This is a genomic window from Rhizobium sp. No.120 (genome assembly GCF_054558365.1).
In genome coordinates this window covers 228883-273826 of record NZ_BAAJNQ010000008.1, presented here as the reverse complement: position 1 = coordinate 273826, position 44944 = coordinate 228883, and the positions used below count along the sequence as shown (strand labels likewise).

Annotated in this window: 48 protein-coding genes and 2 pseudogenes (1 of these 50 cut by a window edge); 27 read left to right on the top strand and 23 right to left on the bottom strand. The window is 60.2% G+C overall.

From position 1 onward, the window contains the following. Window positions 1-27: 27 nt before the first annotated feature. The 5 genes from ACYJRZ_RS22245 to ACYJRZ_RS22225 form a co-directional block, all read right to left on the bottom strand. Complete coding sequence (locus tag ACYJRZ_RS22245; RefSeq protein WP_113330378.1) at window positions 28-1059, bottom strand: peptidoglycan -binding protein; 1032 nt, start codon at window positions 1057-1059, stop codon at window positions 28-30. A gap of 3 nt (window positions 1060-1062) precedes the next feature. After that, window positions 1063-2106, bottom strand: a complete 1044-nt coding sequence (locus ACYJRZ_RS22240) for a flagellar motor protein MotA (RefSeq protein WP_459462600.1) — start codon at window positions 2104-2106, stop codon at window positions 1063-1065. A 132-nt stretch (window positions 2107-2238) separates the two neighbouring features. Beyond that, a complete protein-coding gene (locus ACYJRZ_RS22235) occupies window positions 2239-3039 on the bottom strand; it encodes an inositol monophosphatase family protein (protein WP_459462598.1) in 801 nt (266 codons plus the stop codon). Window positions 3040-3230: 191 nt separating this feature from the next. Further along, window positions 3231-4451, bottom strand: coding sequence for a tetratricopeptide repeat protein (locus tag ACYJRZ_RS22230; protein ID WP_459462596.1), 1221 nt, complete (start codon window positions 4449-4451; stop codon window positions 3231-3233). A gap of 9 nt (window positions 4452-4460) precedes the next feature. Next, window positions 4461-5114: a thiamine phosphate synthase gene (locus ACYJRZ_RS22225; RefSeq protein WP_459462594.1), complete on the bottom strand. Its 654-nt coding sequence runs from the start codon at window positions 5112-5114 to the stop codon at window positions 4461-4463. 223 nt (window positions 5115-5337) lie between these two features. Between ACYJRZ_RS22225 and ACYJRZ_RS22220 the strand changes: the two genes are divergently transcribed. Then, the gene (locus ACYJRZ_RS22220; RefSeq protein WP_015341040.1) at window positions 5338-5598 is read left to right on the top strand and encodes an ArsR/SmtB family transcription factor; all 261 of its coding nucleotides are present in this window, start codon (window positions 5338-5340) and stop codon (window positions 5596-5598) included. Window positions 5599-5771: 173 nt separating this feature from the next. On the opposite strand, the gene ACYJRZ_RS22215 is transcribed toward ACYJRZ_RS22220, so the two are convergent. After that, window positions 5772-5945: a YdcH family protein gene (locus ACYJRZ_RS22215; RefSeq protein ID WP_459462592.1), complete on the bottom strand. Its 174-nt coding sequence runs from the start codon at window positions 5943-5945 to the stop codon at window positions 5772-5774. Window positions 5946-6175: 230 nt separating this feature from the next. On the opposite strand from ACYJRZ_RS22215, the gene ACYJRZ_RS22210 reads away from it, so the two are divergent. The 6 genes from ACYJRZ_RS22210 to ACYJRZ_RS22185 all read left to right on the top strand — a co-directional run bounded on the left by ACYJRZ_RS22210 (window position 6176) and on the right by ACYJRZ_RS22185 (window position 10104). Continuing rightward, window positions 6176-6379, top strand: coding sequence for a YdcH family protein (locus tag ACYJRZ_RS22210; protein ID WP_015341042.1), 204 nt, complete (start codon window positions 6176-6178; stop codon window positions 6377-6379). A 16-nt stretch (window positions 6380-6395) separates the two neighbouring features. Then, window positions 6396-6893 (top strand): 5-(carboxyamino)imidazole ribonucleotide mutase, encoded by a 498-nt coding sequence (purE, locus tag ACYJRZ_RS22205; protein WP_015341043.1) that lies wholly within the window; start codon window positions 6396-6398, stop codon window positions 6891-6893. After that, window positions 6890-7948: a 5-(carboxyamino)imidazole ribonucleotide synthase gene (locus tag ACYJRZ_RS22200; RefSeq protein ID WP_459462589.1), complete on the top strand. Its 1059-nt coding sequence runs from the start codon at window positions 6890-6892 to the stop codon at window positions 7946-7948. Before purE ends, ACYJRZ_RS22200 begins: the two co-directional genes overlap by 4 nt. A 153-nt stretch (window positions 7949-8101) precedes the next feature. Beyond that, entirely contained in the window at window positions 8102-8227 is a 126-nt protein-coding gene (gene ykgO / locus ACYJRZ_RS22195) for a type B 50S ribosomal protein L36 (RefSeq protein WP_003582204.1), read from the top strand. Window positions 8228-8318: 91 nt separating this feature from the next. Then, window positions 8319-8948 carry a hypothetical protein gene (locus ACYJRZ_RS22190; protein WP_459462587.1) on the top strand — a complete coding sequence of 210 codons (630 nt, stop codon included), beginning with the start codon at window positions 8319-8321 and terminating at the stop codon, window positions 8946-8948. Window positions 8949-9054: 106 nt separating this feature from the next. After that, a complete protein-coding gene (locus tag ACYJRZ_RS22185) occupies window positions 9055-10104 on the top strand; it encodes an alpha/beta fold hydrolase (RefSeq protein WP_459462586.1) in 1050 nt (349 codons plus the stop codon). Here the strand turns inward: ACYJRZ_RS22185 and ACYJRZ_RS22180 are convergent. Continuing rightward, the gene (locus tag ACYJRZ_RS22180; protein ID WP_459462584.1) at window positions 10083-11024 is read right to left on the bottom strand and encodes a LysR substrate-binding domain-containing protein; all 942 of its coding nucleotides are present in this window, start codon (window positions 11022-11024) and stop codon (window positions 10083-10085) included. The two genes, ACYJRZ_RS22185 and ACYJRZ_RS22180, sit on opposite strands and share 22 nt — an antisense overlap. Window positions 11025-11135: 111 nt before the next feature. Here ACYJRZ_RS22180 and ACYJRZ_RS22175 point away from each other — a divergent pair, with 111 nt between their 5' ends. The 4 genes from ACYJRZ_RS22175 (at window position 11136) to ACYJRZ_RS22160 (ending at window position 13566) form a co-directional block, all read left to right on the top strand. Continuing rightward, entirely contained in the window at window positions 11136-11528 is a 393-nt protein-coding gene (locus ACYJRZ_RS22175; RefSeq protein ID WP_459462582.1) for a tautomerase family protein, read from the top strand. A gap of 5 nt (window positions 11529-11533) precedes the next feature. Next, complete coding sequence (locus ACYJRZ_RS22170) at window positions 11534-11929, top strand: cupin domain-containing protein (protein ID WP_459462580.1); 396 nt, start codon at window positions 11534-11536, stop codon at window positions 11927-11929. A gap of 3 nt (window positions 11930-11932) precedes the next feature. Beyond that, the gene (locus ACYJRZ_RS22165; protein ID WP_459462578.1) at window positions 11933-12505 is read left to right on the top strand and encodes a DUF4865 family protein; all 573 of its coding nucleotides are present in this window, start codon (window positions 11933-11935) and stop codon (window positions 12503-12505) included. Window positions 12506-12594: 89 nt separating this feature from the next. Beyond that, the gene (locus ACYJRZ_RS22160; RefSeq protein WP_459462610.1) at window positions 12595-13566 is read left to right on the top strand and encodes a threonine ammonia-lyase; all 972 of its coding nucleotides are present in this window, start codon (window positions 12595-12597) and stop codon (window positions 13564-13566) included. Between the two features lie 2 nt (window positions 13567-13568). Here the strand turns inward: ACYJRZ_RS22160 and ACYJRZ_RS22155 are convergent, their stop codons facing one another. The 4 genes from ACYJRZ_RS22155 to ACYJRZ_RS22140 form a co-directional block, all read right to left on the bottom strand. After that, on the bottom strand, window positions 13569-14204 hold the full coding sequence (locus tag ACYJRZ_RS22155; RefSeq protein ID WP_459462576.1) for a LysE family translocator: 636 nt from the start codon (window positions 14202-14204) through the stop codon (window positions 13569-13571). A gap of 133 nt (window positions 14205-14337) precedes the next feature. Beyond that, complete coding sequence (locus tag ACYJRZ_RS22150) at window positions 14338-15219, bottom strand: NAD(P)-dependent oxidoreductase (RefSeq protein ID WP_459462574.1); 882 nt, start codon at window positions 15217-15219, stop codon at window positions 14338-14340. Between the two features lie 126 nt (window positions 15220-15345). After that, window positions 15346-16785 carry a pyruvate kinase gene (gene pyk, locus ACYJRZ_RS22145; RefSeq protein WP_069613235.1) on the bottom strand — a complete coding sequence of 480 codons (1440 nt, stop codon included), beginning with the start codon at window positions 16783-16785 and terminating at the stop codon, window positions 15346-15348. Further along, on the bottom strand, window positions 16785-17273 hold the full coding sequence (locus tag ACYJRZ_RS22140) for a DUF1036 domain-containing protein (RefSeq protein WP_069613236.1): 489 nt from the start codon (window positions 17271-17273) through the stop codon (window positions 16785-16787). The genes pyk and ACYJRZ_RS22140 overlap by 1 nt, the downstream gene beginning before the upstream one ends. Window positions 17274-17477: 204 nt before the next feature. Here ACYJRZ_RS22140 and ACYJRZ_RS22135 point away from each other — a divergent pair, with 204 nt between their 5' ends. From ACYJRZ_RS22135 to ACYJRZ_RS22125, 3 genes are all read left to right on the top strand, one after another. After that, the gene (locus ACYJRZ_RS22135; protein WP_459462571.1) at window positions 17478-18272 is read left to right on the top strand and encodes an N-formylglutamate amidohydrolase; all 795 of its coding nucleotides are present in this window, start codon (window positions 17478-17480) and stop codon (window positions 18270-18272) included. A 27-nt stretch (window positions 18273-18299) separates the two neighbouring features. Continuing rightward, on the top strand, window positions 18300-18605 hold the full coding sequence (locus tag ACYJRZ_RS22130) for a DUF1244 domain-containing protein (protein ID WP_069613238.1): 306 nt from the start codon (window positions 18300-18302) through the stop codon (window positions 18603-18605). A 172-nt stretch (window positions 18606-18777) separates the two neighbouring features. Beyond that, window positions 18778-19029: a DUF2312 domain-containing protein gene (locus ACYJRZ_RS22125; protein ID WP_069613239.1), complete on the top strand. Its 252-nt coding sequence runs from the start codon at window positions 18778-18780 to the stop codon at window positions 19027-19029. Between the two features lie 65 nt (window positions 19030-19094). Here ACYJRZ_RS22125 and ACYJRZ_RS22120 read toward each other — a convergent pair whose 3' ends face one another. From ACYJRZ_RS22120 to ACYJRZ_RS22105, 4 genes are all read right to left on the bottom strand, one after another. After that, window positions 19095-20135 carry an NAD(P)H-dependent flavin oxidoreductase gene (locus tag ACYJRZ_RS22120; protein ID WP_459462569.1) on the bottom strand — a complete coding sequence of 347 codons (1041 nt, stop codon included), beginning with the start codon at window positions 20133-20135 and terminating at the stop codon, window positions 19095-19097. 65 nt (window positions 20136-20200) lie between these two features. Next, window positions 20201-21124 (bottom strand): NAD(P)-dependent oxidoreductase, encoded by a 924-nt coding sequence (locus tag ACYJRZ_RS22115; protein ID WP_459462567.1) that lies wholly within the window; start codon window positions 21122-21124, stop codon window positions 20201-20203. A gap of 100 nt (window positions 21125-21224) precedes the next feature. After that, window positions 21225-22322 carry a branched-chain amino acid aminotransferase gene (locus tag ACYJRZ_RS22110; RefSeq protein ID WP_459462565.1) on the bottom strand — a complete coding sequence of 366 codons (1098 nt, stop codon included), beginning with the start codon at window positions 22320-22322 and terminating at the stop codon, window positions 21225-21227. Between the two features lie 179 nt (window positions 22323-22501). Then, window positions 22502-23770, bottom strand: a complete 1269-nt coding sequence (locus ACYJRZ_RS22105; protein WP_459462563.1) for a flavin monoamine oxidase family protein — start codon at window positions 23768-23770, stop codon at window positions 22502-22504. 347 nt (window positions 23771-24117) lie between these two features. Between ACYJRZ_RS22105 and ACYJRZ_RS22100 the strand changes: the two genes are divergently transcribed. Next, a complete protein-coding gene (locus ACYJRZ_RS22100) occupies window positions 24118-24312 on the top strand; it encodes a hypothetical protein (RefSeq protein WP_459462560.1) in 195 nt (64 codons plus the stop codon). Window positions 24313-24477: 165 nt separating this feature from the next. Here ACYJRZ_RS22100 and ACYJRZ_RS22095 read toward each other — a convergent pair whose 3' ends face one another. The 6 genes and pseudogenes from ACYJRZ_RS22095 to ACYJRZ_RS22070 all read right to left on the bottom strand — a co-directional run. Continuing rightward, entirely contained in the window at window positions 24478-25179 is a 702-nt protein-coding gene (locus ACYJRZ_RS22095; RefSeq protein ID WP_459462558.1) for a polysaccharide deacetylase family protein, read from the bottom strand. 11 nt (window positions 25180-25190) lie between these two features. Beyond that, the gene (locus ACYJRZ_RS22090; protein WP_459462556.1) at window positions 25191-26033 is read right to left on the bottom strand and encodes a glycosyltransferase family 25 protein; all 843 of its coding nucleotides are present in this window, start codon (window positions 26031-26033) and stop codon (window positions 25191-25193) included. A 124-nt stretch (window positions 26034-26157) separates the two neighbouring features. Beyond that, complete coding sequence (locus ACYJRZ_RS22085; protein ID WP_459462554.1) at window positions 26158-26775, bottom strand: hypothetical protein; 618 nt, start codon at window positions 26773-26775, stop codon at window positions 26158-26160. A 279-nt stretch (window positions 26776-27054) separates the two neighbouring features. Continuing rightward, complete coding sequence (locus ACYJRZ_RS22080) at window positions 27055-29007, bottom strand: DUF882 domain-containing protein (RefSeq protein ID WP_459462552.1); 1953 nt, start codon at window positions 29005-29007, stop codon at window positions 27055-27057. A gap of 175 nt (window positions 29008-29182) precedes the next feature. Beyond that, window positions 29183-29395: pseudogene (locus tag ACYJRZ_RS22075) on the bottom strand (helix-turn-helix domain-containing protein); the annotation flags it as partial. Window positions 29396-29511: 116 nt separating this feature from the next. Beyond that, window positions 29512-30763 (bottom strand): annotated as a pseudogene (locus ACYJRZ_RS22070) (sigma-54-dependent transcriptional regulator); the annotation flags it as partial. 219 nt (window positions 30764-30982) lie between these two features. Here ACYJRZ_RS22070 and ACYJRZ_RS22065 point away from each other — a divergent pair. From ACYJRZ_RS22065 to hemH, 9 genes are all read left to right on the top strand, one after another. Continuing rightward, window positions 30983-32827 (top strand): M3 family oligoendopeptidase, encoded by a 1845-nt coding sequence (locus ACYJRZ_RS22065; protein WP_459462550.1) that lies wholly within the window; start codon window positions 30983-30985, stop codon window positions 32825-32827. Between the two features lie 89 nt (window positions 32828-32916). After that, complete coding sequence (locus tag ACYJRZ_RS22060) at window positions 32917-34077, top strand: aminodeoxychorismate synthase component I (RefSeq protein WP_459462548.1); 1161 nt, start codon at window positions 32917-32919, stop codon at window positions 34075-34077. Beyond that, window positions 34062-34703 carry an aminotransferase class IV family protein gene (locus ACYJRZ_RS22055; protein WP_459462546.1) on the top strand — a complete coding sequence of 214 codons (642 nt, stop codon included), beginning with the start codon at window positions 34062-34064 and terminating at the stop codon, window positions 34701-34703. The genes ACYJRZ_RS22060 and ACYJRZ_RS22055 overlap by 16 nt, the downstream gene beginning before the upstream one ends. A gap of 4 nt (window positions 34704-34707) precedes the next feature. Beyond that, the gene (locus tag ACYJRZ_RS22050) at window positions 34708-34992 is read left to right on the top strand and encodes a YciI family protein (protein ID WP_459462544.1); all 285 of its coding nucleotides are present in this window, start codon (window positions 34708-34710) and stop codon (window positions 34990-34992) included. A gap of 242 nt (window positions 34993-35234) precedes the next feature. After that, a complete protein-coding gene (locus tag ACYJRZ_RS22045) occupies window positions 35235-36686 on the top strand; it encodes a homospermidine synthase (protein ID WP_459462542.1) in 1452 nt (483 codons plus the stop codon). A gap of 178 nt (window positions 36687-36864) precedes the next feature. Beyond that, window positions 36865-37254, top strand: a complete 390-nt coding sequence (locus ACYJRZ_RS22040; RefSeq protein WP_459462540.1) for a hypothetical protein — start codon at window positions 36865-36867, stop codon at window positions 37252-37254. A 28-nt stretch (window positions 37255-37282) separates the two neighbouring features. Further along, complete coding sequence (locus ACYJRZ_RS22035) at window positions 37283-37606, top strand: hypothetical protein (RefSeq protein ID WP_459462538.1); 324 nt, start codon at window positions 37283-37285, stop codon at window positions 37604-37606. Window positions 37607-37752: 146 nt separating this feature from the next. Continuing rightward, a complete protein-coding gene (locus ACYJRZ_RS22030; protein ID WP_459462536.1) occupies window positions 37753-39852 on the top strand; it encodes a 5'-nucleotidase C-terminal domain-containing protein in 2100 nt (699 codons plus the stop codon). A gap of 96 nt (window positions 39853-39948) precedes the next feature. Further along, on the top strand, window positions 39949-40983 hold the full coding sequence (gene hemH / locus ACYJRZ_RS22025; protein WP_459462534.1) for a ferrochelatase: 1035 nt from the start codon (window positions 39949-39951) through the stop codon (window positions 40981-40983). 33 nt (window positions 40984-41016) lie between these two features. On the opposite strand, the gene ACYJRZ_RS22020 is transcribed toward hemH, so the two are convergent. After that, window positions 41017-41925, bottom strand: a complete 909-nt coding sequence (locus ACYJRZ_RS22020; RefSeq protein WP_459462532.1) for a S1C family serine protease — start codon at window positions 41923-41925, stop codon at window positions 41017-41019. A 298-nt stretch (window positions 41926-42223) separates the two neighbouring features. Between ACYJRZ_RS22020 and ACYJRZ_RS22015 the strand changes: the two genes are divergently transcribed. Then, entirely contained in the window at window positions 42224-43237 is a 1014-nt protein-coding gene (locus ACYJRZ_RS22015) for an SPFH domain-containing protein (RefSeq protein WP_459462530.1), read from the top strand. A 2-nt stretch (window positions 43238-43239) separates the two neighbouring features. Then, window positions 43240-43698: an NfeD family protein gene (locus tag ACYJRZ_RS22010; RefSeq protein ID WP_459462528.1), complete on the top strand. Its 459-nt coding sequence runs from the start codon at window positions 43240-43242 to the stop codon at window positions 43696-43698. Here ACYJRZ_RS22010 and ACYJRZ_RS22005 read toward each other — a convergent pair whose 3' ends face one another. Further along, a complete protein-coding gene (locus ACYJRZ_RS22005) occupies window positions 43699-44694 on the bottom strand; it encodes a KpsF/GutQ family sugar-phosphate isomerase (RefSeq protein WP_459462526.1) in 996 nt (331 codons plus the stop codon). It abuts the gene before it with no gap. Window positions 44695-44891: 197 nt separating this feature from the next. Here ACYJRZ_RS22005 and ACYJRZ_RS22000 point away from each other — a divergent pair, with 197 nt between their 5' ends. Next, window positions 44892-44944, top strand: partial view of an outer membrane beta-barrel protein gene (locus ACYJRZ_RS22000; RefSeq protein ID WP_459462524.1) — the start only. The gene runs 1465 nt beyond the window's last position; only the first 53 of its 1518 coding nucleotides appear in the window; the start codon lies at window positions 44892-44894; its stop codon lies off the right edge, out of view.

Here is a 44944-nt window from a genome sequence, read left to right as displayed (position 1 = left end):
GTATTGCATCGCCGGAGCGATGACCGATTATTTCTCGGTCAATTTCAGCTCGATGCGTCGATTGGTGGCGCGAGCATCCGGGGTATCGCCCGGTGCGATCGGCTGGAATTCTCCAAACCCGGCGGCGACGAGCCTATCGGCAGGGACGCCCTGCGAGATCAGGAACTTGACGACTGCGATGGCGCGCGCGGATGACAGAGCCCAGTTGTCCGGGTAACGCCCATTGCCTGAAAGCGGCACATTGTCGGTGTGGCCATCGACGCGCAGCACCCAATTGATTTCAGGTGGGATTTCCTTGGAAAGATCGATGAGAGCGGCTGCAAGCTTCGTCATCTCCGCCTGCCCCGCCGGATTGAGATCGGCAGCGCCGGACGGAAACAATACTTCGGATTGGAACACGAAGCGGTCGCCGACGATGCGGATATTATCCCGGTCGGAAAGGATTTCGCGCAAGCGGCCGAAGAAGTCGGACCGATAGCGGTTCAGCTCCTGCACACGCTGCGCCAGCGCCACATTCAACCGCCGTCCGAGATCGGCAATCTTCACCTGCGATGATTGATCCTTGGCTTCCGATGCCTGAAGGGCAGCTTCGATAGCGGCGATCTGGCTGCGCAGGGCGGCAATCTGTTGGTTGAGCAGATCGACCTGGCTCATTGCCCGCGCGCTCACCTGCTTCTGCTCGTCAAGCTCCTGCGAAAGCGATCCGGCCCGCTTTTCCGCGGCCTGGCTGCTGCCGGAGCCTGCTGCAAGCAGGGCCTGCAGCCGCGAGCGCTCTGTCTCCGCCGAGGAAAGCGACGCCTGTAGATTGGCGACGGCATCCTCGAGATCCTGTTTGCCGCTTTTTTCGAGCGCCAGCTGCTGCACCAGATCGTTGATGCGGCTGTTGAGGCGATTGAGCACCTCATCGCGCCCCGAAATTTCGCGGCTGAGGATGAATTGGCCGACGACGAATACCGTCAGCAGAAACATGATCGCCATCAGCAGCGTGGAGAGCGCGTCGACGAAGCCGGGCCAATAGTCGACGCTCCTCTGGTGGCGTCGGTTGCGGGCGAGCGCCATGGCTTACTTGCTCCCGGTCTTCTCTGTATGGCTGATCCGGTCGGCAAGGCGGTCGAGCGTGCGGCGCATCGATTTGGCCTCTTCCTGCTGGGCCTCGATCCAGTCGCGCAGCATCTGCTGCTCGTTGCGCATGTTCTTGACCAGGCCCTGAATGCCTTCGGCGAGGTTCGCCATCGCGGTCACCGAACGTTGGCCACCACCCTCCTCGGCGATCTTGCGCAGATAATCTGACAGCGCCCGTACATCCTCCGAAGAAGCGCCCGGCGTACCTTCAATGACTGGGGCGATATCGGATCCGACATCCGTGACCGAGGACAGCCAGTTTTCGAGCTCCGTATAGAAACGGTTCTGCGCACGGCCGGCCTGCAGATCGAGGAAGCCGAGGATCAGCGAACCGGAAAGGCCGAGCAGCGAGGAGGAGAAGGCCGTGCCCATACCCACAAGCGGGCCGGAAAGACCTGATTTCAGGGCGCTCAGAATATCGCCGGTGTCGCCGGTGCCGGCATCGAGGCCCTGAATGACGTCGTTGATCGAGCCGATCGTCCCGATCAGGCCCCAAAAGGTGCCGAGCAGACCGAGAAAGACGAGGAGGCCGATCAGATAGCGCGAGGTATCACGCGATTCGTCGAGGCGCGTGGCGATCGAATCGAGGATCGAGCGCAGGGTCGCGGTGGAAAGCTGCATCGCCCGGCGGTTGCCGAGCAGCGCCCGCATCGGCGCCAGCAGCCGCGGGTTGCGGCCGACTTTGTCGGCATTGCCGACGGCGCGGAAGTGATTGAACCAACGAACCTCGGGCCTCAGCATCAGCACGTGATTGAAGACTAGAAGGATGCCGACGACCAGAACACCGACGATCAGGCCGTTGAGGCCCGGATTATGCAGAAACGCGACCTGGGCCTGACGGAAAAGAATAGCCACAATAAAGCCGACGATGACGAGGAAAAGCACCATCGTCCAGAAGAAGGCCATCGGGCTCGAGAGCTTATAGGCGTAGCTGCCCGACACATTGTCGGTCGATCCCAGATCCGCCAATTTCACATTTTCCATCGCACGCTCCGCCACCGCATTTTCCGCAGGCGGAGACTAGAGCAACATTGTGCCGAATTGAAGAGACGGAAAGCACAAAACGGTCCGTTGGCAACAGACCGTTTATCTCCGAATAGCAGCCCTAAGCTGAACTTATTTCGTCGGCACCGGCCGCTTGACCACTTCGGCAAGCGCCTTCTGGATATGCTCGTTACCGCAAATGATCGATTTCGTGGCGAACATGTCGGTGCCGCCATGGAAATCCGATACGAAGCCGCCAGCTTCACGGATCAGCAGAATGCCGGCTGCGATGTCCCAGGCAGACAGGCCGGTTTCCCAGAAGCCATCGAAACGGCCGGCAGCAACATAGGCAAGATCGAGCGATGCGGAGCCGAGGCGGCGTACGCCGGCGACTTCGCCCATCACATGGCGCAGCTCGACGAGGAACTTGCCGTGATTGCCGCGGCCGAGATGCGGAACGCCGCAGCCGATGACGCTGTCCGACAGCACGCGGCGCGAGGCGACGCGCAGGCGACGATCGTTGAGGAAAGCGCCGCCGCCGCGTTCGGTCGTATAGAGCTCGTCGGTTGCCGGATTGAAGATGACGCCGGCAACGATCTCATCGTTGCGCTCGAGCGCGATCGAGACGGAAAACAGCGGAATGCCATGCAGGAAGTTGGTGGTGCCGTCGAGCGGATCGACGATCCAGCGATGGGCGCCATCCGTGCCCTTCACCTCTTCGCCTTCCTCGCCGAGGAAACCGTAGGTGGGGCGTGCCTTCATCAGCTCATCGCGGATGATCTTCTGCGCCTTCAGATCCGCCTGGCTGACGAAATCGCCCGGTCCCTTCACCGACACCTGCAGGTTCTGCACTTCGCCGAAATCGCGGCTGAGCGACTTGCCTGCCTTGAGGGCAGCCTGAACCATGACATTGAGAAGAGCAGAACGGGCCATCGGGGTTCCTTGGATAATGCAGAAAGCGCTGACCGGGCCCGAAAGCAGGCACCGACGGAGCAGGAGCGTCAGCGGAAATAAAGATTGGCGGCCTCAAGACCATAAAATTGCGGGAATTTCAAGTGGTGAGGCTGCGACAGACGCAAACTGACTTCAGATCAGCTCCGCCAAGGTTCAATCCGACACCTTTATTATCGCGCGCGCCGATATTTGTTGGCTGCGTCGATAGCAGCCTTCTGCTGGTAGTCCTCGATCCCTTGATAGAAATCCTCAAGCTCAGGGTCTTTCAGGCCGGCACGACGGGAAATGACATACCAGGTGGCGGCAGCCACCGGGTCCTGCTTCGTGCCGATGGCATTGATATAAAGATGCGCTAGCTTGTTTTGCGCAACGACGTTGCCGCGATAGGCTGCAACCCGCATCCAGTTGAAGCCGTTTTCGAGATCCTGGGTACCGCCGGTGCCATTGATCAGCCAGATGCCCATGTCGAGCTGCGCTGTATCGAAGCCGGCATTGGCGGCACGCGACAGCCACTCCCGCGCGCGCGCCTTCTTCTCCGGCGGCAGATCGGGAAGGTTCAGATAGAGCTGCGAAACAGCATACTGCGCGTCGGCAATGCCCTGCTGCGCAGACTTCTCATAATAAGGAAGCGCCATCTGCAGACCCTTCAGGCCGGGATTTTCGGCCGTCAGCATCTGGGCGACATTGAATTGCGCTGAAGGCTGACCGGCATCGGCAGCCTTCCTCATCCATTCGTCGGCCTTCTTCTGATCTCGGGGCACGTCGCGGCCCTCCATCAGGATCAGCGCGTATTTGAACATCGCCGTAGGATCACCGCCCTCGGCCGCCTTGCTGTACCAGAAGGCGGCGTCCTTCGTATCGCGTTTGACGCCCAGACCCTGTGCCATCAGCTCCGCGATTAAGGTCTGCGCGGCCGGGTCGCCAAGCTGCGCCCGTGGCAATGCTTTCTGAAAGGCGGTCAGGTAATAGCCGCGTTGGAAGGCACCATAGGCATCATCCACCTTGCCGGTGAAAGGCTTTTCCGGCGGCAGGTCGGGCAAGTTTGCTCCCATGCGCTCGAAAACGCCAACGCCTTGCGATGGCTTGATGTCGCTATCGGCTTTCGGCTCTGCGCCCGGCTGGATCTTTTCGGTCTTGAAGGTGCCGGCATCGGCGCCCAAAGGCCGGGTCATGACATTGTCGTTGTGCTGCGGTGCATCCGGCACCGCGGTATCGTCATCGGATTGCGCGTTGTCTTCTGGCCGCGCACCCTTCTCCGCCGGCTGCGAAACGCCCGGCAGGGACGTATTGTCATTGCCGGATTGCGCCTGAGCCAACAACGGAAATGCCGCGAGCCCGGCTGCAAGCACGGCAAGGAAGGATCGATGGCGGAATCGAGGCGAAGACGACATGGATCGCTATCAATCCTCAAACCGTGGCGCTTTTTCGTCCAGAAGCGCATTCACTTCCGCAACGATCGAAGGGGCAGCGGCAGGATCGGCAAAGACCGCCTTATGCAGCGCCACAAACTCGGCGCCGGTGAGCGCTACTTCCAGCGCCGACTTCGGATCGGTGCCACCCATGACGATGCAGGGAATCTCGATCATAGAGGCCCACCATTCGCCGAGTGCCAGGTTCTTCGGATGCGCCTCGGGCTTGATGTCGCCATCGAGCTTGCCGAAGAAGATATAGTCCGGTCGGAGTTCGCCGATCTCCAGCGCGCTATGCCTGTCGGCCGCGCTGCCACCGCCGACGATCAGCTTCGGCACGAACTTTTCGACGGCTTCCGCAAGCTCGGCAATGTTGCCAGCGATGTGTAGCCCGTCGGCCTTCGCACGGCCTGCCACGCGGCTGTCACCGGCAATGAGTGCCGCCGCTCCTGCAGCCTGGATGACCGGCACTAGCTTTTCCGCATGTTTCTGGAAAGCGCCGTCATCGAGACCGTATTGCGGAATGATCACCGAAGCGACGTCCCCGCCCCTCAAGGCATCGGCCACCGCCTTCGCCCGCTGCTCGATATCGGCAATATCGGGAACGATAAGAACGAGGCGGCAACGATCTTCGGGCACGGTCATGCGAGCTTCCATGGTTTCGGCTTCCATCGTCAGTGATGGCGCACCGGTTCGATAATCGTGAGTAAATCCGTTAGCTCTCTCTGACAAGGGGCAGCGACCGAAACCAACGATTCGCAGCCGAGGACACTCACGGCGCGAACCTTCGCAGGTGACCATCCTCACAATATATCATGCAGCGCACAATTAACTTGCCGCTCTTGGGTGTTTGACGTAGCTTTCCGCCATGTCGACCATGGATCCTTTTGCAGCCATCGCGGACCCGAACCGGCGTCATTTGCTGGAGGAATTGCGCCGCGCACCCAAGACGGTCAACGAATTGGCGCAGGGCCTGCCGATCAGCCGACCGGCCGTTTCACAGCACCTCAAGGCCTTGCTCGACAGCAATCTCGTTTCCGTCACCAATGAAGGCACGAAACGTATCTATGCGGTTAACAGCCGCGGCTTCGACAAGCTGAATCTATGGCTGGATCAGTTCTGGTCCTGAAGACATCGTTTCAGGAAAATTGCGCCAACCCCTACCTCCGACGCTATGAAGCTGGCGCATCCGTTTATGACGGAAATGCGCATCGATCCTGATTGGGAATTTGTCCTAAGACCTTTCAATCCGCCTCTCTTGCCCCTCAAGATCGATGGCTTTTTGAACTTTGGAACGTTGCCTCAGTGAACTGAGGAACGCAGACGTTGGATTTCGTCCTTGACGCGCAGTTTCCTGCGTTTGATATCGGCTATTTCCGTATCATCACTAGAGGGAGATGACATTGCCGCATGCAGCGCCTCCTCGAGCGCGACATGTTTCTTTTCGAGCGATTCAAGATGAGCTTGAACAGTCATATGACCCTTCCTTCCTCTGAAGAGCCCTGACCATCCATTCGCCAAGGCTCTAGGTGTCAACCTTCTCACTCTGCCATAAGATCGGGCCTTTGTCGAAGGCGAAAACGTGGCCTATAGGCGGCAAATTCGTGATGAAGGATAACTTCCCGTTATCGCCATTTGGTGATAGGAGCTTGCGGAATTCAGGAGGCGGAACGAATGCGATTCCGCGATATGCTGGGGAAATGAACATGGCCGATCAGGAACAGGCGGAAATCAGGCTGATCGTGGCGCGGCTGCGCCAGGAACACGAGGATTATGATGCCGCAATCAATGCCATGATCGAGACGGGCTGCGATGCCCTTCGTATCCAGCGCATGAAAAAGAAGAAGCTCGTCATCAAGGACAAGCTGACCAAGCTGGAAGACCAGATCATTCCCGATATCATCGCCTGAGGAGCACAACGCAACGATGCTGACCGAAAGACCGCCTGTCGCCATCATCATGGGAAGCCAGTCCGACTGGGAGACCATGAAGAATGCCGCGGACACCCTGGAAGCGCTTGAGATCACTTATGATGCGCGCATCATTTCCGCGCACCGTACGCCGGACAGGCTGGTGAGCTTCGCCAAGGGCGCAAGGGACGAAGGCTTCAAGGTCATCATCGCCGGCGCCGGCGGCGCAGCGCATCTGCCGGGCATGGCGGCTTCCATGACGCCTCTTCCGGTCTTCGGCGTGCCGGTTCAGTCACGTGCCCTCTCCGGTCAGGACAGTCTTCTCTCGATCGTGCAGATGCCGGCCGGCATTCCCGTCGGCACGCTCGCGATCGGCAAGGCCGGCGCGGTCAACGCCGCCCTCCTTGCTGCCGCCGTCCTGGCGCTCGGCGACGAAGAGATTGCCGACCGGCTCGACGAATGGCGCGCGCGCCAGAGCGCCGCCGTTGCCGAATACCCGATGGACGACCTATGAACGCGAAGACGATCGGTATCATCGGCGGCGGCCAGCTCGGCCGCATGCTGGCCATGGCGGCCGCCCGCCTCAATTTTCGCACCGTCATCCTCGAGCCCCAGGCCGACTGTCCGGCAGCCCATGTTGCCAACGAACAGATTACAGCCGCCTATGACGATGCGGCCGCCCTTGCCGAGCTGGCGAAGCGCTGCGATGTCGTGACCTATGAGTTCGAGAACGTGCCCGTGACCGCCGCCGAGGATCTTGCCTTGCAGGTAACGGTCTATCCGCCGCCCAAGGCGCTTGAAATGGCGCAGGACCGGCTGACCGAAAAGAGCTTCATCAATGGCTGCGGCATTCCGACGGCCCGCTTCCATGCCGTCGATAGCCAAGACGATCTCGAAAAGGCGCTAGCCGATTTCGGCGGCCAAGGCGTGCTGAAGACGCGACGCCTCGGCTATGACGGCAAGGGACAGCGCGTCTATCGCTCCGCCGCCGATAGCCCCGAAGGCGGCTATGCGGCCCTGGGCAGCGTGCCACTGATTCTGGAAAGCTTCGTATCCTTCGAGCGCGAGGTCTCCATCATCGCCGCCCGCGGCAGCGACGGAAAGATCGCCTGCTACGATCCGGCGGAGAACGTCCATCGCAACGGCATTCTCCACACCTCCACGCTGCCGGCCAATATTTCCACGCAGACGGCGAACGCCGCTCGCGACGCCGCGGAAAAGATATTGACGGCGCTCGGCTATGTCGGCGTGATCGGCATCGAATTCTTTGTGCTGGCCGATGGCAGCCTGATCGCCAACGAAATGGCGCCGCGCGTCCACAATTCCGGCCACTGGACGGAAGCCGCCTGCGTCATCTCGCAATTCGAGCAGCATATTCGCGCCGTTGGCGGCCTGCCCCTCGGAAATCCTCGGCGCCACTCGGATTGCGTCATGACGAATCTGATCGGTGACGACATCCTGGCGCTGCCGGAATGGCTGCGCCTTGACGACACGCTTGTGCATCTTTACGGCAAGACCGAAGCCCGGCCGGGCCGCAAGATGGGGCATATTACACAGCTTCTGCGCTGAGATCAGCGGGAAAAAGCCCCTGACATGGTTGACAGGCCCGGGATGACAAGGTATTTGCTCCCCACCCTAAAGAGCGCGCCCTGAGCGCGCTTTTGATTGTTAAAAGACCCGGGCGAATGTGACATTCCCCCTCAGAGATCGCGGATCAGAAAAATGAAGATCAAGAATTCGCTCAAGTCGCTCAAGGCGCGCCATCGTGACAACCGTCTCGTCCGCCGCAAGGGCCGTATCTACATCATCAACAAGCTGAACCCGCGCTACAAGGCTCGTCAGGGCTGATATGACGCGCGGCTTCGGTCCCATGGATCGGGCCTCAGTTTTAGTTGATCGCATCAAATTTGGTTTTGATCTTCGACATTGGCGGGCTACTATGCCCGCCATGCGCGTTTTTGCTTTGTCACATCTAGCCCTGCCGATTCTCCTCGCCCTGGTTGTCTCTGCGCCCCATGCGGCGCCGGCTGATGAGCCGAAGCCTGTGGAAAAGCAGAATCCCGGCAATTCCTCCGGCACCCTGTCGCCGAAGCAGCAACTCGACAATCTGTTCACGGCGCTGAAGCGGCAGCGCGATCCCGACCAGGCAAGCCTGATTGCGGATCAGATCAATGCCCAGTTTGCCGATTCCGGCAGCGCCACCATCAACCTCCTGATGCAATGGGCCGACAAGGCCATTCAGGACAAGCGTAATGCCGCCGCGATGGATTATCTCGATCAGGTGATCTCGCTGAAGCCTGACTATGTCGAAGGCTGGAACCGCCGCGCCACCCTTAATTTCGCGATCGGTGACTATCGCAAGTCGATGGAAGACATCAACCAGGTGCTGCGCATCGAGCCGCGCCATTTCGGAGCGCTGGCCGGCATAGCGGCGATGCTGACCGAACGCGGCAACGATGCCCTCGCACTTAAGGCCTGGGAGCGTTTCCTCGAAATCTATCCTGCAAATCGATCTGCCCAGGAAGAAGCGGATAAGCTCTCGGAAAAGATTGCTGGCAGCCGGACCTGATATGTCTGAAACACCCTCTTTTCCTGCCATTGAAATGCCCCGTTGGGGATGAAAAGGCGAAACAACGCACTAGATTAGTTGCCCAGGATAGCTGATCCGTGCCGAAATGATCGATTTTCTGCTCGTCGCCATTGTTTTGCTAATCGTCGTCGCTGCGGGCTTTTCCGCCTACAAGACCCGTGCCATCGAGCAGGCCTATCCCAATATCGGCGAATTGACCGATATCGGCGGTTACCGCCTCAATGCTGTACATCTGGCACGCCCGAAAACAGCGGATTTGCCGGCGCTCGTCTTTATCCATGGCGCAAGCGGCAATCTGCGCGATCAGTTCGAAGCCTTTGCAGCACCTTTGAGTGGCCGTGCCGAAATGCTGTTCGTCGACCGTCCCGGCCACGGTTACTCCGAACGCGGAAACGCCGAAAACGCCCTGCCCTCAGGCCAGGCCGATGCCATCGCCAAGCTGATGGAGAAACGCGGCATCAAGAGCGCCATCATCATAGGGCATTCCTTTGGCGGCGCGATCGCCGCCGCCTTCGGCATGCGCCATCCTGAAAGGACCAAGGGCCTGCTTTTCCTTGCTCCGGCGACTCACCCCTGGCCCGGCGGCGTCGATTGGTACTACACGCTTGCCGCCACGCCAGTCTTCGGCTGGCTCTTCACCCAGCTCTTTGTAATCCCGATTGGCCTCCGTCGAGTCGAGACCGGCACGCTCAGCATCTTCCGTCCGAATGCAAGACCGGCGGATTATATAACGAAGACGGCGCCGGAACTGGTGCTGCGGCCGCAGACCTTCCGCAACAATGCGATCGACGTGGTCAATCTCTTTGCGTACGTCTCCGCCCATGCGCCGCGCTACAGCGAGATCAAGGCGCCAACCGTGATCATCACCGGCGACAGCGACGAGGTGGTGCTGGAGGAATTGCATTCGCGCGGGCTTGCTCGGGACATCGCAAACGCGGAGCTCGTCACGATCCGCAATCTCGGCCACAAGCCGGATTATGTGACGACGGATGTTGCGATCGCCGCCATCGAACGGCTAGCAGGCCAGCCGCGTGATTTGCGTGAGCTGGCCACGCAGGCGGAAATCCGCATCAGCAATCTCGGCAGCGAAGTTTCCGAGCAGCAACCTTCCTCTCAGGCCATGACGACATCATGACCAGGCGCATGCTCGAATATCCGGCTCTGCGGCACCGCCTCGATCGTCTGGCGCACCGCCTGCAGTATGATCGAAGCCAAGCGCTCCGTTGCCGGGCTTCCCTCCGCCTCGGCACGATGCAGCACGAGATCGAGCTTCGGCAAGGCCGGTAGACCGGCCTCATCAGGCGTCAATTGCCGCACCTTTGGCGGCAGGCCGAGCGGTGTGCGCAGCGCCAGACCAAGGCCCGCCGCCGTTGCGGCCCAAAGACCTCCGAGGCTCGGGCTGACGAAGGATATCCGCCAGCCGATACCGGCGCGATCGAGCGTCTTGGTTGCGATGTTCCGCAACAGGCATGGTGCTTCCAGCGAGGCGAGCGGCATGGCCTCGCCGCCATCGACGTGCCATTGCATGTCACCATTGGCCGGACCGACCCAGCAGAGCGGTACTTCGGCTATACGGTCCGTATAAGCCGTGCGGAAACCATCGCTCCAGGCAAGCGCCAGATCGAGCTTGCCTGAGGTCACCCGCTCCACAAGTTCCGCATTGCGCACGACACGCGCCTCGATGCGCACTTTCGGATGCGCGCGGGCGAAGCGGCCCAATACGTCCGGCAGCAGCGTCTCGCCGAAATCCTCCTGCAGTCCCAGGCGCACCCAGCCTTCAAGCTCGGTCCCATGCAGCGCGGTAGCCGCCTCGTCATTCAGGTCCAGCAGCCGCCGTGCATAGCCAAGCATCGTCTCGCCGGCCTCCGTCAGTGCTAGCCCCCGCCCCGCCTTGCGGAAGATCGGCGTGCCCGCCTGCTCCTCTAACTTCTTCAGCTGGGCGCTGATGGCGGAGGTCGATCGCCCGAGCCTGTCGGCCGCCTTGGCATAGCTGCCAAGATCCATGCCTGTGACGAAACTGCGCAGTACATCGAGATCGAAGATGACTTTTCGCATGGATAACAATCCATATTTTTGGGACTATATATTCAGAATTATCTGATTTTCGGGATGATTATCCACTGGCATTCTATACCAGTCAAGTGACACGGAAACAGGAGCATCCCCATGCCATTTACCCGCATCACCCTTTTGCGTGGCAAGTCGCCGGAATATCTGAAGGCATTGTCCGACAACTTCCACCGCGCTCTGGTCGAAACCTTCGAGGTGCCGCCGACCGATCGCTTCCAGTCCATTCATCAGCTGGAGCAGCATGAGCTCATCTTCGATCGCACCTATTTCGCCAGCAAGCCGCGTTCGGACGATTACGTATTTTTCGACGTCACGATCGGCAAGCCGCGCAGCACCGAGGTCAAGCAGGCCTTCTATCGCCGTGTCGTCGAGCTTCTCACCGATGCACCCGGCGTTCGCCCCGAGGACATCATGATCACCATCACCACAGCCACACGCGAGGATTGGTCATTCTCCGACGGTCGCGCGCAGATGATAGAACAGGTCTGAGAGCCATGCCTCAGGCCACATCGACCCAAACGCCGGCCATACATCGCGCCGGCACGAATATGCGGCCGTCGCCCGAGGGCATCGCCACGGCCTCCTTCCTGGTAGAGTCGCTGGTGGAGAATGCCGAAAACGGCGGTCTCACCGCCATGCGCTGCGCACTCGAACCCGGCGTCATGACGCGCTGGCATACGCATCCGCACGGACAGATCCTCTATGTTCTGTCCGGCGTCGGACTTGCCGAGCGCTTCGGCGGTCCAGCCGAGGAGCTACACGCCGGCGATTGCATCAGCTTCGCCCCGAACGAACGCCACCGCCACGGTGCGGCGGCGGAGAATGCCTTCTCCTATATCAGCATCCAGGCGACGGAAAATGGAAGCGCCGTGACCTGGCTGGAGGAATGACTGATGATCGCCATGCAATATAACTTTCCCCTTCCCGCGGATTACGACATGGCGATCATCGATCGCCGCATCCGCGAAAAAGGTCCGCTGCTCGACAATCTTCCAGGCCTGAAATTCAAGGCCTACCTGACGGCAAGAAAGGGCGATACCGTCACCGAAAGCCGTCAGAACCTCTATTCCCCCTTCTACGTCTGGCAGCAGGAGGAGGGCCTGAGCGACTTCGTCTGTGGCCCCGGCTTCCAAGCTTTGACCGAGAATTTCGGTCGCCCTCAGGTCAACACCTGGATCGCCTGGCACGCCGATACGTCCAGGGATATTCGCCGCGCCAAATTCGCCACCCGCGAGGTGGTCGCAATCGATGCCGGAACCTTGCTTGCCGAGCTCCGCGCGAGCGAAACTGAGGCGGCAGCGCAGGCCATATCGAACGGCGAAGCGCTCGCCTCGGTCGCCGCCTTCGAGCCGGCCCACTGGACGTTGGTGCGCTTCCGCCTCTTGGCAGAGCCGCCGAAAGATCCGGTTAGATCCGGTCTGCAGACCTACGATGTCGGGCACCTCTCGCTGCCTGGCATCGCCTGAAGTGTCATGGAGACAATCTCCTTGTTTTAAAGGAAAGGCGGGCGCTCTATGGATGGAAAGTCCTTTTGAATCCGAAGAGTGATCCCTCCATGGTCGATATCGCAATGATCGAAGCCGCCCGCACTCGCCTCGGCGGTCGGGCCCGCCGCACGCCGCTGCTCTCGTCACCCTTTCTCGATGAAATCGCAGAGCGACGCCTGTTCGTGAAAGCCGAGTGCCTGCAGCACTCCGGCTCCTTCAAGTTCCGCGGCGGCTGGTCGGCTGTTTCGGCGCTGGAGCCAACCGTGCGTGCCCGAGGCGTCATCGCCTTCTCCTCCGGCAATCACGCGCAGGGTGTGGCGCTCGCCGCGAAGCTGCACGGCGTCCCCTCCGTCATCATCATGCCGACCGACGCTCCGAAGCTGAAGATCGCAAACACCCGCGCCTTCGGCGCCGAAGTCGTGCTCTATGATCGTATCAAGGAAGATCGCGACGAGATCGGCGCGCGCATTTCCAAGGAGCGCGGCCTGACGCTCATCAAGCCCTTCGACGAACCGCAGGTGATCGCCGGCCAGGGAACGACCGGGCTGGAAATCGCCGAACAGGCGGCGGAGGAAGGCATCGAGACAGCCAGCGTGCTCGTGCCCTGCGGCGGTGGCGGCCTGACTTCGGGGATCGCTCTGGCACTCGAATCCCGCGCACCGGGATTAAAGGTGCACCCATGCGAGCCGGAAAATTTTGATGACACCACCCGCTCGCTGGCCTCGGGCAAGATCGAGCGCAATGCCGCGCTGCAGGGCTCGATCTGCGACGCCATCATCACACCGCAGCCCGGCAACATCACTTTTCCGATCCTCAAGCGCCTCTGCGGCCCCGGCCTTGCCGTGACCGATGAGGAAGCACAGAAGGCCATGGCGCTTGCCTTCACCCGTTTGAAGATCGTCGTGGAACCAGGCGGCGCCGTCGCGCTTGCTGCGGCACTCTTCCACGGCAGGCACGTCGACGGCGATGCGGTGATCGCCGTCACCTCAGGCGGCAATGTCGACAGGGAAGTTTTCGAGGCGGCATTGAGCCGCCAATAACCTCAATTCACGGCGCGGCGATAGAGCGCCAGCGACCCGGCAAGAGCCAGCAGCGCGCCGCCGCAGGCGCGCTCGAGCCATTTCGCCCCTTCCGACTTCAGGACACGCACGGCCTGCGAACCGAACACTGCATAGCCGAACATGATCATGAAATCGAGCGCAGCGAAGATCGCGCCGAGCACGATATATTGCTGCATCTGCGGCGCCGAGGGATCGATGAACTGCGGCAGAAAGGCCGAGAAGAAGAGATAGCCCTTCGGATTGGTGACAGCGACCATGAAGCTCTTCAGAGCGATGGCAAAGGCCGTTCCCTTCGTCTGGCCCGCACTCGCCTGCAAAGCGCCGTCGATGCTTCCCTTAGAGCGCAGCATCATGATGCCGAGAAAGGCGAGATAGGCCGCACCGACCCATTTCAGGGCCGAAAACCAGAATTCTGAAGCCGCCAGCAAGGCGCCAAGGCCGATGGCAACCGCGCTGATCAGAACGGCATCGGAAAGAACGGCCCCGATCATGCCCGGCAGTGCGCGCCTGACGCCGAAACGCGAACCATTGGTCAGCGCCAGAAGCACAGTCGGCCCCGGCGTCGCGATACCGATGAAGGAAACAGCGGCGAAGGCAAGCAGCGTGGTGAGATGCATGGGGTCCCTCCTCTTGGAAGAGAGGAAGGTTGCATGTGGGAAGGTGGTTAGCAAGGGGCTTAAACGAGGCTTTCAGTCCGCCGAGCCTGAGATAGCCCCTCGGTAAACTCGATCGTCAGTGAATAAAACCCCTTCAGCCCATCAAACCCGCATCCTTGGCCGCCAAGGCCCCAATCGCCGACCAGTCCAGCTCCTCGCCGCCATGCGCCAGCAGATTGAGGAATCGATCGCGCAGCAGGCTCGCCAATGGCAGCGGCACGTTCAGCGCCTCGCCGGCAGCCAATGCCAGCCGGATATCCTTCTGGCCGAGCGGTACGGTGAAACCGGCTGGCTTGAACTTGCGATCCGCAATCAGCCCGCCATAGGTCTTGTAGACCGGCGCGTTGAACGGCGTCGAGGTCAAGAGATCGAGATAGGCATGCCGGTCGACGCCGCCTTTCTCGACCAGCGCCATGGCTTCGCCGAGCGACTCGATGACCGAAGCGATGAGGAAATTGCCGCTGAGCTTGACGAGATTGGCCGCCTTCGGCTCCTCGCCGAGGACGAAAGTCCGCTGACCGATCGCCTCGAAGAGCGGCGTAACCGACTGGATGGCGTCTGGCGCACCCGCCGCAGCAACGAAAAGCTTTGCCGCAGCCGCCGCTTCCGGACGACCGAAGACGGGCGCTGCCACGAAGCGCTGGTCTTTGGCGGCATGATCCTTGGTCAAGCGTTCGGACATGGCGACGCTGGTCGTGCTGGCAGAAATATGGACTGCACCCTTGCCAAGGCTTGCCAGAACGCCGCCATCGCCATGGACGACGGCCGATAGCGCATCGTCATGTGCGAGCATGGTGAAGACAGCCTCGCCACCGCACGCATCCACTACGGTCGCCGCAACCTTGGCGCCCTCGCCGGCCAGCGCCTCGGCCTTATCGCGCGAGCGATTGTAGACGGTCACCTCATGCCCGGCCTTGATGAGATTGACAGCCATGGCACTGCCCATCTGGCCCAATCCGATAAATCCGACTTTCATTGGCATATCTCCTTCTCAATCCGCCTGCTTGGGGATTGCAGGCGCTTCGGCTTCAAGAAAAAACCCGCCGTCTTTCGACAGCGGGTTTCGGATGTTTGAGGTGCTGCCGCAATCGGATGTCGGCAATCACACGCCGGACTGGCCGTCCGAACCGATATAGGCAATGCGCAGCATGTTGGTGGCGCCCGGCGTGCCGAGCGGAACGCCGGCCGAAATGATGATGCGGTCGCCCGGCTTGCCGAAGCCTTCTTCGGCAACGATGCGGCAGGCATTGTTGACCATGTCGTCGAGGTCGGTCGCATCGTGTGTGACGACACAGTGCATACCCCAGACGACGGATAGGCGACGTGCCGTCTGAATGATCGGCGACAGCGCCAGGATCGGAACCTGCGGACGCTCGCGCGAAGCGCGCAGACCTGTCGTGCCGGAGGACGTGTAGCAGACGATGGCGGCAAGCTTCAGCGTCTCGGCGATCTGGCGGGCAGCGAGCGAGATCGCATCGGCGCCGGTTGCCTCAGGCAGCGCGCGCTGGGCATAGATGATGCCCGGATAATGCGGCTCGCGCTCGATGGTGCCGGCAATGGAAGCCATCATGGAAACGGCTTCGACCGGATAGTCGCCGGAGGCGGATTCTGCCGAGAGCATGACGGCATCGGCGCCTTCGAAAACGGCAGTCGCGACGTCGGAAACTTCGGCGCGAGTCGGGACCGGCGCGGAGATCATCGATTCCAGCATCTGCGTGGCGACGACCACCGGCTTGCCGGAGCGGCGGCAGGCGCGGATCAGCTGCTTCTGAATGCCGGGAACGGCTTCCAGCGGCATTTCCACGCCAAGGTCGCCGCGGGCCACCATTAGCGCGTCGGAAAGCTCGATGATTTCCTCGATGCGCTCGACGGCTTGCGGCTTCTCGATCTTCGACATCAGGCCGACGCGGCCGTGGGAGATCTTGCGGACTTCCGTCAGGTCTTCCGGGCGCTGGATGAAGGAGAGCGCAACCCAGTCGACTTCATTGGTCGCGAGAACGGCATCGAGATCGGCGCGGTCCTTATCGGTCAGCGCGCCGACGCCAAGCAGCGTATCGGGTAGGCTGACGCCCTTGCGGTCAGAAATCTTGGTGCCCGAAATGACCGTTGTCACGATGCTCTTGCCGTCGCACTTTTCGGCACGCAGCGCCAGCTTGCCGTCATCGATCAGCAGGCGGTGGCCGGGCTGAACCGATTCCAGGATTTCCGGGTGCGGCAGGTAGACACGCGTGTTGTCGCCGGGAATATCCTGATTGTCGAGCGTAAAGGTCTGGCCGGGCTTGAGGTCGACCTTGGTTTCGGCAAACTTGCCAACGCGCAGCTTGGGACCCTGCAAGTCAGCGAGAATGCCGATCGGACGACCGCAACGAGCTTCGACGGCGCGGATGCGCTGGATCAGCGTGCGCATCACATCATGGCTGGCATGGCTCATGTTGATGCGGAACAGATCCGCCCCGGCCTCGTGAAGCTTCTGGATCATTTCCTCCGAAGAGGAGGCCGGACCGAGCGTTGCGAGGATTTTGACTTTTCGGTTTCGTCTCATCAATTCTGGCTTTCTTGGCTGCCCGAGGGCTCGGAAAGCTGAACCATCCAGCTCGCCTGGCGCCCGGTGTCGTATTCCTTGAATCCCATCTTCTGGTAGCCACGCGCGTAGCAATCCTTGACGCCTGGGATTTTGAATTCATTTTCCGCCACGCACATTTCGACGTCACCCGTCCAGCGGCCGCCGCGGGCCGCATCTTCTGCGTAGAGATAATAATAGCGGGATTGAAGCGGCCCCTCGATCAAAGTCGCGCAGGTATTGGCCGGAATCTGCCACCAGCCCTCGGTCACCCAGCCGTCCTTCGCCCGATAGCCGATCGCCACGCCAACGAGATTCTGCGTACCGTTGCACGTTCGGAAATCGGCATGGGCGGCATTCGGCATGAAGAAGAACGGCGCGGCCGCAGCAAGGATGAGGAAGGCGATTCGGGCGAGCGGGCCTGACCGCTTAACGAAACGTGGCGCGACTTGGCTGGACACGGCTTCCAATTGGCTCCCGGTTATTCGTTGTTGCGTCTTCTTGCGCCGCCATCCCATGAATGTCAACGCAACTCTAATCGATTATATTTTCTTCACGGGATGGTGACGGCACCATCCGCCGCTCTCCATCCGATCGAAGCTGCAAACCTTGCACCTTCCATCCGCACATGCAATCAAACAAAGAGTTGAAAATTTCAATAATCGACAATCCGCATGACCGATTTCAGACCGTTTGAATTCATACCCGGCAATCGTGACAAAGGCATGGTCATTCTTGGCGATCACGCGATGCGGCGCCTGCCCGAGCGTTACGGCAGCCTTGGCCTGCCTGAAACTGCCTTTTCCCGCCACATCGCCTATGACATCGGCATCGAAGGCCTGTGCCGTCATCTCTGCGCGCGGCTGGGCGTGCCGGGCGTGCTGGGTGGCTTTTCCCGTCTGCTGATCGATCCGAACCGCGGCGAGGATGATCCGACGCTCATCATGAAGATCTCGGACGGAGCCATCATCCCGGGAAATCATCCGATTACGGATGAGGAATGGAATTACCGCATAGAAGCCTTCCATCGGCCCTATCACAAGGCGGTGGATGAGACGATTTCCGCCGTAGCCGAGGCGACGGGCAAAGCACCCCTGGTTTTCTCGATGCACTCCTTCACGCCGGCATGGAAAGGCGTGCCGCGACCCTGGCACGCCAGCGTGCTCTGGGATAGCGACGACCGTGCCGTCGTGCCGCTCCTTGCAAAGCTCGGTGCCGATACCGATCTCGTGATAGGAGACAACGAGCCTTATGACGGTGCCTTGCGCAATGACACCATGTTCAGTCATTGCATGATGAAGGGCATTGCGCATGCGCTGCTGGAGGTTCGGCAGGATCTGATCGGCGACGAGGCCGGCATTGTCGAATGGGCCGATCGCCTGGCACCGATCTTCGCAGAGATCAACACCGATCCGGCGCTCCATGAATATAAGCGCTATCCTTCGCGCACCGGCCCTTACGAGGCATGAGGCGGCAAGCGAATTGAGGAGAAAGAAATGACCACACTCACCAAGGAACAAGAGATCGAGCTCGAGGCTGCCGCCTTTCGCCGCCTCGTTGCGCATTTGCGCGAACGCAGCGACGTTCAGAATATCGACCTGATGAATCTTGCCGGCTTCTGCCGCAACTGCCTTTCCAACTGGTATCGCGAAGCGGCCGAAGAGGCCGGGCTGCCGGTCAGCAAGGATGAGTCGCGCGAGGTGATCTATGGCATGCCCTATGAGGATTGGAAGAACCTGCACCAGAAAGAAGCCTCTCCTGTGCAAAAAGCCGCTTTCGAGCAGAACAAGCCGAAAGATTAACGCTCCCTTCACCAATTCGGCTTGACCTTGCGCGCCATTCGCGGCACGTCAACTGCCCGATCGAATTCGAAATCCCGCGCAAGCCATGAAGCGATGTGCCGTATCGGTGACCGACCGATCTCATCTGCGACGGGCTGCAAGCGACCCCTTTGAGACCCTTTAGGAGAAGTGCATGGAAGAGAACAGCGTCGAGAACGTGGCCGCGGCGGAACTGCGTCAATTCATCGAGCGCATCGAGCGCCTCGAAGAAGAAAAGGCCGCCATCCAGTCCGACATCAAGGATGTCATGGGCGAAGCCAAGGGCCGCGGCTACGACACCAAGGCGATCCGCACCATCATCCGTCTTCGCAAGAAAGACGCGAACGAACGCCTGGAAGAAGAATCCATCCTGCAGACCTACATGGCCGCACTCGGCATGGAATGATCGAGACTTTATCAGTCTTGAAAGATGATCGGGAGCCGGCTTGCCGGCTCCTTTCTTTTTGAACGTCACTCTGCAAAAAGACGACCGATCAATTCGGCGGCACTCCCCTGCCACAGCTCGCCCTTGCCGGTTCCCGACCAGAGAGACAGGAAATCCGGCAATCCCTTCGCCGTCGACGCAGCGCGTACGTCCCGCGTGAATTTATTCTGCGCCGGAAAGGGAAGGATGGCCTCCGGCTTCCCGTCCATCTCGTCCATGAAGCGGTTCTCGATCCCGCGCGCAAAGCGCCCTGAGAAGGCGCGCGTCGTGCGCGTCTTTCGCTCCGGCGTTTCCAGAAGCTTTCTGCGATAGGGTGCCGATGTCCCGGCTTCAGCGCAGGCAAGGAAAGCCGTGCCCATCTGCACGGCCTGCGCACCCGCCTGCAGCGCCGCCCGGATATCGCTTGACGTCATGATGCCGCCGGCTGCGATCAGCGGCAAACGAATGGTGCCGACGCATTGCGCCAGGAGATCGCGCATGCCGATTTCCGGATCCTCTGCCCTCGCGCCGAAAATACCGCGATGACCGCCCGCTTCGAAGCCCTGAAGCACGATCGCATCCAAGCCGCTCTCTTCCAGCGCCTTCGCCTCGTCGAGTGTCGTCGCCGTGCCGATCAGCGGGATACCAGCGTTTTTCGCCTCTCGTACATGGTCGGCCGGCAATAGGCCGAAAACGAAGCTGAAGCAGGCGGGCTTGATACGCAAAACCGCTTCGAACTGCGCATCGAAGTCCTCTTCGTAGGGAGGAGAAAGCTGCGGCGACGGCAGTTCCAACTCCCGGCGATATCCTGCGGTCGCAGCCAGGGCGCGCTCAAGCCGATCGGTGGCAACCTCCGGGATCGAATGCGGAATGAAGAGATTGATCGAAAACGGCTTGTCGGTTCGCTGGCGAACCTGAGCTGCAAAGGTTTCGATCGTTGCGGCATTTAAATAGGCTCCACCCATGGCGCCGAGGGCACCGGCAGCGGAAGCCGCAGCCACGAGTTCTACCGACGAAGGACCACCGGCCATCGGTGCGACGATCAATGGATGCTTCAAGCCCAGCTGTTGAAAAAGATTGCTGTCCATAAGACCGTCCTTCCGGAAATACCTGCGCAAGTCTTAACCCAACATAGGCGTTGCGCGATGAGTTGCTAGGAGCGACCAAGCGCTTCGGTGCGGGCCTCGATCGCCTTGATCACCGACACCATGTCGAGACGGCCATTGCCCAGTTCGACGCTTTCACCATAGAGAGTGCGGCAGAGATCGAGGATAGGCGATGCCATGCTCGCGGCGCGGGCTGCCTCCGCAATCAGTTTCGTGCTGTTGAACGCATCGGCCGTCGCCGCCTGCACTGAAAAATCCCGCGCGATAAGCTTCGGAATTTTCACGCGTGTCAGATCGCTGGCCATCGGACCGGAATCGATTGCAGCCTGAAAAGTTTCAAGATCGAGCCCGTTGTTCTCGGCAAAATGCGCGGCTTCGGCAAGCCCCGCCAGTATCGTGCAGAGATAGAGATTGACGGTCAGCTTCATCAGCAGCGCATTGCCGACCGGGCCGCACAGGATCGTTTCGCGGCACATAGGCATAAGCAGCGGCCGCACCTCGGCAACCGTCTCCGCATCGCCGCCGAGCAGCCCTACGAGCTGCGCCGTCTCGGCAGGCTTGCGCGAGCCCGAAACCGGAGCTTCGACATAGCGCCCGCCGGCGTTAAGAATATCGGCGGCAAGCCCGCGCGAATAGCCGGGCGGATTGGAGCCCATTGACACGACGATATGTCCGGACACCAGCTTGGCGAAGTCAGGTGTACCCCGCCGCAACACCTCGTCCAGCACCGTTTCGTTGACCAGCATCAGGATGACGATGCGCGTGCGTGCAAAAACCTCGTCAACAGTTGCTGCAACGACAGCACCCGCCTCCCGCAACGGATCGGCTGCTGCCGCAGAGCGGTTCCAGACCACCAGCTTGGTGACTGCCTTCGCGAGATTAAGGGCCATCGGCTGGCCCATGACGCCAAGGCCGACGAAACCAATCTCCGCGCCCGGCTCGCCGCCGGGACGTTCGCTGACGCTGGTCATCACAACAACTCCGATGTTTCGGGTGACTATGCGATTTCTTGTGTCAGAGCCGACGGGAAAACTCATATACCTTTCCCGCCGGGTATGGTTCACCGTTCGCTTAGAACAGGCGGTCCAGCCACTCGTTCTTGTCCGGCGCGCGGCCGAACTGGATGTCGGTAAGCGCTGCCTTCAGGCGCTGCGTCGTAGCGCCGGCATTGCCGTCGCCGATGGTGAAGCTGTGCTTGCGGCCCTTCACCTTGCCGATCGGCGTCACGACAGCCGCCGTGCCGCAGGCGAAGGATTCGCGCAGGCGCCCGCTCTCGGCATCCGCCTGCCATTGCTCGATCGAATAGGGTTCCTCGCGCACCGTCAGGCCCATGTCGCGCCCAAGCTTGATCAGCGAATCGCGGGTAATGCCCGGCAGGATCGTGCCGGTGAGCGGCGGCGTCTGCAGCGATCCATCGTCGAAGACGAAGAAAACGTTCATGCCGCCAAGCTCCTCGATCCAGCGCTTTTCGACGGCATCGAGGAATACGACCTGATCGCAGCCTTCGCGCTGGCCCTCAGCCAATGCGGCAAGGCTTGCGGCATAATTGCCACCGCACTTGGCTGCACCGGTGCCACCAGGCGCGGCGCGGGTGAAATTCTCTGAAACCCAGAGCGTGACGGCCGATCCGCCGCCCTTGAAAAAGGAGGCAACCGGGGAAGCAATGACGCAATAGATGTATTCCGCCGACGGTTTTGTGCCGAGAGCGACCTCCGTACCGATCAGGAACGGCCGGAGATAGAGCGACGCCCCTTCTGCAGTCGGGATCCATTCGCGATCGATCTTGACCAGCTCGCGGACGGACTCGACGAAGAGCTCTTCCGGCAAGCGCGGCATCGCCAGCCGTTCGGCCGAATTCTGGAAACGGCGCGCATTGGCGCTCGGGCGGAAAAGGGCAGCCCCACCATCAGGCAGGTGATAGGCCTTCATGCCTTCGAAAATTTCCTGCGCATAGTGAAGCACCACGGTCGCCGGATCGAGAGGCAGCGCCTTGCGCGCCTCGATCTTTGCGCTGTGCCAACCCCGATCCTGCGAATAGCGGATCGTCGCCATATGATCGGTGAAGATGCGGCCGAAGCCCGGGTTCTGCAGCAGCGCTTCCCGCTCGTTCGCCGTCGCGGGATTGGGGTTTTTCTGGATGTCGAAGGTTAGTGTTTCGCCGGTGCTCATGGCTCCTCCAATGCTTCTTTCGCCGCCCATCTCCCGAAGGATGGTGTAAATCAAATCGGGTGGTATTTGATTGCGTTTACGCCTGTTCTCACGCAAGTTTAAGAGCGATTTGCATAAAATTACGAGGCGAATCGCTATTTCTCGCCCGCAAGCTGACTATCGGTTTCAACGGCTTTCCATCATAGCGCTTCCGCAACGGCTTCAGCAGCGACGACGCCGGTTTCATAGGCACCGTGCGCGGTAGAATAACGCGTCTTCGAGCAGGCTTCCCCGGCGAAGAACAAACGCCCGTCGCGAGGAGCGGCGAGGATGCTGCGCAGGTCGGAAGCACCGGGTGTCGCATAGGAATAGGAGCCACCAAAGAAGGGCTCTCCCGCCCACGCCGACGCCGCCAGCGGCGACAACGTCTTGCCAACATCAGCGCCGAAGACGCGCTTCAACTGCTCCACCGAAAAATCAAACATCGCATCGATGCCCTGCCTCTCCAGATCGAGCGCGAGATCAGCGGCGAAATAGGCCTCGATGACCGGCGCACCGAACGGCTTCAGCTGATAGGCCCCCGTCCGGCGGCTATGCTGCGATCCCGTCACATGCGTATCCTCCGGAAACATCGCTGGTTCGGCTGCGCGAAGAAAAAGCTTGTTTGCCAGGCCGAGCGGCAAGCGGGAGGCCGCTTCGATCTTCTCCGGGAGAGGCGGCCAGAAGGCGATGCGTTCGGCCGCAAGCACATTGGTGGAAACCGTAACGATGACGGCCTTCGCCCGCAGCTCGCCCTTGGCTGTCGAAAGCACGACATGGCCAGCGCCGCTGTGGTCGATGCGGCTGACCTCGGCGCCGAGAACGGTCGGCACCGGCAAGCCGTAGGTGGCAACCAAAGTGCCGTAGCCCTGCCGCACGCGCCAGTCAGGACCAGGGCCTGGATCGTAGCGGCCAAGATCGATCACCGAGGACTTGTAGAGCTCTCCCCCGGTCATGAAGGCGCCGACAGCGTAAATCCTTTCATTCCACGGATCATCAGGCGACAACATGGCCGAGAGATCGGCATCTGCATCTCCCTCTCCCTCATACTCATAGACCCGCTCGAAGAAGGCGTAGACGGCGGCAGCCGCAGCTTTTGCATCGCGATCGTTCTGTTCCAACCGATGGCCACCCTCACTCCAGGGCGCAGGCGTGCGATCGACGGTCAGACCCACCTCTTCGGCAATATCAGTCCAGGCGTTGGTACGCGCGCCATGCAGCCAGCCGCAGCCAAGATCGAGCGCGGCGGCATCGGTGCCGAATGGATGGATCGAGCGCGCGCGGCCGCCGACACGATCGGAGGCCTCGAGCAAGAGGATCGAGAGATCCGGCCGAAGCAATTGCAGTTGCCGGGCTGCAGCTACACCGGCTGAGCCGGCACCGATCACGGCAACGTCGATCTCGCCGCCTCTCCAGGATTCGATGGGCATTCCAATTCCCCTTCGCGCAAGCATCGGAGCGTTACCGAACCTCGCGACTTGGTAATACGGGGCTCGCCAATCCGCCAGCGCGAGCTGTGTCGATCATCTGTAGCCGACCTCGGCGCGGCCTGTAAACGGTCACAATGATGGGCATACCAAATTGCCGCATTGAGCCGAATTGACGAATGTCGTACGTGCTTCATAGAGGCAGATAATGAGGAAGATCGTGCGGAAACCGACCTTCGCAAATACACTTTCGACCGCGACGCATAGTATTGGAGGCGCTTGTGCCAACACAGCTCAATAAGACGGCAGCCACACGTCGCGCCTCTTTCAAATCGCATTCGGAAACACCGATGTTCACGAAGGAATGGTCCGTCCCCGCGATCCTCAGCGTCCTCCTGCTCGGCGTCTGCGGACTGATCGCCTATTTCACCTGGACGCTCATGCCGCCAGCGGCGACAGCACAGAACAATATCGGCGTAGCTGTCACACTTAGCGACGGCAATGGTCATGCGATTGCCGATCCCACGCCGAAAAAGCAGCCATAGCTGTAGCCGCAGCCACACCGACCGATAGCGGAAAACGCTGGTCATGCCTGTGAGCGATAAGCTCGCACCCGGCAAATATGCCATCAAATGGCAGGCCCTTTCACCGACGGCCACAAGACCAACGGCAGCTACAGCTTTACGGCAGCACCCTGGTTATAGCGCTGACTATCCGACGACGCACTTCTTGACGAAATGCAGCCAGCTATCGTTGCGCCGGATGGTCGCGCGCGGCAGGCCGAACGGATCGTCGCCCGGCCGCGCCCGCCCGCGGCGTGTCGTCGTTGCGGCGCTGTAACCGGCTTCATAGGCAAGCACGCGATCAAGCGGCGTTTCATCGCCGTACGGAAAGCAGAAGGACGAGATCCCCTCATCCAATAAATCTTCAAGCAGTTCGCGCGAATGCGTGATCTGACGGCGCGCTTCTTCCATGGGCAATTGCGGAAGGTGAACGTGATCAAGCGTATGCGATCCTACCTCATGCCCAAGGCTGTGCCAATGTTTCAGCTGTTCGACCGACATGCAGGATGCCGGCGCCACGCCAAGGGGGACATCCCAGATATTGCTGCCACCGATCTGGTTCACCACGACGAAATTCGTGGCGGTAAAGCCGAATTCCTGCAGCACGGGCAAGGCGTTCTCATAGACATTCGCATAGCTGTCATCGAAGGTGATGGCAGCGACTTTGCCAGCCCTCTCGCCCCGGATGTAAGGCATTGCCTCATGTAGGGATACACCTTGAATTCCGAGCTTTTTCAGCCATTCCATCTGACGGCGAAAAGCTTCGGGATGGACGACCATGCTTCTGAACGGCGCCTTGCGCGACGGCGGCACCGCAATCTGATGATATGCGAGGATCGGAACAGCCACGATGGATCGTCTCAGATGATGCGACGCGAGCGGAGCGCGATCTTGGCACGATAGAGTGGCCGCAACACCTCCCTGGAGAGCGTTTCCGCCAATGTCTTGCGGCTTTTGATCGTGCTGCCGCCAAGCTGGCGAGAAATTTCACGCACGCCACCGGGCAGGACCGAAAGCGGCGACACGCGGGTAAACCAGCTCATCTGCACGGTGGTATCGACGGGTCGATCGAAGACGGAGGTGACCTCCAGCAGGCGGATGGCGGCATCGCGGCTGACGAGCTGCGCCACCATCCCAAGCCCGACCCGCGTCGGCTGAATGACATTGGTCGCTCCCTGCGAGAGAACGCATCGGCCATGCTCCTTGCCCATGCGAAAGGGGAAGCGAATGAACGAGCCAGGCTTCAAGCAGGCCTTGGCGGCAGCAAAAGCGGCATGGAAGGCATCGTCGATCTCGACATCGTCCTCAAAGATGAGGCCGGCATCGATGCCTTGTTCGACGATGGCGGCCCAAGCCTTGCGATGCGAAAGAAAGCAGGCAATCTCGCCCGCGCTCATGACAAACGGATAATAGGGCTTCTGCAGCCGAGGACGGTAAACACTGTCGATCTCGGCAGCATCAAGAGTGCAGCCATCCACTGCCTCGATGACCTCACTGCGCACCGGAAGCTTTGCGGCAAGTCTTTCGACCTGCGGCATGCGATCACGGGCGCGATCGAGATGGATGATGAAGCCGCGAATGACCGGTTGGCCTGGCGTGTCCAAAACGGCGCCGGCCGGATTGGATGCTGAAGCGAACTCGAATCCCGTATGAGATCTTTCGAGCGGCATCGCCGAAGACGGGTTGAATTCGTGGGCTTGCATAAATGAATACCTCGAGGCCATATTTCGCGAGGCTCTAGCAACCCTGAATGAAAGCGAGCTTAGGCAAGCCTGAGGCGAAACTGAAAATGGTTGTTTTCAACGGGTCTGAACAACTGAAAGAAAGCTAAATGAGCATGCCGATGCGGCCGCTCGCCATTTTGTCTTCGACCCAGCGGCGCTCATCCAGCCATGCATGGCGCTTCCATCCTTCCCAGCTGAAGCCGCAAAGCTTCACCTCCCATTCGTCGGCAGGCAATCGCGACAGCACATATCGGATGCCGAAGAAGCCAGTGCTCGGAAAGAGCTGGTGCATCCGGCATTCGGTGACGCCGAGTTCCTTGCAGCCTTCGATGTAGAACTGCGGCGGCATGATGCGGATTTCCTTGCCTGCCGCGCCGACCAATTCGATCGTCCGCATCGTCCAATCGCTTCTTCGACCTTTCAGGCGCGAAAGGAGATTGGGCTTGGGGTGATATTTGCGGATGATATCGGGATGATAGGCCAGCACGACCTCTTTGGCGGCCGTGAAAGTCGGACTCGTCAAGAAGGCCGGGTCCGTCAACCGACGCTGCATCGGCTTGCTGGAAGCTGCGAGCATGAGAATATCGGTCCGTGAGCCGCTCATCCCGATCGAGGCTTTCGGCTCGTTGAAGCGCATTGCGAATTCCGCATTGTCCACGACCTCGGAAAGGTCGCGCTGCAGCTTGCCGTTGCCGATGATGATTGCCGTCTTGCGGGTCAAATATGAATATCCATCAGGTCTGAAATCGCCGACCTAACGAAGCCAAATGAAGCCAAACTGAAGACGGATCAGGGGAAGGATGCATAAATGCTGACACGAACCTGAAAGCCATCGTGATGTCACTCGCAAGCAACAGCAGTGCCTGAGGACCATGCTTCAGCTCAGATTTGTGTGGGGCTTGTGAGTGCAATAAGCCGATGCGACCGCGAAGGGGCAACATCCCTACCGAATCAAAAAGGAGCCCAAACGGGCTCCCCGAAGTGATGAAGATGGCGAAGGTTATTCGACCGAATTGAACTTCTTCACCTGAAGGAAATTCACAGCCGTGCCGCTGAAGCGTTCGGGATCAATCGACGCGGTCTGCACCTTGAAGCCGTCCGTGTAAACGGCAGTCGGCTGAGCACGAAGCGTCGGGCTCACGAAGCGTGGCGCCTTGACCGGGCGGTTCACGATCTCGACCCGAGCCTTCGCGATCGCCCATTGCGAGATCATTTTTTCCGTCAGCGTCGGCGCAGTTGTCACGGTTGCCCGGCCCGAATCGGCGACGACGGCATCCTGCTTGTTCGGCCGTCCACCCTTGGTCGCAATACCGGCAGCAATCGGACGTTCCTGCGACGTTGTCGGCTCGAAACCATCGTTGAAGCGACGGCTGCTGGCTTTCACCTCGTTACGAACCGGCGCGAGCGCAGCCACCTGCATCGGCATTTGCTGAGCCGGCCTTTGCTGCGGCAGGACGGACGCGATTGCCTGCGCCGCATCGTTACCGGCAGCAAGGTCATTACCCGCTGGAGGTAGCTGATCCTTGGACGCTAGGTTGTTCGACGGTTGAGTCACCGCAACGGCATTGTTGGCATCCGATCGATCCGGACGGCTTTGCTCCAGAGCCGCAATGACCGAGGGCGAAAGCGCGCCCGCATCAGCCTGATCGTCGGCAGCCTCCTGATCGGCATCGGCTGATGCAAGCAGGCTTTCAGCCAATTCCGGACGCTGTGCCGGCACCGGAACGGCTGCCAGCTGGCCTTTCATGTCAGCTTCGGCCGATGCCACTTCGGCATCGCCGGGCGAACGGCGGTCAAGCAAGGACGGCACCGGCACATGATAGGAGCGAAGATCGGCATATTGCTGCTGATCGCCCGTATCCGGCATGGCGGCGGCAAGTGCATCCTGAGCAGCGCTGCGAGACGGCGAGACGAGAGCGGAAGCAACTTCGCTGCCGGCAGGCTGATTGCCGAATGCCGGGCGAACCTGCGGAACGGGCGCGTTTACGCTGGCAACCTGAACCTGGGCGGGAGCCGGAGCGGCGCTATCGTCACCGCCGTCATCACTGGCGACCGGAGCCGGCTGGCCTTTGCGAGCAGCCGAAGCGACGGCCACCGGTGCCGCCGTCGTCCCGGTATCTGCATTATCCTCTTCCTCATCCGCACCGCCGCCGCCAAACAAGCGGGCAAAGAAGCCGCGGCGAGGCGAGGAGCTGGCGATCTGGATGTTGTCGGACGACATGCGGCGCTTGTAATCGGCGACCGCCTGCTGATAGCCAGGCAACGGCCGGCCATCGGCGGGAATATGCATCGTCTTGCCATCCGGGAAGAGGCGGACGAGATCCTGGCGATCCATGCGCGGCCATGCGCGCACGCCGCCGACGTCCATATGGACGAAAGGCGAACCCGAAGTCGGATAATAGCCGACGCCGCCTACCTGCAGCTTCATGCCGATTTCACGCAGCTTGGAAAGCTTGACGTCCGGAAGATAGAAATCCATCGCGTTGCCAAGCATGTGCTGGCTCTTCTTGGCGACGCCCGTGTGGGCCGAACGCGTGCGCAGCATCTCGTTGGTGCCAGGCGAACGGAACCCACAGATCACGTAGATGAATTCGTGCGAACCGCTTTCGCGGTAAGCCTCCCAGATCAGATCGAACAGGCGCGGGTTCATCTTGGTAGGCTGATTCTTGCGCCAGTCGCGCAGGATGCGGTTCAGCTTCTCCAGGCCGTCAGGATCGAACTTGCCATTGCGCTTATAAGTGATGACGGCCTTCTCGCCGGTGTGGACGTAATAGATTTTCAGGCTGCGGGTTTCACCACCAGCCTGCGAGGGAGTGCCGACGAAAACAGGAGTAGAAACGGCCAAAGCAAGGAGGCCAACGGCTGCTACCTTGGCCACCTTGCTAAATAGATAAGAGCACGCAGAATGCCAGCTCAAGCTATTAGGCTTGGTATTTGCACTCAAATTCGGCAATTCGATCCCCGTCCGACAGACAATGTCGCATCGTGTTCCAAATGGCTGTCAATTGCGGTGACACGATGGCAAAAATGCCACACATGGTCGCCCCCTTCATACATGGTGAACGATGCACTAACAAGTGCTTTACGACAGGTAACAAAATATGCTTGCCTAAAGGTTAAGCTTCTCCTCATGCCGCGCTTTTTTGCGGATCATCCGGGTCGATGCCATAGTCTTTCAACTTGCGATAGAGAGTTGAGCGGCCGATACCGAGCTTTCTTGCCACCTGACTCATCTGCCCACGATAGAACTTGAGGGCGAATCGGATCAGTTCTTCCTCGACATCCGCAAGTTTCCTCACATCGCCCGAGGTGTTCGTGCTAACGATGACGTTGTCAGAAGCACCGGCTGACGCATCAGCAGAAACAAGCGGAGGAGTTGCAGTCGATCCCTGCGAAATTCCGTAAGGGACCCGCTCGCTTCTTTCAGTCGCGAGGCTCTCCGCAGAAGAGATATGCGAATTATCCACAACCAGGGTCGGATGCTCAGCGGCGAAATAGCCCGGTAGCTGCGCGGCGATCTGCGGGAAATCCGTATCGAGCAGTTCCGGTCCTTCGGACAGGACGACCGCGCGGAAGATCGCGTTTTCGAGCTGGCGGATATTGCCCGGCCAGTCATAGGCCGTCAGCAATGCAAGAGCGTCATTGCTGATACCAAGAGGGCGATCGAGCTTCTGCTCCAGCGCAAACCGGTCGGCAAAAGCGCGCGCCAGATGCGGGATATCCTCTTTGCGGCGGCGTAGGGCCGGCATTGTGATCGGGAAGACATTGAGGCGATAATAGAGATCCTCGCGGAATCGCCCCGCCTTGACCTCTTCGATCAGATCCTTGTTGGTGGCCGAGATCAGCCGGACATTGACCTTCTGCGCGACGCGTGCACCAACGGTCTCAATTTCGCCCTGCTGCACTGCGCGCAAAAGCTTGACTTGGACCTCCAGCGGCAGATCGCCGATCTCGTCCAGGAACAGCGTGCCGCCATCGGCTTCCATGAACTTGCCGACATGGCGTTCGGTCGCGCCCGTGAACGCTCCCTTCTCGTGTCCGAAAAGAATGCTTTCGACGAGATTGTGCGGGATCGCGCCGCAATTGACGGTCACGAACGGCTTGCCGGCACGATCGCTGGCGGCCTGGATGGCACGAGCCACCAGTTCCTTGCCGACGCCGGATTCGCCTTCGAGTACCACCGGAATGCTCGATTGCGCCGCCCGATGGGCGAGATCGAGCACACGCATCATCGCTGGACTTGCCGAGACGATGTCGTCGAACGAAATGCTGCTTGAGCGCGACTTGCGCCCGGCGCGGGCCTTGGCTTCGCGCTGGTCGAGCTTCAGCGCGTTGGCGATGGACGCAGCGATACGCTCCGGCGATACCGGCTTGACGACAAAATCGAAAGCGCCGGCGCGCATGGCCTGCACCACGGTATCGATGCCGCCCTGCCCGGTCTGCACGATGACGGGCAAGTCGATGCCCATATCGTTCAGCGCGCCCAGGAACTCGATGCCGTTCATTTCCGGCATCATGAGATCCAGCACGATCACGTTGATCTGATCATTGCCACGCTTCAGGAACTCCAGGCCGAGACGGCCATTTTCTGCCAGATGGGCGACGTGTCCGTGCCGCTCGATGGCATTTTTTAGCAGACGGCGTTGAATCGGATCATCCTCAACAACGAGAATCTGCGCGCCTCCCTTGGCGCTATTGTAAACGGTCATTGGTGCCTCACTTCATGCGAAACCTGACACGGACATTCGCAGAAAGGCTTGAACATGAAGTTTTGCCAAACCATCGCATTTTAATCATTATGACGAATATAAAATCGCTTATGAATCAACGGCCGGCGCGGGAAAATCAGGCCTTGCGGTGGTCTTTCCAGCCGACTAGACACGAATGGATCGGACGATCCGAACAATAAAGCAGAGGAAATTTCGCCCATGAGCCCGACCTCGCTCCACCACTCCCTTAATTTCTCCGCAAGCCCGGCGGCCGGCCAGGCGCTTGGCGAGCTGCCCGCCTGGAAGCTCAGCGATCTCTATCCGTCTGCCACCTCGCCGGAATTTCTTGGAGACATTGAAAAAGCCGGCAAGATGGCCGGTGCCTTCGAGGAAAAGTGGAAGGGCAAGCTTACCGATGCAGCCGCCAAAACCGGCGAGGTCGGCATCGGCACAGCCATCAAGGAGTATGAGGCGCTTGACGATATCATGGGCCGCCTCGGCTCCTATGCCGGGCTCACCTATTTCTCCAACACTATCGATCCGGCCAACGGCAAACTCTATGGCGACGTCCAGGCGAAGCTGACGGACTACGCCGCGCATTTATTGTTCTTCCCGCTGGAATTGAACCGCATCGACGACGCCGTCATGGATGCCTGCATGGCGAATGACGCCACCGCCGGTCACTACCGTCCCTGGATCGTCGACCTGCGCAAGGACAAGCCGCATCAGCTCGACGACAAGCTCGAACAACTGTTCCTTGAGAAATCGATGACGAGCGCTGCCGCCTTCAACCGCCTGTTCGATGAAACGATGGCGGAACTCCGCTTCGAGATCAACGGCGAGAAGCATCCGCTGGAAGTGGCCCTGAACATGCTGCAGGAACAGGACCCCGAAGTGCGCCGTAAGGCTGCCATGGCGCTTGCCGAAACCTTCAAGGCCAATCTGCGCACCTTTACGCTGATTACCAATACGCTCGCCAAGGACAAGGAAATTTCCGACCGCTGGCGCGGTTTCGAGGATATTGCCGATAGCAGGCATCTCGCCAACCGCGTCGAGCGCGAAGTGGTTGATGCGCTGGCTGCTGCCGTGCGTGACGCCTATCCACGCCTGTCGCATCGCTATTACAAGATGAAGGCCAAATGGCTCGGCATGGATCAAATGAACTTCTGGGATCGCAACGCGCCGCTGCCGGAAACGCCAAATGCGCTGATACCCTGGAAGGACGCGAAGGAGACGGTTCTTTCCGCCTACGGCAATTTCGCGCCAGAAATGGCTGCGATCGCCAAGCGCTTCTTCGATGAGGAATGGATCGACGCGCCGGTGCGGCCCGGCAAGGCGCCGGGCGCCTTCGCGCATCCGACTGTGCCGTCGGCGCATCCCTATGTCCTCGTCAATTATATGGGCAAGCCGCGCGATGTCATGACGCTCGCACACGAACTCGGCCACGGCGTGCACCAAGTGCTGGCCGGTGGCCAGGGTGCGCTTATGTGCCAGACGCCTTTGACGCTGGCTGAAACCGCCTCCGTTTTCGGCGAGATGCTGACTTTCCGTGCGCTCCTCGACAAGACCACCGACAGGCGCGAACGCAAGGCGATGCTCGCCCAGAAGGTCGAGGACATGATCAATACGGTGGTCCGCCAGATCGCCTTCTACGAATTCGAGCGCAAGGTTCATACCGCCCGCAAGAATGGCGAGCTGACATCGGATAATATCGGCGAGCTGTGGCTCTCCGTACAGGAAGAGAGCCTAGGTCCTGCTATCAAGATTTCCGAGGGCTACGAGACGTATTGGGCCTATATCCCCCATTTCATCCACTCGCCCTTCTACGTCTATGCCTATGCCTTCGGCGATTGCCTGGTAAACTCGCTCTATGCCGTTTACCGCAATGCCGAAAGGGGCTTCCAGGAGAAGTATTTCGAGCTGCTGAAGGCCGGCGGCACCAAGCATCATTCCGAACTCCTGAAGCCTTTCGGCCTCGACGCAACCGACCCGTCGTTCTGGAGCAAGGGCCTGTCGATGATCGAAGGGCTGATCGACGAGCTGGAAGCGTTAGATAAGAACTGAGCTGAAGAGAAGCAGGACAGGCACGTCCGCCTTTGCTGCAGCTCCGTGCCTGCCAAGTGACACAGCAACGACCCGATAGACATCCGCGCATGGCCGATGCGATACCTTACGTCCTTTTCAGGGACGACAGCATAGGACAGGTGATGATCTTTGCCGAACCGGACGAGATCATTATCGCCCATACGCGCGCGCAATTTTTCGATGCTCTCGATCGGATGGAGAGGGTCAGGCGGCAGGGACAATGGCTTGCCGGCTACATGGCCTATGAGGCTGGGCATCTTTTCGAGGAAAAGCTCGCATCCTTCACCGAGGACAACAGGGAAACGCCGCTCCTCTGCTTCGGCGTTTTCAATGCTCCTGCCGCTGATGGCCACCCGCTGGGTCAGCCGATGCAGCGCCTGGAAAACCAGGAGTTTCTAACGGAGCCGAAGGCCGCTTGGAATTTCGAGAAATATAAGGAGCGCTTTGACAGGCTGCATTGGCATCTGCGTCAGGGCGACTGCTATCAGGCAAACCTGACCATGCCGATCCATGCCCACTGGAACGGCGATCCCCGCGCCGCCTTCTGGTCTCTGATCGAACGGCAGCCGGTGAAATACGGCACACTGGTCGATCTCGGCGGCCCGATCATCCTGTCGCGCTCGCCGGAGCTTTTCTTCCGCACGGACGAAAATGGCTGGATCGAGACGCATCCGATGAAGGGCACAGCCAGGCGCGGCGCGAATGTTGCCGAGGACGAGCGCATCATCGCCGCCATGCTATCAGACGAGAAGATGCAGGCCGAAAACCGCATGATCGTCGATTTGCTTCGCAACGATATCTCGCGCATCACCGAGGTCGGCACGTTGAATGTGCCAAAGCTTTTCGAGATCGAGACCTATCCCACGCTCCATCAGATGGTGAGCCACGTGCAGGCGAAGCTTCTGCCGGGCATATCGATCCGCGATATCCTTGCCGCGCTCTTTCCCTGCGGCTCGATTACCGGCGCACCCAAAATGCGGGCGATGGAAATCCTGCATGAACTGGAAGACAGCCCCCGTGACGCCTATTGCGGCGCGATCGGCATGATCTCGCCTGGTGGCGCCATGCGTTTTTCGGTGGCGATCCGCACGATCACGCTTTTCGAAGACGGTCGCGCGGTGTTCAATGTCGGCGGAGGCATCGTCTTCGATTCGACGGCGGAAGCGGAATATGAAGAATGCCTCCTCAAGGCGCGCTTCGCCGTGGGGGACAGATGGATCGACCGGTAGAGGACTTTTCCCTGATCGAGACGCTGCGCTACGAGCCGGAAACCGGCTTCGTTCGCCTGCGCCTGCATCTCGCCCGCCTGCAACGCTCCGCCCGCCGCCTCGGCTTTTCCGCGCCGCAGAACGTACTCGGAAAGTTGGAGCAGGCGGTGGCAGGCGCCGCCACGCCATTGCGGGTGCGGCTCACACTGGACCGCGAAGGGCAGACGACGGTGACGACCGTTCCCTTCGTCCCATTGCCACCCGACACCACCTGGCGGGTCCGGATAGCCACGACCCGGCTCGATTCCGCCGACAAGCTGCTGCGCGTCAAGACCACGCGCCGCGCAGCCTATGAGGCGGCGCGCGCGGAATATCGCCCCGACCAGGCAGACGAAGTGCTGCTGCTCAATGAGAAGGACGAGGTTTGCGAAGGGACGATCACCTCGGTCTTCCTCAAGGACGACACGGACGTGCTCCGCACCCCTCCCATATCATCGGGTCTGCTTGCCGGCGTCCTACGCACCGAGCTCATCTGCCAGCGCAAGGCTCGCGTCGGCCGCATCCGCCTCGAAGACCTGAAAGATCGCCCCCTGTATGTCGGAAACTCCCTGCGTGGCCTGATCCGCGCGCAACTCCTATGGAATTGATTGAATGTTCATTCTGTCGCTTACCTACCTCAAGGGCAATGACGAAGCCGATAAGCATATGGAGCCGCACATGGCCTGGGTGAAGGAAGGCTATGCCAGGGGCTGGTTCCTTGCCTCCGGCCGCAAGGTGCCGCGTACAGGCGGCGTCATCTTCGCCCGCGGCGAGCGGGCGGAACTTGAAGCCTATGTCGCCGCCGACCCATTCACCATCCACGGCGTCGCCATTTACGAAGTCCAGGAAGTCGCTCTGACCACAGTTACCGGTGGATTGGAAAGCCTGAAGGCCTAAGCGACAGAAGGCACTTGCCTTCCGTCGCATTCCGTTTATGTCAGCGAAAACCAACCTTGGGGGCAACAAACTCGTCGCATATGGCGTGTATGTTGGCCTCCACTTGACTTTGCCCGGCTAACCCTGAACAGCTCTTTATTGTGACATCAAATTATGATTAGAGCCGCCCACCTCGCGTTTTCGCGCAACTCTGATTGAATTTCGTGAACCGAACGGCGTCCTGCCTTTCGAAGGAGAAAAGAATGACGAAACACAACTATCCGGTATATGCCGAAATTACCGGTCCGATCGTGATGATCGGCTTTGGCTCCATTGGCCGTGGCACCCTGCCCCTGATCGAGCGCCATTTCAAATTCGACAAGAGCCGGATGGTCGTCATCGACCCGCAGATGGACGCCGAACATCTGGCGATTCTGGAAAAGCATGGCGTCCGCCATATCCAGGAATATGTCACCAAGGACAATTACAAGGACCTCCTGAAGCCCCTCCTGACGGAAGGCGGCGGCCAGGGCTTCTGCGTCAACCTCTCGGTTGATACCGGCTCGCTCGATCTGGTCAAGCTCTGCCGCAAGCTCGACGTGCTCTACATCGACACCGTCGTCGAACCCTGGCTCGGCTTCTACTTCGACAAGGGCCTGAAGAATGCCGACCGCACCAACTATGCGCTGCGCGAAACCATGCGCAAGGAAAAGGAAAAGAACCCTGGCGGCGCGACGGCCGTTTCCACCTGCGGCGCCAATCCGGGTATGGTCTCCTGGTTCGTCAAGCAAGCGCTCGTCAACCTCGCCAAGGATATCGGCCTGAAGTTCGAAGAACCGGATCAGCATGACCGCGAAGGCTGGGCCAAGCTGATGAAGAAGGTCGGCGTCAAGGGCGTCCACATCGCCGAGCGCGACACGCAACGCACCAAGCATCCGAAGCCGCTCAATGTCTTCTGGAACACCTGGTCCGTCGAAGGCTTCATTTCGGAAGGCATGCAGCCGGCCGAACTCGGCTGGGGCACACATGAAGAATGGATGCCGAAGAATGCCAAGAAGCACAAGAAGGGCTGCAAGGCCGCCATCTATCTCGAGCAGCCGGGCGCCAACACCCGTGTGCGCACCTGGTGCCCGACGCCTGGCCCGCAATACGGCTTCCTGGTCACCCACAACGAGTCGATCTCGATCGCCGACTATTTCACCGTGCGCGACAAGGACGGCGAGGTCACCTTCCGCCCGACCTGCCACTACGCCTATCATCCGGCCAACGACGCCGTGCTCTCGCTACACGAAATGTTCGGCAACGGCGGCACGCCGCAGCCGGTTCATCACGTTCTCGACGAGGACGAGCTGGAAGACGGCATCGACGAACTCGGCGTGCTGCTCTACGGCCATGCCAAGAATGCCTACTGGTACGGCTCGCGCCTGTCTCTCGAAGAGACGCGCCGCATCGCTCCCTACCAGAACGCCACCGGTCTGCAGGTGACCTCCGCCGTACTCGCCGGCATGGTCTGGGCGCTGGAAAACCCGAAGGCCGGCATCGTGGAAGCTGACGAAATCGACTACAAGCGGTGCCTTGAAGTACAGCTGCCCTATCTCGGTCCGGTCGAAGGTCACTACACCGATTGGACCCCGCTCGATGGCCGCCCGGGCCTCTTCCCGGAAGACATCGACACCAAGGACCCATGGCAGTTCCGGAACATTCTGGTTCGCTGAGGTATAGTGTCAGCTTGAAAACAGATTCGAATGCCCGCACAGATCGTGCGGGCATTTTTGTTACGCAAGCCAGATAAATCAAGCAGATCGCCGGTGACATCTTGCTTTAGCCTGATGGGCGCGGCATCTTCCTGCAACCAATACGCCTTTACACCGCCTCTGTTCGCGGGAGATATTTATGAAGATGAGAACCGTTCTTGCCCTCGTTGCTGCCGCGGCAGCCCTCTCTGCCTGCGTCGATTTCGGCGGCTCCAGACCGCCGCCGATGGCGATGAATCCGGGTGGCGGCCAACCACGCATGAATTCGGTGGAAGGAAGCTGGGCCGATTCGAACGGCCTGAATTCGACCTTCAACGGCGGCCGATTCGAAACGCACACGACGGATGGCACGAACCAGCAGATGGCCTCGGGAACCTACACGACCGATCCATCCGGCATGATCCAGATCAATCTCTTTTCGAATATCAAGCGCACCTCATCGAAGGTCAATTGCTTCCTGGCCAATCCCAGCCAGCTCAATTGCACCTCCGAAACCGGCGGGCATTTCTCGCTCAATCGCCAGGGCTGATAGAGGCCCGATAGACGGATAAGGCATCATGCGAGGCATGCTGATCCTCTATCTGGCACTTGCCGCAGCATTGCCCGTCGCCATTCTGGCGACGGTCCTCCCTGTAAACAGCTATCGGGCTCAGGGCATCGACGCCCTTGATTGCGACGGCCCGTTGAGCGTTCTCCTCTTTGCGATACCCGCTTTACTCGTCTATGGCGGCGGCGCGATCCTGCTCTACCGGAAGCGGAAGCGGCGCTTTCACCTCGGCACTGCACTCCTCTGCCTGCTTGTCTTTTGCGTCGTCAGCTGGAATGCCGCTACGGCGCTGCGCGAATCCTATAGTGCAGCCTCCGTCGAAGCCTGCGCCTGATCCGGCAGGCCATTCCGCCGCTTTGTAAAATCCTGATGAAGCCAGCAGCTTTTGCTTGCACTCACTCAGCCGGGATGGAAACATTGGCGCGGGGGACCGCCTCGGGCATTGGCGGGCCGGATTGCAATGACCAACAGGAGAGACAGATGAAGCAGCCTTTCGGAGTGGGTCTTTTGGCCGCCACGCTGCTGGCGCTAAGCACCAGCGCCGCCTTCGCGGACTATCAGCTCAACATCCTGCACTTCAACGATTTCCATTCGCGCGTCGAGTCGATCAACAAGTTCGACGCGACTTGCTCCGCAGAGGAAGAAGCCAAGAACGAGTGCTTCGGCGGCGCGGCACGGCTGAAAGCGGCCATAGACCAGCGGCGTGCCGCCCTTGCCGGCCAGAACGTGCTTGTCCTCGATGCCGGCGACAACTTCCAGGGCTCCCTGTTCTACACAACCTACAAGGGTGCAGCCGAAGTCGAATTCCTGAACGACATGAAGATCGATGCCATGACGGTCGGCAACCATGAGTTCGACGATGGCGAAGGCCCGTTGGCGGCATTCCTCGACAAGGCGCAATTCCCCGTCGTAACGGCCAATCTGGTGGTGGACGACCAGTCGAAGCTCGGCGAACGCATCAAGAAGTCGATCGTGCTCGATATCGGCGGCCAGAAGATCGGCATCGTCGGCGCGGTGACGACCGAAACACCGGAACTTGCCTCTCCCGGCCCGCATGTGAAGATCACCGACGATGCCGCCGCCATCAGCGCCGAAGTCGATGCACTGAAATCGCAGGGCGTCAACAAGATCATTGCGCTCACCCATGTCGGCTATCCCCGCGATGTCGAGAAGATCGCCAAGATCGCCGGCGTCAGCGTCGTCGTCGGCGGCCACTCGCATACGCTCCTGTCGAACACGGATCCGAAGGCGGCCGGCCCCTATCCGACCATGGTCGATAATCCGGCCGGCTATAAGGTGCCCGTCGTGCAGGCGGCGTCCTATAGCAAATATCTCGGCGACATCGTCGTCACCTTCGATGACAATGGCGCCATCAAGGACGCCAAAGGCGATCCGATCCTGCTCGATTCTTCCATCAAGCCCGATCCTACGATCCTCGCACGTGTGCAGGAGATGGCAAAGCCGATCCAGGAACTGCGCAAGAAGGTCATCGGCAATTCGCAAGCGCCGATCGAAGGTGCGCGTGAAGTCTGCCGCATTCGGGAATGCTCGATGGGCAATCTCGTCGCCGATGCGATGCTTGACCGCACCAAGACGCAGGGCATTTCCATCGCCATCCAGAACGGCGGCGGCTTACGCGCCTCCATCGGCGCCGGCGATGTCAGCATGGGCGACGTACTGACCGTGCTGCCTTTCCAGAACACGGTCGCAACCTTCCAGCTGACCGGAGCCGACGTGAAGGCGGCACTCGAAAACGGCCTTAGCCAGATCGACGACGGCGCTGGCCGCTTCCCACAGGTTGCCGGCCTCAAATACAGCTTCGACAAATCCAAGCCGCCGGGCAGCCGCCTTGTCTCCGTCGAGGTGCAGGAGGGTACGGAATTCAAGCCGATCGATCCTGAAAAGACCTATGGCGTGGTCAGCAACAACTACATGCGCGCCGGCGGCGACGGCTACACCGTCTTCGCGAAGAATGCCAAGAATGCCTATGACTTCGGCCCCAACCTGGAATCGGTGGTCGCCGATTATCTTGGCACACACAATCCCTACAAACCCTATACGGATGGACGCATAACCCAGATAGCCGCGGCGGCGCCAGCTGCGCAGCCGGAACCCGCAAAGCCCGCCGAGACCACCCAGACAGCACCGGAGCAGAAGCCCGCACCGGCCGCCGCCGATACCGGTGGCGCCCCGTCCACGACAACCCCACCGGCCTCCTCACCTCCCACGGTGACAACGCCAAGCACGACGCTGCCGACAAATCCGGCCGCAACGCCATCCGCCCCGGCAAATTCGAACCCGGCACAGTCGACGCCGGCGACCTCAGCTCAAGCAGCGGAAAAGCCAGCCGCCTCCGCACCGGCCACCACGGCTCCGGCAGCAACGGCGCCGGAAACCAAAGCCAGCGAGCCGCCGAAAACACCGACAACCCATGTCGTCGTCGCCGGCGACACGCTCTGGGATCTCGCCAAAACCTATTACGGCAATGCCAGGGACTGGCACAAACTCGTTGCCGCCAACCGTAATATCAAACCACATCATCTGTCGGTCGGCGAAAAGTTGAAAATTCCGGCCAAGTAAGACGATTTGTCTCGCTTGCTCCAGCCGGTCCGGGCTTTCCCGGACCGGCTTTTGTTCTTATGTGAAGTGCTTCGTATCTTGAGAGGAATTCAATCGATGACAGCAGACCTGACCACGCTTTCGCCCGGTCACCCCAGCGTGAAATACGGCAAGGTCGGCGTGCTGCTCATCAATTTGGGAACGCCTGACGGCACCGATTACTCCTCGATGCGCCGCTACCTGCGCGAATTCCTGACAGACCGCCGCGTGATCGAGTTGTCGCGCTGGAAATGGTACCCGATCCTGTTCGGCATCGTGCTCAACACCCGGCCGCAAAAGGTGGGCAAGGCCTATGAGACGATCTGGAACAAGGAGAAGAACGAGAGCTATCTGCGCACCTACACGCGCAACCAATCCGACCTGATGGCCGAGCGGCTGCGCGACCTGCCCAACGTCAAGGTCGACTGGGCCATGCGTTACGGCCAGCCCTCGATTGCCGATCGCATCCAGGCATTGAAGGATGATGGCTGCGAGCGCATTGTGCTCTTCCCGCTCTATCCGCAATATGCAGCGGCAACGACGGCGACGGTCAACGACAAGGCCTTCGAAAAGCTCCAAAAGATGCGCTGGCAGCCGGCCATCCGCACCGTGCCGCAATATCACGACGATGAGACCTATATCGAGGCGCTCGCTAATTCCGTGACCCGACATCTCTCGACGCTGGACTGGCAGCCGGAAAAGATAATCGCCTCCTTCCACGGCATCCCCATGTCGTACTTCAAGCTCGGTGACCCCTATTACTGCTTCTGTCAGAAGACCGGCAGGTTGCTGCGCGAGAAGCTTGGCCTAACCGAAGATCAGTTCATGGTCACCTTCCAGTCCCGCTTTGGCCCGGAGGAATGGCTGCAGCCCTATACGGACAAGACGGTGGAAGAGCTTGCCAGGAACGGCACCAAGCGCATCGCGGTGCTCAATCCCGGCTTCGTCTCCGACTGCCTTGAGACGCTGGAAGAGATCGCCGAGCAGGCGGCTGAATCCTTCCACCACAATGGCGGCGAGAAATTCACCCACATTCCCTGTCTCAACGACAGCGAAGACGGCATGAAGGTGCTGGAAAAAGTCGTACGGCGGGAGTTGCTCGGCTGGGTGTGACGAATCGCCGGAATTAATCCCGACGACACGCGCCTACTGAAGCTGTGGCTTCTTGAGGAAGCTGCCGCGATCGGCGGATTTGACGCGCAGCCACGCCTCGCGGCCGTCACGCAACACACGCATGGGGATCTCGGATCCAGCCGGGCCGCTCTCCCAGATCTTGCGGTAGAAATCCGCGAGCCCATCGACTTCGCCATCCCGGATTTCCGAAATGACGTCGCCGCGACGCAAGCCAGCCTTGGCGGCCGGGCCACCCTCCGTGACGCTCATGACAACGACTTCGCCATTGCTTTCGGCCGAAAAGGCACCGAGCCATGGCCGCGGCGGCTTGTTGACGCGGCCGCGCTTGATCAGATCGTCCAGGATCGGCATCAAGAGATTGATCGGCACGATCATGTTGATATCCGCGCTGTCGCCCTTCTCCGTCGCCATCTGCAAGTGCAGCGAGCCGATACCGAGAAGCTTACCGTCCTCATCGATAAGAGCCGCGCCGCCCCAAGAGGGATGCGCGGGTGCGGTGAAGATCGCCTCATCAAGCAGATATTCCCAATAGCCGGCAAATTCCTGTTTTGCGACGATCTTCGCCTCGACGAATTGGCCGAGCCCGTCGGCGACGATGACTTCATCGCCGATCTCTGCCTTGTCGGCGTCGCCGAACTCCAGGGCGGGCACATCGAGAGGCCCGAGCGCTTGGACAAGGCCGAATCCCGTCTCCTGATCGTAGGCAAGCGCATGGCCGGGCACGACACGGCCGCTATTGGTCGTGAGCCAAACTTCTTCGGCTTCGGTAATCAGATAACCGATGGTCAGTACCAGGCCGTTACCGCGGATGACCACGCCGCTGCCCTCCCTGCGCGTGCCGAGCGTTGCCGCCGTAAAGGCGTCTTCCGGAATTGAGGCGTGCACGGCCACAACCGACCGCAAGGTCCTATCTAAGTTCATAGCTTCACCCTGGTGATGCGCGATGGCTTGGCCCGAAAAGGCTGCGAGGCAGCGGGGCCGGAAATTTCATATAAGGTATGAATATCAATCGCCCGGTGCAAGACCCGGACGACGATTGCTTGAGCGGTGCCGCAGCAAAACGCCCGCTGCGACCCCATTCCTCACTTGCCGAGAACATGCTAACCCACCACATCTGATTGAGCTGCTGTCTCATGAGCTCGCCCGAGTGGGGACGCGGAACAGCAGCTGTTTAAGCGACGCGAACCTGTTGAGGCGGGCGCGTCCATGGAGGAGTTCGATGGTCGTCAGTGGTTTCAGCATCGTTGTGATTGCCTTGGTGGTCTTCGTCATTCTGGTGCTGTTTGCAGGCATCAAGACCGTACCTCAGGGCTATCGATACACAGTCCAGCGCTTCGGCCGCTATATTCGGACGCTGGAACCGGGGCTCAATCTGATCGTGCCCTTCATCGAAACGATCGGCGTGCGGATGAACGTGATGGAACAGGTGTTGGCCGTGCCGACCCAGGAGGTCATCACCAAGGACAATGCGAGCGTTTCCGCCGATGCAGTCGCTTTCTTCCAGGTGCTGAATGCGGCGCAGGCCGCTTATCAGATCACCAATCTGGAAACCGCGATCCTCAACCTCACCAAGACCAATATCCGCTCCGTCATGGGATCCATGGATTTGGACGAGCTTTTGTCCAATCGCGATGCCATCAACGAACGACTGCTGCGCGTGGTCGATGAGGCGGTAGAGCCCTGGGGCATCAAGGTAACGCGCGTCGAAATCAAGGACATCCAGCCACCGAAAGACCTGGTTGACGCCATGGGGCGACAGATGAAGGCCGAACGCGAAAAGCGCGCCCAGGTGCTGGAGGCGGAAGGCCTGCGCAACGCGCAGATCCTCCGCGCCGAGGGTGCAAAGCAGGCAGCCGTGCTGCAGGCCGAAGGCCAGCGCGAAGCTGCCTTCCGCAATGCCGAGGCCCGCGAGCGCTTGGCCGAGGCCGAAGCCAAGGCGACCCGCATGGTGTCCGAAGCGATTGCCGAGGGCAATGTTCAGGCGATCAACTACTTCATCGCGCAGAAATATACCGAGGCACTGACAGCGATCGGTTCCGCCAGCAATTCGAAGATCGTGCTGATGCCGATGGAGGCGAGTTCGATCATCGGTTCTCTCGGCGGCATCGGCGCCATCGCCCGAGAGGTCTTCGGCGACAATGGCGATGGCGGCACGCCGCAGCCCTCTCGCTCGCGTTCCGGCCCTACCCGCACAACGCCGTCGATCAATCCGCTGCCGCCGAAGGAGACCTGACAATGTTCTCCGATCTCATCGTCGAACTTGGTCCCTGGAGCTGGTGGCTCGTGGGTCTGGCACTGCTTGCCGCCGAATTGGCGCTTCCGGGCTTCTTCCTGGTGTGGATCGGGCTCGCGGGCATCATTGTCGGTGCACTCTCACTGCTTTTCTGGGGGAGCAGCTTCTGGGTCTGGCAGGTTCAGGGGCTGGTCTTTGCAGCCACGGCCGTTATTGTCACCCTCATCGGCCGCCGTTATCTCTACAACAATAGCCAGCTAACCGACGAGCCGTTCCTGAACCAGCGCGGCGCCAGTCTCGTCGGACGCACGGCAACGCTTGAGCAGCCCATCACCGAAGGCCGGGGACGCATTCGCCTCAACGATACCTATTGGACGGTCAACGGACCGGACCTGCCGATCGGCACCCGCGTCAAGGTCGTGTCCAGCAACGGTCGTGAATTGACGGTCGAGCCCGTCTGATCAGGCGACACCGATCCTCAGCAGATCGTGGAAATGGACGATGCCGATCGGGCGACGGGCTTCGTCGACGACGATCAGCGCCGAAATATTATGACGGTTGAGAACCGCCATCGCGCTGGTGGCGAGCGTGGTTTCCTTCACGGTCTTCGGATTGCGCGTCATCATCTCGTCGACCCGCATCTCGGCGAGGCTGGTGCCCAGATTACGAGCGATATCGCCGTCGGTGACGATGCCGCAAAGGCAGCCGTCGTCATCGATGACACCGACGCAGCCGAACCTCATCTCCGCGAGGGTCATGACGGCTTCCTGCATGCCCGTACCAAGCTTGACCAGGGGAACCCGGTCGCCCTTATGCATGATATCGGCAACATGCGAGAGGCTTGCGCCCAGCTTGCCGCCGGGATGGAAGGTGCGGAAATCCTCGGCGGTAAAACCGCGCGCCTCCAACAGCGCAACGGTCAGCGCATCGCCGATCGCAAGCTGCAGCAGCGTCGATGTGGTCGGCGCCAGTCCATGCGGGCAGGCTTCCTGTTCCTTGGGAAGCAGCAGGACGACATCGGACTCCCGCGCCAGCGTCGAGGTCTCGCCGGCAGTGATCGCGATCATCGGGATCGAGAAGCGGCGGGAATAGCTGATGATCCCACGCAGTTCGGCGCTTTCGCCGCCCCAGGAGATGGCGATGATGACATCATCCTGCGTGATCATGCCGAGATCGCCGTGGTTGGCTTCGACCGGATGGACGAAGAAAGCCGGCGTTCCGGTGGAAGCGAGGCTTGCGGCGAGCTTGTTGCCGATATGGCCACTCTTGCCGACACCGGTAATTACCACACGGCCGGAGATATCGCCTATGATCTCCACCGCACGGCTGAAGGGCTCGGCCAGGCCGTTGGTCAGCGCGCGTTCCAGCGCCTCCATGCCCCGTCTCTCGGTCTCGATCGTTCGCATCGCGGATTCGATCGCACCGTTCTCGATGAGTCTTACAGCTCTCTTATTCATGAGCGAGGCCTAACGCTTTTCAGCAAATCTGTCCACCAAAGATCGATCGATACCAATGGCGGCGCATGCAACGCACCGCTGCAAAATATGATCGAACCCTTTCTTGTCACCATCGCTTGGCAACTAAGCGTTAACCACGCGGCTTTACACTTGGGTAAGAATTTAGGTCATTTCCAGCAGGGTCAGATATAAACAATATGGGCATCGGCAAGGACAAGGCGGGTCATGGTGCCCTCCGGCTGACGGCATG

Excerpts from the sequence above, each read along its gene's own strand:
- ACYJRZ_RS22245 (WP_113330378.1), bottom strand. The coding sequence starts at position 1,059 with ATGGCGCTCGCCCGCAACCGACGCCACCAGAGGAGCGTCGACTATTGG.
- ACYJRZ_RS22240 (WP_459462600.1), bottom strand. The coding sequence starts at position 2,106 with ATGGAAAATGTGAAATTGGCGGATCTGGGATCGACCGACAATGTGTCG.
- ACYJRZ_RS22235 (WP_459462598.1), bottom strand. The coding sequence starts at position 3,039 with ATGGCCCGTTCTGCTCTTCTCAATGTCATGGTTCAGGCTGCCCTCAAG.
- ACYJRZ_RS22230 (WP_459462596.1), bottom strand. The coding sequence starts at position 4,451 with ATGTCGTCTTCGCCTCGATTCCGCCATCGATCCTTCCTTGCCGTGCTT.
- ACYJRZ_RS22225 (WP_459462594.1), bottom strand. The coding sequence starts at position 5,114 with ATGACCGTGCCCGAAGATCGTTGCCGCCTCGTTCTTATCGTTCCCGAT.
- ACYJRZ_RS22220 (WP_015341040.1), top strand. The coding sequence starts at position 5,338 with ATGTCGACCATGGATCCTTTTGCAGCCATCGCGGACCCGAACCGGCGT.
- ACYJRZ_RS22215 (WP_459462592.1), bottom strand. The coding sequence starts at position 5,945 with ATGACTGTTCAAGCTCATCTTGAATCGCTCGAAAAGAAACATGTCGCG.
- ACYJRZ_RS22210 (WP_015341042.1), top strand. The coding sequence starts at position 6,176 with ATGGCCGATCAGGAACAGGCGGAAATCAGGCTGATCGTGGCGCGGCTG.
- purE (WP_015341043.1), top strand. The coding sequence starts at position 6,396 with ATGCTGACCGAAAGACCGCCTGTCGCCATCATCATGGGAAGCCAGTCC.
- ACYJRZ_RS22200 (WP_459462589.1), top strand. The coding sequence starts at position 6,890 with ATGAACGCGAAGACGATCGGTATCATCGGCGGCGGCCAGCTCGGCCGC.
- ykgO (WP_003582204.1), top strand. The coding sequence starts at position 8,102 with ATGAAGATCAAGAATTCGCTCAAGTCGCTCAAGGCGCGCCATCGTGAC.
- ACYJRZ_RS22190 (WP_459462587.1), top strand. The coding sequence starts at position 8,319 with ATGCCCGCCATGCGCGTTTTTGCTTTGTCACATCTAGCCCTGCCGATT.
- ACYJRZ_RS22185 (WP_459462586.1), top strand. The coding sequence starts at position 9,055 with ATGATCGATTTTCTGCTCGTCGCCATTGTTTTGCTAATCGTCGTCGCT.
- ACYJRZ_RS22180 (WP_459462584.1), bottom strand. The coding sequence starts at position 11,024 with ATGCGAAAAGTCATCTTCGATCTCGATGTACTGCGCAGTTTCGTCACA.
- ACYJRZ_RS22175 (WP_459462582.1), top strand. The coding sequence starts at position 11,136 with ATGCCATTTACCCGCATCACCCTTTTGCGTGGCAAGTCGCCGGAATAT.
- ACYJRZ_RS22170 (WP_459462580.1), top strand. The coding sequence starts at position 11,534 with ATGCCTCAGGCCACATCGACCCAAACGCCGGCCATACATCGCGCCGGC.
- ACYJRZ_RS22165 (WP_459462578.1), top strand. The coding sequence starts at position 11,933 with ATGATCGCCATGCAATATAACTTTCCCCTTCCCGCGGATTACGACATG.
- ACYJRZ_RS22160 (WP_459462610.1), top strand. The coding sequence starts at position 12,595 with ATGGTCGATATCGCAATGATCGAAGCCGCCCGCACTCGCCTCGGCGGT.
- ACYJRZ_RS22155 (WP_459462576.1), bottom strand. The coding sequence starts at position 14,204 with ATGCATCTCACCACGCTGCTTGCCTTCGCCGCTGTTTCCTTCATCGGT.
- ACYJRZ_RS22150 (WP_459462574.1), bottom strand. The coding sequence starts at position 15,219 with ATGAAAGTCGGATTTATCGGATTGGGCCAGATGGGCAGTGCCATGGCT.
- pyk (WP_069613235.1), bottom strand. The coding sequence starts at position 16,785 with ATGAGACGAAACCGAAAAGTCAAAATCCTCGCAACGCTCGGTCCGGCC.
- ACYJRZ_RS22135 (WP_459462571.1), top strand. The coding sequence starts at position 17,478 with ATGACCGATTTCAGACCGTTTGAATTCATACCCGGCAATCGTGACAAA.
- ACYJRZ_RS22130 (WP_069613238.1), top strand. The coding sequence starts at position 18,300 with ATGACCACACTCACCAAGGAACAAGAGATCGAGCTCGAGGCTGCCGCC.
- ACYJRZ_RS22125 (WP_069613239.1), top strand. The coding sequence starts at position 18,778 with ATGGAAGAGAACAGCGTCGAGAACGTGGCCGCGGCGGAACTGCGTCAA.
- ACYJRZ_RS22120 (WP_459462569.1), bottom strand. The coding sequence starts at position 20,135 with ATGGACAGCAATCTTTTTCAACAGCTGGGCTTGAAGCATCCATTGATC.
- ACYJRZ_RS22115 (WP_459462567.1), bottom strand. The coding sequence starts at position 21,124 with ATGACCAGCGTCAGCGAACGTCCCGGCGGCGAGCCGGGCGCGGAGATT.
- ACYJRZ_RS22110 (WP_459462565.1), bottom strand. The coding sequence starts at position 22,322 with ATGAGCACCGGCGAAACACTAACCTTCGACATCCAGAAAAACCCCAAT.
- ACYJRZ_RS22105 (WP_459462563.1), bottom strand. The coding sequence starts at position 23,770 with ATGCCCATCGAATCCTGGAGAGGCGGCGAGATCGACGTTGCCGTGATC.
- ACYJRZ_RS22100 (WP_459462560.1), top strand. The coding sequence starts at position 24,118 with ATGTTCACGAAGGAATGGTCCGTCCCCGCGATCCTCAGCGTCCTCCTG.
- ACYJRZ_RS22090 (WP_459462556.1), bottom strand. The coding sequence starts at position 26,033 with ATGCAAGCCCACGAATTCAACCCGTCTTCGGCGATGCCGCTCGAAAGA.
- ACYJRZ_RS22065 (WP_459462550.1), top strand. The coding sequence starts at position 30,983 with ATGAGCCCGACCTCGCTCCACCACTCCCTTAATTTCTCCGCAAGCCCG.
- ACYJRZ_RS22060 (WP_459462548.1), top strand. The coding sequence starts at position 32,917 with ATGGCCGATGCGATACCTTACGTCCTTTTCAGGGACGACAGCATAGGA.
- ACYJRZ_RS22055 (WP_459462546.1), top strand. The coding sequence starts at position 34,062 with ATGGATCGACCGGTAGAGGACTTTTCCCTGATCGAGACGCTGCGCTAC.
- ACYJRZ_RS22050 (WP_459462544.1), top strand. The coding sequence starts at position 34,708 with ATGTTCATTCTGTCGCTTACCTACCTCAAGGGCAATGACGAAGCCGAT.
- ACYJRZ_RS22045 (WP_459462542.1), top strand. The coding sequence starts at position 35,235 with ATGACGAAACACAACTATCCGGTATATGCCGAAATTACCGGTCCGATC.
- ACYJRZ_RS22040 (WP_459462540.1), top strand. The coding sequence starts at position 36,865 with ATGAAGATGAGAACCGTTCTTGCCCTCGTTGCTGCCGCGGCAGCCCTC.
- ACYJRZ_RS22035 (WP_459462538.1), top strand. The coding sequence starts at position 37,283 with ATGCGAGGCATGCTGATCCTCTATCTGGCACTTGCCGCAGCATTGCCC.
- ACYJRZ_RS22030 (WP_459462536.1), top strand. The coding sequence starts at position 37,753 with ATGAAGCAGCCTTTCGGAGTGGGTCTTTTGGCCGCCACGCTGCTGGCG.
- hemH (WP_459462534.1), top strand. The coding sequence starts at position 39,949 with ATGACAGCAGACCTGACCACGCTTTCGCCCGGTCACCCCAGCGTGAAA.
- ACYJRZ_RS22020 (WP_459462532.1), bottom strand. The coding sequence starts at position 41,925 with ATGAACTTAGATAGGACCTTGCGGTCGGTTGTGGCCGTGCACGCCTCA.
- ACYJRZ_RS22015 (WP_459462530.1), top strand. The coding sequence starts at position 42,224 with ATGGTCGTCAGTGGTTTCAGCATCGTTGTGATTGCCTTGGTGGTCTTC.
- ACYJRZ_RS22010 (WP_459462528.1), top strand. The coding sequence starts at position 43,240 with ATGTTCTCCGATCTCATCGTCGAACTTGGTCCCTGGAGCTGGTGGCTC.
- ACYJRZ_RS22005 (WP_459462526.1), bottom strand. The coding sequence starts at position 44,694 with ATGAATAAGAGAGCTGTAAGACTCATCGAGAACGGTGCGATCGAATCC.